Below are 57,671 nucleotides of genomic sequence, written 5' to 3'. Positions count from 1 at the left end.
GCAGAGGCTTCGGTTGCGACTTCAAATAATTTATCTTCGCTATCGTGTGCTGTTATTAGTACCGGTGTAAAGTAGAGGCCTTTAGTAAGGTTAGTAATTTCTACTTCTAGCTCTGCTGCCAATGTTGATTGGCTAGCTACTGCTAAAAGGGTTGCAACTGTAAATGCTGAAGCTTTCATTATTATTTCCTGTAAGTGATGATTCAGGCTAAGTATTGAATAACCACCTCAAGAAACTCTCACAAAGTTATCACTTTTTTATCACAGCGGGTTAGGGCGTGTTATTTAACAATATAGCTGCCTCTATATAGACACCTGCTCAATAAAAAGGCAGTATGTATTAACTAATAAGGAGAGCGTAATGGAAGAAAATCAACAGCTTGAGCCGTTATCAAAAGACGAAAAAACATGGGCTATGCTTTGCCATTTAAGCGCTGTAGCCGGTTTTGTTATTCCGTTTGGCTCTATACTTGGGCCATTAGTGGTATGGCTTATTAAAAAAGATGAAATGCCAATTGTCGATTTACACGGTAAAAAATCGCTTAATTTTCAAATTACTATGGCTATAGCTTACTTTGTATGTTTTTTACTAGTATTTGCCGTAATCGGCCTCGTTTTGCTGCCTTTAGTGGCTATTTTTTCTTTTATCATGGTGGTTTTAGCCAGTATTAAAGCCAACGAAGGGAAAGAGTTTAATTACCCACTGAGTCTAAATTTGATAAAATAAATGACGACCCTTTAATAAACCCAGCTGTATGCTGGGTTTTTACTTTAAGTACTTAATGCTTTATATCACCTTATTTTTTAGTGCGTTTGTGTCCGCTACTTTATTACCAAGTTCTTCAGAAGTGGTACTTGTTACCATGATAAGCCAAGCAAAAGCTAATCTGTGGCTGCTGTGGTTAGCCGCTACTTCAGGTAATGTGCTAGGAAGTTGTGTTAATTATTGGTTGGGAACTCATGTGCTACGTTTTAAGCACAAAAAGTGGTTTCCGGTATCGGCCAAGGGGCTTGAAAAAGCGCAATCTCAATTTAAAAAATATGGGGTATATAGCTTACTGTTTGCTTGGCTGCCGATTGTTGGCGACCCACTAACGGTAATTGGCGGCATATTTAAAGTGCGTTTTAGTCTGTTTTTATTATTAGTGAGCATTGGCAAAGGCGCGCGGTATTTAGCCGTTATTGCCCTTGCCAGTGGTGCACAAGCGGTTTTGTAAAGTTACTTTGACCAATCAAGCGTGAGCGAAACTGAGTCGGCAAAGCGCAGTGCATGCGGTTTATCTACTCTGGCTTTTGCGTAATGCACGCTTGGATGTGTATGGCATACTGCAAGTATTTCGGCAACCAGCTTTTCAAGCAACAAAAAGTGCCCTTGCTCTACTAGGTTTATCACCTCTTTGGTGATCACTTTATAGTTAAGCGCTTGGTCCACTTCGTCTGTTTTACAGGCGTCATCAGCAGGGTAGTGAATTTCTAAATTAATCACTACATCTTGCTTTTTTTCCCGTTCTTCTGGGTTAAAACCAATAAATGTACGTAAGCGTAAGTTGGTTACGTTAATAATTGCGTTGGCCATAATTAACCCTTAATAAGCTGTAAAAACTCGTTACGCGTTTTAGAGTCACTTCTAAAGTTACCTAGCATTACAGAGGTACGCATGCTTGAGTTTTGCTTTTCTACACCGCGCATCATCATACACATGTGTTTAGCTTCAACAATAACACCTACGCCTTTAGCACCGGTTACTTCTTCAACTGCTTTAGCAATTTGATGAGTAAGTTGCTCTTGAATTTGAAAGCGACGAGCAAACATATCAACAATACGCGCAAACTTAGATAAACCTAGTACTTTGCCATCGGGAATGTAAGCAATATGGCAACGACCAATAAATGGCAATAAATGATGCTCACACATAGAGTAAAGCTCTATATCCTGCACAAGCACCATGTCATCAGCGTCAGAGGTAAATACCGCATTGTTAGTAATTTCATCAAGCGTTTGACGATAGCCTTTAGTTAAGTATTCCATCGCTTTTGCTGCGCGTTTTGGTGTGTCTAGTAAACCTTCGCGATTAGCATCTTCGCCTACAGCGGTAATAATATTTTGATAACTTTGTTTTAATTCGTCATGCATAAATTTCTCAGTCTAGTGTGTTCTACTTTAAATGGCGTCCGCCATCTACGGGCAAAGCGCGGCCTGTGATGTAGTGGCTTTGCAGTAATAAATCAATACTGTTAATAATCTCTTGGCAACCGGGCTCAATACCCATTAATGATTTTTTAAGTGTCTTGGCGCGATAAGCTTCATCGTCATGTTCATTAAAAATGATTAATGATGGCGCTACTGAATTTACTTTTATATTAGGCGCATATTTAGCACTAAATGACTTTGTGAGATTATCTAGAGCAGCTTTACTTGCTGCGTAAGCTAAATGTTTAGGGCTGCCAGTTTCTACAACATAATCAGTGAGATGAATAATATCTGCTGGTACATTATGGCTTGCTTGATAATTAAGTAATAAATCAGCGCACAATAAATTAATTAAATAAGGTGTTTTTGCATGAATACGCATCATGCTATCAAACAGCACGGCAAAGTCTGGGTTATTAGCTTCGCAGTCCCAACTAGATGCATTATGAATAATAGCGCGCAAGCTACTGGTGTGCGTGTTAAGTGTATTTATAAATGTGCTAATGCCAGTATCGTTACTAAAGTCAGCAAAAATACACACAGCACCTTGTTGCTCTAGTAAATCAACAGCCTGATGACGTGTGCGATAAGTTATAATAACGCTTTGCCCTTGGGCTAAATAATGCTTGGCAAGTGCTAGGCCAATGCGTTGGCCTGCGCCGGTAATTAAAATAGGCGATGTCATATAATGCAGTATTCTCTATGGCGGGCAGTTAATAATATTGAATGCGTTTATTAGGCAATTTATACGCAATACAGTTGTGGCTAGATCAAATAGCAACTAACGCCTATTGGCATTAGTTGCTATTAGCTATAGCTTATAAATCGTCGTAAATAGTCGGAATTGCTTGGCGCTTATGCTGTGTGCGCAAGTATATATCTACAAGCTTTTGCTCAACCTCTTTTGAAACCTCTTTAGCTTCTAAAAAGTCATCTATTTGCTCATAGCTCAGTCCTAATGCTTCTTCGTCGGTAAGGCCTGGTCTGTCGCTTTCTAAATCTGCAGTAGGTGCTTTAGTAACGAGTAAATCAGGAGCGCCTAATGCCGTAGCAAGAGCGCGTACTTGGCGTTTTGATAAACCAAATAACGGTGCTAAATCGCATGCGCCATCACCAAATTTGGTGTAAAAACCAGTAATGTTTTCAGCGCTGTGATCGGTACCCACAACGAGGCCTTGGCAAAAACCAGCTATTTCGTATTGCGCTACCATGCGTTGGCGTGCTTTTACATTACCTTTTACAAAGTCAACTTTAGCTTGCTCAGGTAGCTCTTCACCACTGCCTACTACTGCCGCCATAGCTTGCTCGTGTAATGCATCGGCAGCAGGTTTTACGTTGACGGTCATGCGTTTACTTGGCTTGATAAAATCAACGGCCATTTGCGCTTCGTCTTCATCTGCTTGTACACCGTATGGCAAGCGAACCGCAATAAATTGGTACTTATTAGTGTTTTGCTCTGCGTTTAGTTCATCTACGGCTAATTGGCACAAGCGCCCGCAGGTCGATGAGTCAACACCGCCGCTAATTCCAAGCACTAGCGATACACTATGGGCTGCCACTAAACGTGCTTTTATAAAGTTAACTCGACGGGTAATTTCGGCGTTTACATCAATAGTTGGCTGAACTTTCATTTCAGCCATAATTTCGGCGCGCATGGCCAGCTCCTCGTTATTTAATAAGTTGTTTTTAAATAGGCTTACATTATCTGGTTTAGTGGTTATTAATTAAAGTCCTAAATGTGCTTTTATACGGCTAAGCTCGGCTTTTAGTTCCTCAATTTCTGCAAGTAACTCGTTAATTTCATCGTTTTTAACTTCTGCGACTTCTGTAGCTGGCACTGGGCTTGGCGCTACTGCTGGGTCAGCAAAAAGGTGCATGTAGCGACTTTCTCGTTTGCCGGGCTCGCGCTCAAGCTTTGTTACGTAGTCATCTTTTGCTAACGCGCTCAGGGCAGTTTCTACTTCGCTAACGTTTGTAAAGTCAGCTAGGCGAGCGCTGCGCGTTCTTAGCTCACCGGGTGTTTGTGCACCGCGTAACAGCAGTAAACATATAATAGCCCGTTGCTGCGTGCTCCACTGTAAGCTACTAAATTCTGTATTACAAAAACGGTGATCGTATTTATTAACTCGTCCCGAAAGCCCTTCGTCTAGCGTTACAAGGCGCTGACTTATAAGCTCATCCAGTGTTTGTTGCACCTCACTTTCGCTCAAGTTTACAACCGGGTCTCGATTTGATTTTTGGTTACACGCATTCGTCAGTGCGTTCAACGACAGTGGATAATGCTCGGGTGTAGTGCTTTGTTTTTCTAAAAGGCAGCCAATAACGCGCTGCTGATTTGCTGATAAATGCATGGCTTTTCTTTATTAGTAAACAGTATTTTTAGCTTACACCTTTATTGTGTACCAAGCCATTGTTGTAATTTAGGCTCTAGTGCTGCGGAATCTAAAGGTTTGGTTAAATAATCGTTCATTCCTGCATCGAGGCACTTCTCTTTGTCGCCCTGCATTGCGTTTGCCGTTAACGCAATGATTGTAATATGTTTATTATGCTTGCCCGCTTTGCCTTCGCGTATAGCTTGCGTGGCTTGGTAGCCATCCATCACGGGCATTTGGCAGTCCATTAAAACTAACTGGTATTTTTTGTCTTGGCTGCTGTTTAGCTTATCTAGTGCATCTTGGCCGTTTTGTGCAATATCAAAGGTAAGCCCAACTTGTTTTAACAACGCTGAGGCCACCACCTGATTTACTTTGTTATCTTCTACTAAAAGCACTTGCGCCTGCGCTGATATTTCTTTGGGCTTTTCGGTTAACTCATTTTGAAGTTGTGCTTGGCGCTGTTGTTGCTCAATGTATTTATCGTTAGTGAGTGAATCAAATAAATCTGACGGGGTGAGCGGTTTAAATATCAGGCAGTCTATATTTATGCCAATGTTGTTATGCTCTTGCGAATAACTCATTGGTGCCATAACAACTAGTTTGCTTTGCTTGGTGGTTACTCGGTTTTTTAATGTATTTATTTGTGGGTGCGCAGCTTGCTCAAAAAAATGATAATCGACTAGCAATGCATCTGGCTGGGTATCGCAGTTATCAAAATAATTAATGATGCCGCTATAGTCATTTAAAATATTAACGTGTGCGCCCCATACGCGTAATTGTTTGGCGGCAATATTGGCGTTAAGTGTGCAGGCATCAATAATTAAAATATGTTTGTTATTAATTAAGTGGCTGGGTAGATCTTGCGCTTTAGTTAAACGGGGCTGTATTTTTATAGAAAACGAAAAAGTGCTGCCTTCATTTAGCATGCTGGTTACGCTTACTTCGCCTTCCATTAGTTCACAAAGCTGCTTAACAATAGCTAGGCCAAGGCCTGTGCCGCCAAACTGGCGGGTGGTTGAGGCATCGGCCTGAGTGAATGAGTCGAATAAGGTTTTTTGTTTTTCTGCGTCTATTCCTATGCCGGTATCAATAATAGAGCAATGTAAAAAACTGCCATCGGTGGTTTCATCTATCTGCGCGGTCACCAGAATTTGCCCATCAATAGTAAACTTAACGGCATTGCCAATCAGGTTATTTAAAATTTGACGCAACCTATTCGGATCGCTAATTATTTCGCTGATAGTAATTTGGGTGGCATCTAAAATGAGATTGGTATTATTTTGCTCCACTTTAAGCGCAAACGACTCAACAACTTCACCAAGTAATTTAGGTAAGTTAAATTGCACATTTTCTATATCAAGTTTACCTGCTTCAATTTTAGAAAAGTCTAAAATGTCGTTAATTATATTTAACAGCGACTGAGCTGAAGATTGTGCAAGCTCAATATGGTGCTCCTGCTGTTGGTTGAGCTGAGTGCGCTTGATAATATTTAGCATGCCCAGTACGCCGTTCATGGGGGTTCTTATTTCGTGGCTCATACTGGCTAAAAATTCACTTTTAGCCATTACAGCTTGCTCTGCAGCTTCTTTGGCGGTGACTAGCTGTTGCTCTGTTTCAATACGTTGCTGACTTGAATGCAAGCTGCCCACGAGGGCGGCTACAGCAATTAAAAAGCTTTCTTCGTTACGTGACCACGGGCGCATTGAAGCACATTGCTCAGCGCATACTATGCCAATGGAGCCACTTCCCGCCGGTATGATTGCGCACAGCATGGCATTAATATTGAGCGGCGCAAAGTAATGCGCTTTAAGGGGTTTTAGTAGTGGGTGATTTTGGGCATCACTGGTGCTAAACACTGCGTGTTTTTCTATGGCTTCAAAAAAATCTGGCGCCTCTTTTTTAAGCCATACCGCATTATTATTACCCATTCTGTTTTCAATATTATGGGCTGCTATAGGACTCAATGAGGTTTTTGAGCTATTAAAAAACCAAATACTGGCTTGCTCAATGTTTAATGCATGGCAAATAGATTCAGTAATAACTTGTTTAGATTGGCTTAATTGGCCACTTAAAATAAGGTCGTTGGCTGTAAGCGACGCTAAAATTTCGTTATGTAGGGCAATTTTGCTGTTTTCAAGCTCAATACGCTTACGGGTATCAATATTTTGCAATGAGCCAAATATTCTTACACAGCGCTCGTTTTTTCGCTCAGCTTCACCATGAATAAGCACCCACATTTCGCGCCCTTCAGAGTCAATTACTTCAAGTTCGGCTTCGTAACTTTTGCCTTCTTTAATTGCAGATTCAACCAGCTGAGTGATACGTTCTCTGCTTTCACCGGCTTTAAAGTAATTTAAATTTGTAGGCCAAGTAGGCTCTTTATTTAGCGGGTACTTAAATATTTTTTTGGTCATATCTGACCAATACACTTGTTTGGTTTCTAAATTAAATGACCACGCCCCAATTTGGGCAAGATCACTCATTGCCTCCAGCATTTTTTCGTTTTGTTGCTGGCGGTTTAGCATTTTTAAAAAGAATAAGAACGCCCATATTAGTAATCCGCAAATAATTATAATGGCAATTCTAAGCGGCCATATAGTTGAAGGTGCGGGGCTCCAACCTTCTTTAGGGGCTACGTATAATTGCCAGCTTCCCCCTTGAAAATTAAGTGTAAAATCAAGCGGCTCTTGTGAGGTTATATTGTTATTGCCATAAAAAAACTCGCCTTTTTTGCCTAAACCATGACGCCCTTGAATAGCAATGTTGTAGTTTTTTTCAAGCTCTTTTATGCCTGAGTTTTTATACACTTTTTCAATGTCGAGCACCACCGATAACAACCCCCAAAAGCGGTTTTCGGGCGGAATATAAACAGGCACTCTGGCAATAAGGGCAATGTCGCCTTGAACCAGTTTAAGTGGCCCTGCCATAACAATAGTATTGGTATCACGGGCTCTAATGGCGTCTAGGCGCTGGTTTTTGTTTTCTAAAAAGTTTAAGCCAATGGCTTTTTCGTTACCTTTTAGTGGGTAAGACATACGAATTATCATGTCGGGTGCACCACCAATATGGCGCAGCTCACTGGAGGTTTTAAACAAAGGCGCGGCAATTTGTTCAAACCGTGCTTGTTGTAACTCAGGTTCAGCTGATACAGCAACCGCTAATCCACGAACAAGCTGAATGTTTGATACCAAGGTGGCCTCTAGTTGTGCACGGTATGTACTTACTTGAGATAAAATTTGTAGGCGGTGGGCGTCTTTTGCGCGATTGTAGTTAATTCTATCTAACACAATGCTCACTAATATTATTAGCGTAAGCGATAACCAAAAGGTCAGCTTATAGTTGCTAATAGTGTTTTTTTTGTTGTTATTTTTTGGCGGCATTGGCTAAGTCATGCTGTTATTTTAGGCAATTTAACTATAGCTAATTTATTGTATAAATAAAAACGGCGCTGATAAATTAGCGCCGTTTTATTTTTATAATTAGTAGTTTAACTATTAAGCGTCGGTTACTTCACGTGCCCAATGGTTTTGCTTAGCGACATGTAACTTACGGTAACCATCAAGTAGTGCTGCATGCTTTTTAAAGCCTTCAAGCGATAAACCAGGGAAGGTTAAACCATTAAATAATTTACGGCCTTCTGCTATTTCAATAGCCAGCGTTACGTTATCGCTGCCAAACATTAAACCCAGTGCATCTTGGTAGTCGGCGTAGTCGCGCTCGTCATCGTATTTAATTTCAAGAATGGCTTTTAAACAGCGGAAGTGGCGCATTGCATCTTCGTTTACTTGGCCTGTGTGTAGTATCCAGTCTACCCAATCAATGGCTTCTTCGTTGCCTGCGGCTAAACATAAGTGCGCTTTAAGCTCACCAATACGCAGTGTATGCCATGGTGTGTCGGCATCGGTGGCAAGGCCAATAAATTCAGCAGCACGGATAATATCGCTGTGGCCTGCTTCTTCTAGGCTGTCGTAAATGTCCATCCACTGCTGCGCATTGTACTGATCAAGCGATAGGAATGCTTCACGGAATTTAGCGCCTTCGTTGTTGTTACGCCAAATTAGTTCATCTACTGGGTAAATGTCTGACATACCTGGTACTAAAATACGACATGCATACACGTTTAAGTGTGTGTAATCCATAATGTAAATGTCGTGGCCCATGCTGTGAATTAAGTCAGTACAGAAGTTGTATTCTTGCTCTGTTGTACCGCTAAAGTCCCAATGAACAAAGTCAAAGTCGGCGTCGGCACGGAAAAAGTCATGCGAGATTAAACCGCTTGAGTCGATAAAGTGCAGCTCAATGTTTTCAGGCGTTGCAACTTCATCGTTATCAAAAGTAGCTGGTTGGAACACATCAAGTTGATCAAGGCGACGACCTTGTAGTAGCTCGGTAACCGTACGCTCAAGGGCTACTTCAAATGATGGGTGAGCACCAAATGAGGCAAACACAGAGCCATCAACAGGGTTAATAAGCGTTACGCTCATTACAGGGTATTTACCGCCAAGTGATGCATCGGCAATACGTAAATGAAAACCATGGCTGCGTAGCTCTTCACACGCTTCGTGAATTTTAGGGTATTGCTTTACAATCTCTTCAGGGACGATAGGTAAACAAATACCTTCTGCGATAATACGGTTTTTAATGGCGCGCTCAAATACTTCTGATAGCCCTTGTACGCGTGCTTCAAATTTAGTGTTACCTGCGCTCATGCCGTTAGAAACAAAAATATTACCAATTACGTTTACCGGAATGTATACGTCTTGGTTATCGCGTTGGCGTGTGTATGGCAATGTACAAATGCCGCGCTTGTTATTACCTGAGTTAAAGTCAAAAAGGTGTGAAGCATTAAGCTCACGCTCTGGGTCAAAGTAATCCCAAAGGCTTTCGTCCATTATGCCTTCTGGCACTTCATTGCCTTCAACTTTAAACCATTTCTCGTTTGGATAATGAGTAAAGTCGCTGTTTGCAAATTCTTCACCTAGGTAAAAGTCGGCAAAAAAGTAATTACAGCTTAATCGTTCAAAGTATTCACCTAACGCAGAGGCGATAGATGCTTTATCGGTTGCGCCTTTACCATTGGTAAACATAACACCGCAGTCGCTGTCTTTTATATGAACTGAATAACAGTTAGCTACAGGGTTAAGCCAAAGTGCTTCTTCAACATTGATGTTTAGCGCTTTTAGCTTGTTTTGCATGGTAGAGATAGACGATTCTAGGTCGCGGTCTTTACCTTTGATAAATGTTTTTTCAGTCATATGAGTCTCAACTAGATCTGCACAAAATGTGGAATGGCTATTATCGTGGATTTTGATGTTTATTTCACCCTTTGCGAGTAAGAACATTATTATTTAATAAAACTATGGTTATTATATGTGCAACAAATGGTGCAAAGGACAAATTAATGTTTAAAGTAATCAAATGGCTAGTGTTACTCGTTGTGGTTTTAGGCTTAGCTGGTACAGCGCTTGTGTATGGCGTATTAAGTTTAAGTATGCCCACACTTGATGGTAAAGGCCAAAGTACAGCAATTAATAAGCCGGTTACTATTTCGCGTGATGCACTAGGGCAGGCGGTTATAAAGGCAGAAAACCGCAATAGCGCCGCATACGGGTTAGGCTATGCGCATGGGCAAGACCGTTTTTTTCAAATGGACTTATTAAGACGTAACGCCGCAGGTGAGCTTAGTGAGTTATTTGGTAAAGCGGCCCTTGGGCTTGATAAAAAAATGCGCTTTCATCAATTGCGAAAACGCAGCCGCGCTATATTAAACACCTTACCCGAAAGCGATAAACAACTATTAAACAGCTACGCCCAAGGTGTAAACGAAGGGCTGGCACAAGTTGGCTTTGCAAGCTTTGAGTATTTACTTACAGGCGGCGCGCAAAAACCATGGCAAAGTGAAGATAGCCTATTAGTTATATTTAGCATGTACCTTGATTTGCAAAGTGCCACCTTTGAGCGAGATGAAGCTCTCATACATATTGAGCAAGCATACGGACAACACATGGTTGATTTTTTAACACAACCGAGCCAATACCAAGCGGCGCTTGATGGCAGTAAACTTGCCCCGTTTACAGGCACCATTCCTCAACTTCCAGAGCAAGCACAGCACACGGTTAAAAACATTCAGGCAAACCAAGAGCGCGGTAGCAATAACTGGGCAGTAACCGGTGCGCATACCCAAACGGGAGCAGCCATGCTCTCTGACGATATGCATTTATCTATGACGGTGCCGGTTATTTGGTATAGGGCGCAGCTTAATTACACACAAAATGGCGAGCAAGCTCAGGTAACTGGCGTATCGCTACCCGGCGCCCCTGCTATTGTGGTGGGCACAAATAATAAAATTGCTTGGGGCTTTACTAATGGCTACATAGATACCGCTGATTGGATAGCGCTAAATGATGACAGTAAAACATGGCAAGTAAATGAGCCAATAGCGCTGCCAAATGATGAGGTAGAAAACTACCCATTAACGTTAAGCGAATATGGCCCAGTAAAATACATTAATAAAAAACCCTACGCACTTAGCTGGGCTGCACATAAGCCTTATGCCGTTGATATGGAATTAGTAAAACTTGAACAAGCAAATACGGTTGATGATGCATTAGCAATAGCAAGCGATGTGGGTATTCCGGTACAAAATTTAATGGTGGTAGATAGCCAAGGCAGTGCTGTATGGCAACATATTGGCGCTATACCGGCGCGTAAAACACCGAGTGAGCTAAGTGTTAATGCAACCGAATACTCACCCGACTGGCAGCAAAATGAGCATCAGCGCCCTTATATTAAAAACCCGCAAAATGGGCGATTATGGACAGGTAATTCGCGCGTTGTGTCGGCCACTGATAATGCACGCTTTGGCAATGGCGGGTACGCGCTAGGCGCTCGCTCGAGCCAAATTCGTGATAGGTTATTTGAAAAACAAAGCTTTGCAGAGAGCGACTTTTACGCGCTACAGCTTGATAACCAAGCCCGCTTTTTAACGCCATGGCACACATTGCTACTTAATCAGCTTAAAAAAGACAAAGCCAAAAACGCACAGTACATAAGTGCACTTGAAAACTGGCAGCAATGCGCATGTGCAAGCTCGGTAGGTTATACCTTAGTTAAACACTACCGCAGCACATTAATTAATACTGTATTTGCAAGCATGGAGAACAAACTTAATGAGCAAGACGCCACGCTTAAATATGTAAAACGCGATCTAGAACCAGCTATATGGCAGCTTATTAAGGATAGACCGGGCTCATGGGTAAACCCTGAGTATAAAAATTGGGACGAGCAGTTATTAGGTGCATTTAGCCAAACAGTGACAGCACTTGGGGCTGAGTATGGGGATAACTTGCAAAATTGGCAGTGGGGTAAAGTAAATGCGCTTAATATTGAGCACCCGTTTGCTAAACAAATGCCCATACTGGCTAAGCTTTTAAATATGCCTATAGCGCCAGCTTTTGGCGATAGCTACATGCCCGCCGTACAAGGCAAAAGCTTTGGTGCATCGCAGCGCTTTATTGCCCAACCAGGGCATTTAGAAAACGCCATTATGGCAGTGCCCGGTGGGCAGTCGGGGCATCCGCTATCCGCGTTTTATCGTGCAGGCTTTAGTGACTACATTGAAGGTAAGCACACGCCTTTATTGCCACAAACGCTAATACATCAAATAGTGATAGAGCCAGCACGATGAACTAAATTACAGTTAGTCACGTTCTATATAATCATTAATAAATCAACAGAGAACTAAAATGAAAAAAATACTACCCGCATTAATAACAGGCTTATTACTTAGCAGTGCAACACATGCAGATGAAAATCCGGTAACAGCAGAAAAACTAAGCGACAGTGTGTATGTACTGTTTGGCCAAGGCGGTAACATTGCCGCAAGTGTAGGGGAAGATGGCATTTACATTATTGATGACCAATTTGCTAAGCTTTCAGACGACATTAAAAAAACAATTAGCGATTTAAAACCCGGTAGTGCAGAGTTTGTAATTAATACGCATCATCATGGCGACCACACTGGCGGCAACGAAAACTTTGCCAAAGCCGGTGCGCATGTCATTGCGCACGACAACGTACATAAGCGATTAGAAGAAAAACACGGTGCAAACTCAGATTATTTGCCACGCATTAGCTTTGGCCACGATTTAAAGCTGCATTTTAACAACGAACATGCCCATGTAGTGCACTACGCCCATGCACATACCGACGGTGATTCGGTGATATTTTTTAATAACGATAACATAGTGCACATGGGCGATATTTACTTTAACTTTGGCAGCTTGCCGTTTGTTGATGTAGATAGCGGCGGCAGTGTTGATGGAATATTAGCAGCCGTAAATGACGTTATTAAGCAAATAGATGAGCGCACCATAGTGATACCCGGGCATGGGCCGGTAAGTGACCGTTCAGGGCTGGAAACGTATGCTAAACTTGTTAAAAAAGCCAAAGATTTAATGCTAAAAGCAATGCAAAATAACGCAAGCTTAGAGCAAGTACTAAAAGCTGATCCATTGGCAGAGCTTGGCCTTGAATACGCAGGCTGGTTGCCAAAAGAGAAAGTGACTACACTTTTTTATCGCAGCTTAAAGTAGTACGCGTAACGTAAAAAACATGATACAAAGCTGAGTGTACTTTAGCGTACATTCGGCTTTTATTTTATTATGCCCAAAGGAGTTGTGTATGTCGGCAGAAAAAACCCACCTAGAAATTTGTAACTTAACAAAAGAGCAGTATCCGCAAATTAAAACCTTGATGGATCAGGCTTATCCTGATTTAGGTGGCGCGTGGCCAAGCCATACTATTTTTAGATTGATAGATCAGTTCCCTGAAGGGCAAATAGGCATTGTAGATGATGGCGTGCTAGTGGGTTTAGCACTAAGCGTGCAAGTAGACTACGCGCGTTTTTCAAATCCTCACACATACGAAGACATAGCCGATGGGCACGACCGGGTATTTAGTGACTCCGACGGCGATGCACTATACGGTTTAGATGTAGCAATTAGCGAAACCCACCGAGGCATGCGCTTAGGGCGCAGATTATACGATGCCCGTAAAGAGTTGTGCCGCCAATATAACTTACGCGCTATTTTAGCCGGTGGCCGTATTCCGCGTTATTACAATCACAGTAGTGAAATGACGCCAATGGAATACATTGAAAAGGTTGACCAAAAAGAGCTTTACGACCCAATTTTAAGTTTTCAGCTCTCTAACGACTTTCAGGTAAAACGGTTACTTAAAAAGTACCTGCCGGAGGATCAAGAGTCTGTAGGTTACGCCACCTTGCTTGAGTGGAATAACATAATGTATGAGCCAACCGACACCGTACTCGAATCAACTAAATCGATAGTGCGTATAGGTGCGGTGCAATGGCAAATGCGCTGTGTAGAGTCGGTTGACGAAATGCTCAAGCAGGTAGAATACTTTGTAGATACGGTATCTGACTACAAAAGCGATTTTATATTATTTCCGGAATTTTTTAACGCGCCACTTATGGGCTTAGGCGATCAGAATAATCAAACCGAAGCAATCCGCTATTTAGCCGAATATACCGAAACATTTAAAAACGCGATGTCGCGTATGGCAATAGAGTATAACGCCAATATTATTACTGGCTCTATGCCACTTGCCGAAGACGATAAAATTTATAACGTAAGTTACTTATGCCACCGTAGCGGTAAAATAGACGAGCAGCGAAAAATACACATAACCCCGCATGAACAAAATGATTGGGTGATTCAAGGCGGCGACAAAATTGCCGTGTTTGATACCGATGCTGGGCGTGTAGGTATTCAAATTTGTTACGATGTAGAGTTCCCAGAGCTTTCACGCATATTAGCCAAGCAGGGGCTTGATATACTCTTTGTGCCGTTTTGGACCGATACTAAAAATAGTTATTTACGGGTTCGTCACTGTGCGCAAGCGCGCGCAATCGAAAACGAATGTTATGTGGTTATTGCAGGCTCAGTGGGTAACTTACCTGAGGTAGAAAGCCTAGACGTACAGTACTCGCAATCGGCAGTATTGACCCCGTCTGACTTTTCTTTTCCGCACGATGCAACATTAAATGAAGCCACACCTAATACCGAAATGTTACTATTCAGCGACCTTGATATGGATAAGCTAAAAATTCTTCATAGCGAAGGTACGGTGCGCAATTTAAAAGATCGCCGCGAAGATTTATACGACGTAATTTTGAAAAAGAGAGATGTTTAATGGCATGGGTTTATTTAGTCATTGCCGGCTTGCTTGAAATAGGCTGGCCAATTGGTTTAAAAATTTCACAAAATCCCGACACACGCTGGCAGGGTATAGTAATGGCCATTGCATTTTTAACAGCCAGTGGTTTTATGTTGTGGCTTGCACAAAAGCAAATATCAATGGGGACGTCCTACGCCGTATGGACCGGGATAGGTGCTGCGGGTACGTTTTTAGTGGGTATATTACTTTACGGTGATGCAGCCACGTTTGGCCGTATTGCTGGTGTACTCATGATCATTTGCGGTGTGATAACGCTAAAAATTAGCTCTTAAAAAGAGCGCTTAATACTCGCTTTAAACGTTATTAGCAGCCTATAGTAGCGCAGGTTTAAAAGCCTGTGCTTTCTTATGTTCTCAATTTGGAATCATCACCAAAACAGCGGCAATGGCTATAAGTATTAAGCCCGCGGTATCTTGCTTTTTAAGTGGCTGTTTGAGCCAAAGTACAGCAATTAGCATGGTAAAAAATACCTCTACCTGACCAAGCGTTTTAACATACGCTACGTGCTGTAAACTCATTGCGCTAAACCAGCCAATAGAGCCTACACAGCTAAAAGTACTAATTGCGGCAGTGGTGCCTTTATATTGCCAAAGTTTGCCAACAGTGTGTGGCTCTTTTAGTAATAAATAGCCAAGTAATATAAGCGTTTGTAGGCTTATTACAAACAGTAAAACCCATGCAGCTGAGTGTGGAAACAATAACCCTGAATTTAAGCTCGCTTCACGCACCCACAGCGATGTAAGGGCAAAGCTGGTACCACAGGCAAGGCCAAGTAACGCTGTTTTAGCATCAAAGTGTTTTACGCTGGTTATGCCGCTAAGTAAAAGCACCGCAATAGCGCCTAAAAATACACCCAGCCAACCAAGAAGGCTGAGCGCAGAACCAAAAAACAATACCCCTAAAATAGCCGCTACTAATGCCTCACTTTTAGCAAGCCCTGCACCTATGGCGTAATTATTCATTTTAAACAGTTTTACCATTAAGCCGGTGGCGAGTATTTGCATAACACTTGCGCCAATAATAAACCCCCAAAAGGCATTATTAAAGGTAGGCATGGCTGTGTCTTTATATTGATAAAGACCATACAAATACACTGCAGCAATAGGGCCGGCTAAAATAAAGCGCGAGAGGGTTACGCCAGCCACACTTGCATGTGCGCTTAATTTACTTTGTAGGGCATTTCGCCATGCTTGCATAAAGGCGGCTAAAAAAGTGAAAAAGATCCAGGTCATAGGGGTCGTCGGTAAAAAATAAGGTCTATAAGTTAACAATCTTTAGTTATTAATGCGATGCATTAAGGGTGATAGTGAATATTCATCACCTGCGACATTATGCCGCACTGCTTTATAGGTAAACTTAGCTATAGTAAGTATGATGTTATTGTTTAGCCGCCTGCGTATGTCATAAAACGTGTTGGCGGCTTTTTTGTGTATGTGTGTTATATGTATTGGTTAAATAACTAGGTTTTAAAATAAGAGAATAAATTATGACAACATTAGTAGTATGCGCATTACTTGCTGTATTAATGCCTTATTTTGCAAAAATACCAGTGGCCATTGCAATGGCAAAGCTTGGCCAATACGACAATAAACACCCGCGTTCTCAACAAGCAAAATTAACGGGCTTTGGTGCGCGAACGCTCGCTGCTCATCAAAATTGTTTTGAATCACTTGCAGTGTTTGCCGTTGCTATTGCGGTGGTACTAGGAACTAACTCGGTAAATGCAGTAACCGAAACCTTAGCGGTTACTCATATAGTTTCGCGTACTTTGTATTGCATTTTTTATTGGTTGAACTTAGATATTATCCGTTCGCTTGTATGGTTTATTGGCTTAGGCACTGCCATTGCCATGATTGTAGTGAGTATTTAATTTTATTGTTAAAACCACAAAGCAAGCGGCCTAAAAGGGCGCTTGCTTTGTGCTCTTGCATCACTCATTAGCCTTAATGCGATACTTTAATTCGCTCTATTAAATCGGTATTAGCAACCTCACTGTTTATGGCAAAATCGAGCTGTACAAGTACATCATTAAAGCCTGACTCAGAGATTTTATACTCCCACTTTGCCAGCGCTTCTTTAGCTGATTTATCAAAAGCGTCTGACGGCTTAGATTGAATGACACTAATGTTTTTTGTTCTGCCATTGGCGGCTATATCGTACTTTAATACAACCGAGCCGCTAATGCCTTGCTTAGCGGCTTGGGCTGGGTAGACAGGTTCAATGCGTATTGTTGGTGAAATATGATCCTTTTTCGTTATTTCAGTTTGGGGCTGTTTTGCAATGGCTAAACCGCTAAGCATGCTTGTTGCTATTAGCAGTAAGCCACCTTTGGCTAGGCGAGAGTGATTGCCACTGTGCTTTATATTGGTAAGTCGTTGTAACATGGTTTTTTTATCTCCGTAGTGTGAATAAGCCATTAGGCCTGCGGGCGTTGCTGCCGCACAGTTAACTAAGGCTTTGCTGTATAAAATGTGTTGGTGTGTGGTTTTATTGGCAAGTACCCGCTGATCACAAGTTAGCTCCTGCAAGCGTCTAAAGCTTGCGTAAGCCATCCAGGCGAGCGGGTTAAACCACATTAAAATAGTAGTCAGTAACAGCAGGGCATTTATTAGGTTATCTTTGCGTTTTATGTGCACAGCCTCATGCTCTAAAATAAGTGCCAAAGTGGCTTTATCAAACTGGGTTTTGTAATTACTAGGCAGTATGAGCTTACTTTGTAAAATACCCACCACCATTGGCGATGCAATATGATTACTGGTATAGGTTTTAATGTGTGAGGTTAGAGTGTGTTCGCTATTAATTAAATAATTGAGCTGCAGATTTTTTATAAAGCGAATATGCACAACAAACGCTATGCTAAACAGCACTAGGCTAACCACTACATAAAGCACGGCCCAATTTAGGCCTAAGTTATTAATAAGGGGTTGGTTAGGCGTTATTAAATAATGGCTAATGGCGCTATTTTGCAGTGGCTTAATGTTACTTGGTAAGTTTGCAACCAGTAACGATACGGGGATTAGGCATACTAATTTATACACAAAGCCTGGGCCAAGCAGCCTTAAACTAAAACGCTCACATATAATAAACCCGCCAAGCATTATGCTGAGTAATAATTGCTGCTCTAGTAACCAGTTAAACAGGGTTTGAATATCCATAGCCACTCCTTACTTTTGGTTTTTTTCCCAGTCATCAATGACCTTTTTTAACTCGTTTATATCTTGTTGCGAAAGCTGCTCTGATTTAGCAAACCCGCTTACCAGCGGCGCTATGCGGCCACTAAAAAAGCGCTCAATAAAGTTTTTGCTTTCTTTTAATGTGTAGTCGGCGCGCTCCATACAAGGAGTATAAATATATTGGCGGCCGTCTTTTTCAAAGGTCAGTGCGCCTTTTTTAACTAATCGACCCAGTAGGGTTTTAATGGTTTTTTCGTGCCATTGTTTGCCATCGCTTAAGCGCTCAATAATTTGGCTGGCGGTTGCTGGGTAATTAATCCAAAGCACATCAAGCACGTCGAATTCTGCTTTTGATAACTCAATCATTTTATTGCCTACAAATGTAATCCTTAATTTAAGACTACACCTGTAATCTATTTTTGCAAGGTTATTTTTTAACTTTTTTGTGCGCTATTTAAACGAAGGTTAGATTTTTGAAATATCAGTTTTATTAATTTGTATGTAGTGGTTTTCAGGTAGGTTTAGGTTTGAAAGAGCAAGTTCGCTAAATTGTGCCCGATATAAATCAATTACTTTAAAGCCGCAGTAATGCGCCATTTTACGTATTTGTCTGTTAAGCCCTTGCTTTAAAATAATACTAAACTGGTTGTCAGCTATTTTTGTTACTTCACACGGTAAGGTTACTTGTTTATCTACGGGGATCCCTGCGGCCATTTTTTCGCAAAACGCGTTATTAATAGGTTTATCTACCGTGACTAAATAACGTTTAGGCTGGTGGAAGTCAGGGTGAATAAGTTGATTACAAAAATCTCCGTCGTTGGTCAAAATAAGCAAGCCACGAGAGTCTTTATCTAATCGGCCAATGGGGTAAACCCGAGTGAGGGTAGGTAAATGGTGAATAAGGCTGGCAGGGTCATTTTCATTTAATTTGCAGTCAATACCTACAGGCTTGTGGTACGCAAAATAAACCAAATCGGCAGCCCCTTTTACTGCTTGGCCATTAACTATTACGTCGTCTTGCTCATTAACGTGATCAATATGATTCGCTGGGCGATTATTTACAGTCACCACACCTTCATCAATTAAACGCGATGCCTGTTTTCGTGAGCACACACCAGCGTGAGCAATGTATTTAGCGAGTCGAATTTTATTGCTCATAAGCTTAAAAGGCAGTGATGTAATAATTTGATCGCGATTATAGCAAAGGTGCGTATCTATAAAGTTACTTTTTATTAAAAGGCGATTATTATGGGTATGAAATTTTCTGAGTTAAAAAAGCACGAGCCATTACAAAAAGTGGTCGCGCACTCCCTTGAAATGGCGCTATATCAAGTGTCTGTCATTATAAATAACGTAGAGTATTACGTTACTGAAGAAAATGGCGAGTTTGTTAAAGCGCTCAGCCCGCTGCATATTCAAAAACGTTTTGAAAAAATAGCCTACGCCGAAATGGTACTGCGACATACTAGCGCTTACGATGAAATGTGCGGCCAACCCGAAAAAACAAGCAGCAATTTGCTAGAAGTACCTTATGGAAAAAATAACCTTTTTTAATTAAGTTTGTTTGCTAGTATCTGCTTCTTTAAGGGCGGTACATGTATCAATTAAAAGCAGATAATACCGATGCGTTAAACTCAGCGCTTCGCACTAAAATAGTTGAATTTAACGCACAGCACTTTGATGCGCAAAGAGTGCTATTAGGCTATAAATTTGTTGATGAGCAAGGTGAGCTTGTTGCAGGTATTAGTGGGTGTGTGTTTGGAAATTGGCTGATGATTAGTTGGCTCTGGTGTAGCGATGTAGCGCGAGGTCAAGGGCTTGCAGATAAGTTACTAACGGCACTTGAACAATCAGCTGCTGAACTAGGTGCAACGACCGCACAGCTCGATACGCTTGATTTTCAGGCCAAGCCTTTTTATGAAAAGCGCGGATACGTGGTTAAGTATCAGCTTAACAACTATCCACGCTCTGGTACGCGTTACTTTATGGAAAAAACGCTTTAATTTAGCAGCTTAGTGTTATTTCTCTTTTAGTGGCTCACCATCAAAGCTCAGGCCTAAAAATGGAGTCGCTTCTGGCGCTAACATAAATGTGCGAATGTTCATGTGATCATCGCCTTTAGGGTTTTGTAGTACGTCTTCGCGGTAAAACTTACCAAAGCAATCCAATGTATTTTGCTTGCTTAAATCGTTTAATTTAGCAAACGCAAAAATTTTACATGAGCCGTTGTTCTCGCTTGCGGAGCTAAGTAAGCCGTGGTTATTAAATCCACACGCGGTAAAATCGTAATTAGCTTCTATTACCGCCATGGTATCGCTAAATTGTATGCTTTTAGGGTTGTCTGCAAGTTGCTGTAAAAAATCGTTTAGGGTCATGTTTTTTCCTTAAATTTAAATTATTTAGCACTCAACTCTAACTCATCTGTTTGTTGATTTATATTAAATTTATATCTAGATAAAAAGTTCATTCCTAACAAACCTTGGCCGCGGGTGTTTTCAATACTGAGCACTTCAAAACCGTAAATAGTTTGCACCCCTACTTTAAACGACTCAATTTGGTAGCGTTTTACTCTAATTTGCCCATTCGCCGTGTTTACGGTTACATCGCCTAAATACAGTGGTCTGGGTGAAAGTTGGTTAAGCACGTCACTCGAAAGAGAAGTAATACTTGCGCCGGTATCTATCATTAGCTCTGTTTTAATTGAGCTATTTAGCTCGGTGCTAATTAAGTAATGTGCGCCGTAGGGGGTAAGCGCAATAAAGTCATCTTGCGATTGAGCTTTCTCTATCATTGCGTGTAAGGCAGTTACTTCGGCTTGTAGTGGGTGATTTGATGGCATGCGCTCAATAGTTGTTAAGGCGCTAATAAAGTTCTCTAGTTGATAATAAGCATGCGCGAGTGCGTATAAAAAATGGCTATTGTCGTTTTGATAGTCGAGCCAAATTTGAGTTTGTTCAATAATTGTTTGCCAATTTTGCTGCTCACTCAAACTATGCAGTTCGTTAGTCGTTAAATGCACAAGGCGCCTATCTACAGGGCCTTGCAGGTGCTTATTTAATAATGGGTAGAGCTCAAATAGCGCAATAATTGCGTTTTGCCGTTGCCCGCTTTTTACTAGGTAATCAACGTGTAAAGTGAGTAACTCGGTATTGTAAGGGTCTTTATTTAAAAGTGCATTTAACAATGACTCGCTAAGCGGTAGGTTTGTGTTTAGCCATTGCTTTAGTTGTGCTACCCACGAAGCGTATAAAGTATGTGCTTTTTTTGGAGCGCTTAGATTTAGTTGCTGATACGTATTTAGAGCATCATCAAATTTGTGTTGTGTAAATTGCTGTTGAGCTTGGCTGAGCAGGTTACTTTTTGGCGCTTTGATGCTCTTGCCGCTGTGGATTTTTTGTGTGCCAACTACAGGCTGTTTTTGTGGCCACAATAAGTAAGCGTTTAGGCTAAGCGAGCCTATTAATAGCAAGGTAATTAGCTTGGTATAATGGCTCATTGCAACCTCTTCGTTCTATTTAGGCTATTTGATAAAGTGCGCTAAGGCATGAATATTCGCAATTTCAACATCGGCAAGGCCTTTGTAGTGATAAGCCGCGCTTTGGTCGTTTAACCAAACCGATTGGCAGCCTGCATTATTAGCGCCTTGTACGTCGGTATCTAGGCTATCGCCAATATGTAAAATTTCACTTTTAGCCACGTTTAAGTGCGCGGCGGCTTTATCAAACAGTGTACCGTGGGGTTTGGCTTTACCGTGCATACCAGCTTGCAATACTAGCGCAAATTTATCGCGTAAGTTAAAGCGCTCAATTTCAACATTGCCATTGGTTATTGCAACCAGCGTAAAGTGCTGGGCTAAGTTATCTAGCAGCTTTAGTACGTCGTCGGTTACCACTATTTTACTGCGCGCATCGGCAAAGGCGTTATAGGCAGCATCAGCATGATGCTCTACTTCTTGATCGCTTAAATCTAGCTTTGAAAGGGCTAGGCGTAGCGTATGTTGGCGCCATTTAGTTACATTATCAGCAAGCTCTGGTAACTGTATTACGGCCTCGTTGCGACATTGTTGCCAGTATTTTGGGCCTTTTTGTAAGTAGCTGGGTAGCGCGTTTAAATAATCTTGCTGCGCTTTAACCGCGGCTTTTATTATGGGGTGGTTGTTATACAGGGTGTCGTCTAAATCAAAGCTCATAACTGAAAAAGGGCGAGGAGCACGATTAAATCGGATCATAATTACATTCCTAATCGGTTTGTTTTTTAGCGCGCGGATGAGTGTTGTCGTACACCTTTGCTAAATGCTGAAAATCTAAATGCGTATATACTTGCGTAGCCGATAAACTACTGTGCCCTAATAATTCTTGCACAGCGCGTAAATCGCCAGATGATTCTAAAATATGAGAGGCAAACGAGTGGCGAAGTTTATGCGGGTGCACTTGTGAGCTAATGCCTTGTTTTATTCCCCACTCTTGCATGCGTAAGCGAACTTGGCGAACCGAAATACGATTTTTTTTACTGCTTAAAAACACCGCCATTTCGTCAGGCTTTGCAAATTGCCCCCGTATGTTGAGCCAATTTTTTAACGCTGTGAGCGCTTTGCGACCCACGGGAATGAGGCGCTCTTTGTTACCTTTTCCTTTGACTAATATTTCGCCGCTTGCAGTGTTTATATCCCGTAAGTTGGTGCCAACTAACTCGCTAATGCGCAGCCCAGATGAATACATAAGCTCCATCATAGCTTTGTCTCGTATGGCTAATGGGTCGTCATCGTCAATCTCTAGTAGGCTTGCCATCTGATCTACATCGAGATTTTTAGGTAAAGGCTTAGAAAATTTAGGCCCTTTAATGCCTTGTGCTGGGTTATGATAATGCGCGTGCTGAGCAATGTTTTTGGCTTTTAAAAATTTATACAAACTACGAATGCAGCTTAATTTTAAACTAATGGTGCGCCCACTTAATTGCTTTGAACGAAGCGCCATGCTGTAGCGGCGAATATGCTCGCCTTGTACGCCAAACCAGTCATCACATAATTTACTAAAATACAGGGCAGCAAAGTTTAGTTGGCTAACATACTGATTTACAGTGTGCTCTGAGTACTGTCTTTCGTACTTTAAATAGTCACTAAATAAATGAATGGGTGTACGCCAATGCTCACTTAATTGCTCAGTGTTAGGCGTCTCGTCGCTCATGCCAATTCCAACAGCCTAAGTTGCAATGCATGAACAAAATCAAGCACGAATAGGTTATCTTGTGCGGGTTCAAAATGGTTTTCATCATGGCTGCCAAAGGCCAATATAGCGACCGGTTTTTCAGCGCAACCAATAAGATAAATAGCAGAAGATTGCGTGTTTTCGCAAAATAATAGCTCACGCTCTTGCTGATTAACGCGTCCTAAGTAGTGCCCAAATTGGCTAAGGCGGTGCTCAATAAGCCCATCTAAAGTGTTGTTGTATTTAACCAACCTGCACTCGCTAATGTGTGGGCTGGTACAAATAATATTGCGCAAATTTGCGGCAAGCGTATTAAAGTCGTAGTTTGTCCACAGTTGGCGGTGGCATTGGCTAAACAAGCGATACACTAGCTCATTTTGCGTAGCGTGTTCGCTCATACTGTGTATTTGATTTTTTAACTGAGTATTGTGCTCGCGCAATTGGCGCTGTTGTATGTGCACAAGCGAGGTGGCGCCTTGCGTTTTGTGATGTAACTCAAGTTGTGCAAGCAGCTCTGGCTGCTCTATTAAAAAATCAGGGTGGCGCGCTAAATACTCAGCCACTTGCTCTTTTGTTAGCTCGCTCATAAGGCAACTTGCCCATCAAATACATGCTCGGCTGGGCCGGTCATGCGGACAGGGTGACCTTCGCCGCTCCAACGTACTTGTAAAGTGCCGCCGGGTAAATCAACTTGTACCGTGGTGTTAAGTTTGCTTTGAATGTGGCCAATTACCATTGCTGCGCAGGCACCCGTGCCACATGCTAGGGTTTCACTAACGCCGCGCTCCCACACCCTAAGTTTAATATGATCTTGCGATACCACTTGCATAAAGCCAATATTGGCACGATTTGGAAAACGTTCGTGGTTTTCAAGCAGCGGACCAAGCACCTCAACTTGTGCGGTAGCTATATCGTCAACTTCTAACACGCAATGCGGGTTACCCATAGACACAGCGCCACTAAATACAGTGTGATCTTGAGCTCTTATTATATAAGTTAGTTCTCGCTTGCTGGCTTTAAGCGGGATTTTAGCAGGCTCAAAATTAGGATGGCCCATGTTTACCGTCACTTGCCCGTCTTTTTCTATGTATAGCGTGAGGTTGCCCGACTTAGTCGAGACACTAATTTTGTGCTTGTTAGTTAAGCCTTTCATGCGCACAAAGCGGGCAAAACAGCGTGCGCCATTTCCGCATTGCTCTACTTCATTGCCATCGGCATTAAATATACGGTAATGGAAGTCGAGATCAGGGGAGTAAGGGGCTTCAACCATAAGTAATTGGTCAAAGCCAATACCAAAGTGGCGATCAGCCAGTTTTTTGATTTGATCGCGAGACAAAAATACATTTTGTGTAATGTTATCAATTACAACAAAGTCGTTGCCTAAGCCGTGCATTTTGGAAAAATTAACTAACATAGCGCTCTAATTCGGGTTTGCTCTGCGCTAATCATGCCACAGAGCAGCGCCTTAACAAAAACGTTTATGGTAAAATTTTCTCACCTTGATAAAGGCTCTCGATGGTTTCGCGTTGGCGAATAAGGTGGTGTTGCTCACCATCTACCATTATTTCGGCCACGCGTGGGCGAGAGTTGTAGTTTGAACTCATTGTAAAACCATAGGCACCAGCACTTCGCTGCGCCAATAAGTCGCCTTGTTTAAGGGCTAGCTCGCGGTCTTTTCCTAAAAAGTCGCCGGTTTCGCACACTGGGCCCACAATATCAAAGTTATGTGTTGGTGTGTCGTCATCGCGCACCGATACAGGAATGATTTTTTGCCATGCCTGATAAAGCGAAGGGCGAAGCATGTCGTTCATACCTGCATCGACAATGGCAAAAAATTTATCCTGGTTTTGCTTAATAAACTCAACCTGCGTTACTAAAATTCCAGCATTAGCGGCTATAGCGCGCCCTGGCTCAAAAATAAGTTCAAGGTGTTTGTAATTGGCTAAGCGCTCGGTAACCTGCGCAGCGTATTCACTTGGGTGAGGTGGCTGTTCATCATTGTAAGGAACGCCTAACCCGCCGCCAATATCTAAATGAGTAAGCTCAATACCATTTGCTTTAAGTTCATCTATTAATGCCATTAGCTTATCAAGCGCTTCTAAAAAAGGTTTAACCTCAGTTAATTGCGAGCCTATGTGGCAATCTACGCCGGTTACTTTTAGACCAGGTAAAGACGCCGCATGCTGATAAACGCTCACAGCCGTTTGAATATCGATACCAAACTTGTTTTCTTTTAAACCGGTAGAAATATACGGGTGAGTTTTGGCATCTATATCAGGGTTTACACGAATAGAAATAGGGGCTTCTAAATTTAACTCGCACGCTACCTCAGAAATACGCTCAAGCTCTGAGGCCGACTCAACGTTAAAACATTTAATGCCTAACTTTAGTGCATAAGCAATTTCGTCGGCGGTTTTAGCTACACCTGAAAACACCACTTTACTGGCATCGCCGCCGGCTTTTATTACACGCGCCAGCTCACCTTTAGACACTATGTCAAACCCTGAGCCTAAACGCGCTAATATATTTAATACTGCAATATTAGAATTGGCTTTAACTGCGTAGCACACCAAACTTTTATGATTTTTAGTGGCATTTGCAAAGGCTAAATAATGGCGCTCAAAAGTAGCACGCGAGTACACATAACACGGCGTACCATAGTGCTGAGCAATTGTGGCAATGCTGACATCTTCGGCAAATAATTGATTGTTTTGATAGTTAAAATAATCCATTTATTGCTCCTGCACTTGCTCTGTGTTGGTTTTTTTTACGGGCGTTGGCTGTGCCGTATTAGGGGGTGTGTTTTGCTCAGCCTGTTGCTCTGGTAAATACAAAGGCCCACTTTGGCCGCAGCCAGCTAATGCACTTAGCAGTAAAGTACTTATATATAGTCGTTTTAATTGTAAGGTATGTGTCGCTTTCATTAGATTAATACGGTTGCTGGCTTTATAATCGCAGAGTAACAGAATATCTAAAAAATGCAGCTATTCGCGGATGATTTTATTCCTGTTACACTAGCTGTATATAAACCGTACCCAATATTAGGCAGCTCGCCTGCAAAGGAAAATTACAATGACTGAACACGAATATCACCAATTAGCCGAAGCTCTTATGTTCACAATTGAAGAGCAAGTTGATGATTGCGAAGCAGATTTAGACTACGAATCGGCAGAGGGTATTTTAGAAATAATTTTCCCTGATAAAAGTAAAATTGTAATTAACAAACAAGCGCCTTTGCATCAAGTGTGGGTTGCGACTAAATTTAATGGCCACCATTTTGAAATGCGTGACGGCCAGTGGATTGATAACCGCTCGGGTGCAGAGTTTTGGGAGTTTATGAACCAAGCGTCTACTCGCCAAGCTGGCCAAGAAATTAAGTGGCAATCAAGCTTATGAGTTTAGAGTTTGCACAATATCCAGCGCAAGGTGAGCACAAAGCCACTGTTATTTGGTTACATGGTTTAGGCGACTCGGGCGATGGCTTTGCACCGGTTGCACCGCAACTTAACTTACCCAGTGAGCTTGGTATACGATTTATTTTTCCGCATGCGCCTATTCAACCGGTCACCATAAATGGTGGCATGGAAATGCGCTCGTGGTACGACATTAAATCTATAGAATTAGACAAACGTGCCGATGAACAAGGCGTGAGAGATTCAGCCGAAAAAGTGCAAACCCTGATCAATCAAGAAATTGAAAATGGTATACCTGCCGATAAAATTATTTTGGCGGGCTTTTCGCAAGGGGGCGTGGTGTCTTTACATTTAGCGCCGCGATTTGAGCACAAACTTGCAGGTGTTATGGCGCTGTCTACTTATATGTGCGTGCCTGAAAAGCTAGCGCAAGAAGCAAAGCATACTGATTTAAATGTATTTATGGCTCATGGCAGCCAAGATAATGTAGTGCCGCATAGCGCGGGTAGAAGTGCGTTTGAAGTATTAACAGCACATAACATGGATGTAAGCTGGCAAGAATACCCTATGGCTCATCAGGTTTGCGCAGAAGAACTGCAAGCTATTCGCCAATGGTTAATTGCCCGTTTAAGCTAATTTGGAGCCGCTGAGGTCAATATGAGTCAAAAAATAGTTATTAAAGCAAATGTAAAACGCGAACCACAAAATAGTGTACCTAATGTAAGCTACGAGTGGCATTGGCGTCGTATTGCGAGTGTTTCTATGTTAGTAGCAATGACCTCGGCAGCGGTTGTGTATGGCTTAACTAGCTCGGTAAATGCCGAGCAGGGCGAGCAACCTAATGAGCAATCGCCGTATTTACATTTAAGCGACAACACAGCAGATAATGTTGAGCCCACGGTGAGTGTAAATGACGAGCAAGCGCGCCCAAATGAGCTTACAAATGATATAGCAGATGTTGCGCCAGCGGTGCTTGAGGATGAAAGCGTTAATAATACTTCGTTAGCGCAAAGCAATAATGAGCAAACGAATAGAGAGCCAATTGCTAACGTTCAAAGCAATCAAGTTTCTGTTATTGAGCAATCAGATACTGAACTCGCTGAGCCTATCGCTAATCAGCCGCTTAATAGTACGCAGTTAAGCGCATCACCCAGTGAACTGCTTCCAGATATTGAAAACGACGACGGCTCGCTAACTAGCAGTGAAGGTTTTTCATCTAATGCGCACATTGCCAGTGTTGCGTTAGGCGCACAAATTGATACAGGTAAAATTAGCCGTGCAGTGCTTACTCGCAAAGTAAGTAAGCGCGAGCCCACTAATGTATTTGCTGCAGATATTCGCTTAAATCAGTTTGAAGAGGCGCTTTCGTTTTTTAGTGAGCTTAAAAACCTACAAGGCCAACAAGTAAAGCATGTATGGTCTTATGAGGGTGAAACCATGGCTGAGATTTCACTTAATGTTACCTCGCCGCGCTACAGAACGTACTCAACCAAAAATATTATGAATACACAAACAGGCCATTGGCGTGTAGATGTTGTTGATGAGCAAGGTAATTTAATTGCTCAAAAAGAATTTAGAATTTTAGCTAATTAAGCTTGGCTATTAGCTGTAACTATTTGGATACCCCTATGACAGAAAAAACAAAGTTAGTACGCATTGCAACCCGTAAAAGTGCTTTAGCGCTTTGGCAGGCTGAATTTGTAAAAGCACAGCTTGAGCATTTTCATACTGATGTGCGCGTAGAATTAGTCCCTATGTCTACTCAAGGGGATATTATTTTAGATACACCGCTTGCTAAAATTGGTGGTAAAGGCTTGTTTGTTAAAGAGCTTGAGCAAGCAATGTTAGATGGCCGCGCGGATATAGCAGTGCATTCAATGAAAGATGTACCCGTAGAATTTCCAGAAGGCTTAGTACTGCACACCATTTGTGAGCGTGAAGACCCGCGAGACGCGTTTGTATCAAATAACTTTGCCAATTTAAGCGAATTACCACAAGGCGCTGTAGTCGGTACTTCTAGCCTTCGTCGTCAGTGCCAAATTAGAGCTTTGCGCCCTGATTTAGTCATTAAAGACTTACGTGGTAATGTTAATACCCGTTTAGCTAAGCTAGATGATGGTCAGTACGATGCGATTATTTTAGCCGCAGCCGGACTGCTACGTTTAAAAATGGACGAGCGTATTGCTGATTATATTGAGCCTGAGGTATCTCTACCTGCTAACGGACAAGGTGCTGTCGGTATTGAATGTCGTATTGACGATGAAGTAACAAAAGCCTTATTGGCCCCGCTTGAGCATACCCAAACACGCATTCGTGTAAATGCAGAGCGTGCTATGAATCGTCATTTAGAAGGTGGCTGCCAAGTACCAATTGGTGCCTACGCATTAGTTGATGGCGAGCAAGTGCATTTACGTGGCCTCGTGGGCGCGGTAGATGGTAGTGAAATTTTACATGACGAAGTAACCGGTCATATAAATGATGCAGAAGCTATCGGTGTGCAGCTAGCTAAAAAGTTATTAGCGCAAGGCGCCGACAAAATATTAGCAGAAGTATATAGAGACGCATAAATGACACATATCCTGATAACTCGGCCCGAAGGAAAAGGCGCAGCCCTTGCTCAGCAACTTGAGCAAGCGGGTTATCAGGCGTCATTATTTCCTGTTTTAAAAATATCCTACCTTACGCCTTCTTCTACCGAGCTAAGCCCGCTAATTAATGCCGATAAAATTATTTTTATCTCTCAAGATGCCGTTACTGCCCTTGCGCAATTAAAGCCAACAATAAATACCAAAGCGCAATTTTACGCAGTAGGTCAGCAAACTGCAGATACTATTTATGCGTTATTTGGCGTGCGCGCAGCAGTGCCTAAACTGCATGATTCTGAAGGGTTATTGGCGCTAAACTCGTTAGCTGAGGTTGATGGTAGTAATATTGTATTAGTAAAAGGTCAAGCGGGGCGCCCTGATATTGCCAAAACCTTAAAGGCGCGTGGGGCATTTTTAAATAACTGTGTGGTATACAAGCGCGAGCCAATAAGCGCTGAAAAAGCCAACTGGACAGACCACTGGCAAAGCCTGAAAGTACAAGGTATAGTCATAACCAGTAATGCAGCAGTTGATGCAATATTTAATAACCTGACTGAACAACAGTTACAGTGGTTACAACAGTGCCGATTTTATGTTGCTAGCGAGCGTATAGCCGCTTATTTACAACAGCAACAGGTAAGCTCGGCTAATATACACATTGCCGCAGGGGCAAGCGATACCGCTATGTTTTCCTGCATAAAACAGCAAGGTAGCAAGATGAGCGAACAGTCAAAGCCAGTAACGGCAGATAACACACCAACCACTAAGGCAGCGGCCTCAGCACAAAAAAAAGAGGCAGCTAAAGCACACAGTAAACCCCACAACGATAAGCAAAAAATAAGTAAATTAGCGGTATTAGCGCTGATCATTTCGCTTATTGTTGCCTGTGGTGTGGGGTATGAGTTTTACCAAAAACTCAATGCAGGTAAAGCCCAAAATGTAGCTGTTAATGAACTAAAAGAAGAAAACGCGTTATTGTCACAAGAGTTACAGGCGCTCAAGTCGGCGCAATCTAATCTTCAGCAAGCATTGTTCAATAGTGAGCAAAAAGTGGCAGCTGCGCTTAATGAAAGTGCAGAGAGTAACCAGCAACAATTAAAAGCAGCATTGCAACAAGCTCAGCAGCAAGGCGCTTCACTAAACCCGCAAGAAGTAACCAGCTTACAACGTATGGCTGAGTTTAAACTGTGGGCTGAAAAAGATTACCAAGGTGCCAGCGCTGTACTTAAACGCTTAGATGCCTTATTGAGTGAACACCCAGGTACTGTTGCAGTTCGCCAAGCAATAACACAAGACATTCAAACACTAGATAGCTTAAAACCTATCCCAACAGAAGCCATTTACTTAAAACTTAATAGTGTGTTATCAAACATAGATAAGCTTGCATTTAATGCCGTTAACATACCGCAAGAAGCAGCAGAAATTGAAAAAAATGCCTTGAGTGAAGATGTAAGCGATTGGCAGCAAAACCTAAGTAATAGCTGGAACAAGCTAGTTGATAGCTTTATTACTATTCGCCAGCACGAAGGGGTTGCTATAGAGCCACTGCTAACCGATCAGGAGCGCCACTTAATTAATCAACGTATTAAATTAAATGTGACGCAAGCTCAAGATGCATTAATGAGCAAACAAGCGAGCATTTATTTTAGTGCCATAAGTGAGGCAAAGCGTCTTGTTAATGAGTACTTTAAACAAGATGACGAGGCGACAAAAGTGGTTATAAACGCACTAACTAGCCTAGAAAAAGAGCCATTAAACTTTAACCCTGAAGTAAACCTACAAAGTACACAGCAGGTTAAGGAGTGGGCGCAATGATAGGGCTTATAGTATTAATTGTTGCGATTGTTTTAGTATTAGCGATTACGCCATTTGTACTGGATGAAAAAGGCTATGTGCTGATCTCGTTTAACAACACCACGATTGAAGGCACGATTGTATCGTTTTGTATTATGGCGGTAATTAGTGCAACTATTTTGTTTTTAACTTACAAATTAGTGCGCTATTTATTGTCGATTTATCATAATACTAAACATGGATTTTTTGCGCGTAGCGAAGAGCGAAAGCAAGCAGCTATAGAGCAAGCCTTATGGAGTGCGATAAACGATGATTACGAGCTTGTTGAGCAAACGTTATCAGGTAATAGTGTACCCAGTAAGTTTGAAGATATACGCTTAGCGCTATTAGCAAAAGCAGCGCTTGCTAATAACCAAACTGACAAAGCACTAGAGCGTTTATTTGAAATTAGCCCAGAGCAGCAACTTAACGTTGCTAAGCTTTGGATAGCCAGTGGCGATAGTAGCGCAATAGAATCACAAATGCGTGCTAACAGCGATTCAAAAAAAGCGACACCACTTGAGCTTAAGCTATACGCCGAAATACTTGTACAGCAACAGCACTTTAGTGCACTTGAAGACTTTTTACCGCGTTTACTTCGCAAAAAAGTCCTCAACGATGCGCAGTGGACGCAGCTGTTTAATGCCTATTTTAATGCACAAGCTAGCGATAAAATCACTGAAAAATATAAACAACTTCCTAAAAAGCTACAAGCTCATGCTAATACAGCTTACTTAATGCAAATGGCTAAAGTGGGCCAATTAAGTGCGATTGAAAGTGACTTAATTAAAATGGTGAAGCACGACGAGCAACATGCTCAGCTGGCCAATATATTAAGTAACGCTACCTCGGCAGAGGCTGTAAAGCTTCAAAGTAGTATTCAAGAGCGCCTGAAAAAAGATGATGCAAACAACGCATTATTACTCTCGCTTGCGTGTTTAGCTAATGCCCAAGGCGATTATGAGTTAGCCGCAAAGGTTTTTGATAAAGCATTGAATATCGAAAGCAAAAAGCAATTTGCTCAGCAAGCAGCGCTTAGCTATAAAAATACCGCACAAGCCGATAAAGCACTCGTTTTGTATCAATAAAGGCTACACTTATACTTTTGCAGCTTTGATATTCGGGAGCATTGGGTTGAAACACTTTTTCATTGTCACTGTAAGTTTAGCGTGCGCTTACTTTTTTACCGGATATTTTAGTAATTTACTATTAGCGATAGATGGCTACGCAGTGGCTGTGTGGCCGCCTTCAGGGATTGCGCTTGCTGGCTTTTTAATTTGGGGCAGAAAGAGCTTACTAGGTATTGTTTTAGGGGCTTTTTTTACTAACCTCATTCATTTAGAAAGCGCCTCAGCGATATTTCAATTAAGTGTATTTATGCATGCTGCAGCTGTTACCTTTGCTGCTACTTTACAAGCATGGGTAGGTAGCCAGTTGGTCACTAAAGTGATTAAAGCACCACTCGACTTATCTTCTTTAAAGCACTGTATTCAAAGTCTCGTTGTTGCCGGCCCATTGTGCTGTGTTATAGCTGCAGGTGTAGGCACCAGCTTATTAATTTTTAATGGCGTTATTGTGTCTCAAGCCGGTTGGGATACGTTTATAGCGTGGTGGATAGGCGACAGTATTGGGGTGCTTGTTTTTACTCCGCTTATGCTAGCGGCATTTAACTATTCACAGGTAAATTATCGCCTACAAGTTATACTGCCCTCACTGTTAATTTATATGGTTATAAGTATTAGCTTTTATGGCGCGGCCAGTGTAAAAAAAGAAAAAAACATTCAAAAAGAAGAGCTGAAAATATTAGCCACTCAAGATGCTATCAACAATAAAATTAACGAAATAACAGCACACCTCGCCTTACTGGCGACCTTTTTTTCTAGTAGTGACGATGTGAGCTTTACTGAATTTAAGCAGTTTACTTCTAAGCAGCTTAGTTACAGCGAAGAAATTTTAGCATTTGAGTGGGTGCCCTACTTACCAAGTGAAAACTTAGCTCAGTATATAGAGGCTAATAACAACACCGAGCTGGCTAAATATAGCTTAAAAGAAAGAGCAAAAGATGGCAGTTGGCAGGCCGCACCCCCACGAGATTTTTACTACCCCGTACAATACGCACATCCTTTGTCGGGAAATGAAGACGTAATTGGCTTTGATCTTGCCTCAAATGAGGTAAGGCGATCTGCATTAATAAAAGCAAAAGTGTTAAATGAGTTGGTGATCAGTGAGCCAATAAATTTAGTACAAAACGCAGCTGAGCGCGGCGTGTTGTTTTTTCATCCGGTGTTTGGCAACAATATTACCGAAGACGATTTTAAAGGTTTTGTGGTAGCCGTTGTTAGTTTAGAAAGACTATCAAACGCGGTGTTATTTGATCAAAACAACGGCGTTGCAGTGAGCTTTACAGACACCACAACAGAGAATAATGCACAGCCTATTTTTATTGCCGATCACCAACAACTATTGCCGTTAAAAGACTATAAGTTATTGGTAGGTAAGCGGGTATGGCAGGTGGAGCTACATCAGCCACTGCAACGAGAGTCATGGTTAGTTTACTGGCTTGCACAAATCGCCGGCATGTTATTTGTTTGGCTGCTTATTACCTTTTTAATATCGGTAACGGGTACCAATATTCGTATACGTGAGCAGGTAGCAAAACAAACAAAAATTTTACGCTTAGAAAAGCAAAAGGCCGATGAAGCCAATGAAATAAAAAGCCAGTTTTTAGCAAATATGAGCCACGAAGTTCGCACGCCTATTAATGGTATTAAAGGGCTGCATTATTTAGCCCTACAGCAAAACGATTGGCAGCAAGCTCGCAGCTATATTGAGCAAGCAGATGGTGCACTGGGCGTATTGCTAAGAGTATTAAATGATGTGCTCGATTTTTCTAAAATGGAAGCAGGCAAACTTGATTTAATTCAAGAGCCAATTGATGTAGGCACACTCAGTGAAGAAGTGGCCAATTTACTGCAGTTTGATATAGAAGCAAAGTCGCTAGAATTTATGCTTGATTACGATAAATCAAGTAACTTGGTTATCAACACCGACCCAATACGCTTAAAACAAGTTTTGCTAAACCTAATCAATAATGCCATTAAGTTTACGGCTAAAGGCAGCATCACACTTAAAGTGTGGCAATCAAAAAAAATGACTTACTTTAGCGTTAACGATACCGGTATTGGTATTAGTAAAGAGGCCCAAAAACAGCTCTTTAAACCGTTTGCACAAGCAGATAGTTCTACCTCGCGTCAATATGGCGGCACGGGCTTAGGTTTAAGTATATGCAAAAAGCTTGTAGAGTTGATGGGTGGAGAAATTGATTTAATAAGCCACGAAGGGCACGGTTCTACGTTTACCTTTAGCTTACCAATTTATTCGCCGCTACCAAAGGCTGAGCAAATAAAGCAACAATATGATGAGATAGATGTTAGTACGCTTTCTTTTGCAGATTATAAATTATTACTTGTTGAAGATAACCCATTAAATCAGCACGTCGCGAGCGCTATTTTAAAAACCAAAGGGTGCGTTGCTGATATTGCTAATGATGGTTTTGAGGCGATTGAAAAGCTGACAGAGCATACCTACGACATTGTGCTTATGGATATACAAATGCCAAAAATGGATGGCCTTGAAGCCACGCGAGTTATTCGTAATGAACTTGGTTTGTTTGACCTACCTATTATTGGCTTATCTGCTAATGCCCACGATGACGATGTTAAAAAAGCAGTTGCCAGCGGTATGGATAATTATATTACTAAACCCATTGAAGCAAATACCTTATTTAAAACACTCTGGCATCACTTAGCTCATCAAAATAAGTGAACAAAAACCTAATTTTGTTCACTTTTTGAGTAAAAAGCAGACATATGACCGCTAATATTTACTTTAACTGCTCTACACTTGAAAAATAACTGTACCTGCGTATCATGCGCGCAATTTTAACCTAACCGAGTCGCTATTATGATAAATAAAAAATTACCTCTGCTAGATATTCATCGTCATTTAGATGGCAATGTACGTGCGCAAACCATACTAGAGCTTGGTCGACAGTTTAATATTACGCTACCTGCTGATAACGTAGAGGCGCTTATCCCTCATGTGCAAGTTATTGATCCTGAGCCTGATTTAATGGCTTTTTTACAAAAGCTCGACTGGGGTGTAACGGTACTGGGCGACTACGACGCCTGTAGACGCATTGCCGTTGAAAACATAGAAGATGCTCAAGCGCAGGGACTTGATTATGTAGAGCTTCGCTTTAGCCCGTATTATATGGCACAAAGCCAAGGCTTACACCCGCAAGGGGTGGTTGAGGCCGTGGTTGATGGTATTAAATCGGCTACTCAAGGCGTAAATATTAAAGCAAACTTAATTGGTATTATGTCGCGTACTTACGGTGTTAAAACTTGTCAGCAGGAGCTTGACGCATTACTTGCCTTTAAAAATGATTTAGTGGCGATTGATTTAGCCGGAGATGAAATTGGTTTTCCGGGAGAGCTTTTTGTCGAACAATTTAAGCAAGTAAGAGACGCTTACCTGGCCGCTACCATTCATGCCGGTGAAGCGCTGGGCGCAGCGAGTATTTGGCAAGCCATTAATGAATTAGGTGCAAGCCGTATAGGCCATGGGGTAAAAGCAATTGAAGACCCTAAACTAATGGACTACCTGCGCGATAACCGCATTGGTATTGAGTCGTGCTTAACCAGTAACATTCAAACCAGTACCGTAAACGATTTAGCTAAACACCCCCTTAAGCAGTTTTTAGATCACGGTATTTTAGCGTGTATAAATACCGACGATCCGGCTGTAGAGGGCATTGAAATTGAGCATGAATACCTAGTGGCTGCGCCAAAGGCGGGTTTAACACAAGCCGATATGCATAAGGCACAAGCTAATGCCTTAGAGATTGCATTTTTAAGCGACAGCGATAAAAACGCATTAACTGCGCTTGCTGCAGCACGTTAAACACGCTTAATACAAAAAATGCCGCTTATTAGCGGCATTTTTTATGTTAGCTTACTTTTGTTTGGCAGCTCACGTAATTATCAAACAGTGCTTTTAATACATCGCTTCGGCCAATTAGCCCTATCACGGTATCACCCTCAACAACGGGGTAGTTTTTTGGCTTTCCTGTTTTCATTTGCTCTGCAAGCTCGATAATGTTGGTATCGGCATTAACGGTTACAACCTCGGTTTGCATAAGCTGCGAAACTTTTACAACGCCATCGCAAAAATAGCTGCTTCGCATTAATGGTTTTAACAGCTCTTGCTCAGATATAAAACCAACCAGCGATTTATTGTCATCAAATACTGGTGCACCTAATAAGTTAAACTTTTGCAGCTCGCTAATGGCGGTGGTCATTTCGGTATTTGGGGTAATGTGTGGCAACTTACGTTGCATAAAATCTTTTACTTTTGTATTTAACATTTGGGTCTCTCCCGCTGATGTTCTATACAAAGTATGGTTTATAGATAGGAATTTAGGAAATTGTTTATACTGATTAAAGTAATAGGTTATACCAATTAATAGCTTAAATTTGATAGAAATAACAAAGGCGCCATGGGGCGCCTTTGTATTATAAATAAAAATTTATTTTATAAACGCGAATGCGTCAGCGTACATGTTTTCGCGAACAGCGCCGTGAGCAATAAAGTCATCACGGACAATGCCTATCATGTCAAAGCGACCAGCCATATAAATGTCGTAAGGTTCTAACGACACAATATCTTGCATGACTGCTTTGTGTACAAACCCGGTGTGGCCTTGCCAATTAGCAGATGGGTTTTCTACAACAGGAATAAATTTAAAGTGCTCGTTACTCTCTGCCCATGCTTGCATTTCGCTGTGAGCATACAATGCAGACTCTTCTTTAACACCCCAGTAAAATAATACCGGGCGGTCGCAGTTAATTTCAGCTAAGTGATCAGCCATTGATTTTGCATAAGAAAAACCAGTGCCGCCAGCCAATAAAATAATAGGGCGCTCGCATTGTAGACGTAGTTGCGATACACCAAGGCCAGCTTCTATATCTACCGGTGTATTATTTTGATGCGCATTACGCAAATGCTCAAGCGATTGCATTGCGTATGAATCGGCTTTAGATGCGCCAATATGAAGCTCTATTTCATCACATTGCGATGGACGACTTGCAATCGAAAATGCGCGCTTGTCTTTTTCGCCAAGTACAAGTTGCATGTATTGGCCAGCTTCAAACGTAACAGGTTGTTGAGGCTTTAAAATTACTTTATGAACAAATTCTGTAAGTGGGCTGATGGCAACAACTTCAGCTTTTAATGTTTGCATTTTTTACCTTTTAGCAGCGTTTACGCAGATATGCAGTTAAGTGGAGCAATATTAACATATCTGCGGGGTTATTTTATAGCCTGTTTATATTCACTAAGCGTGCTTAAAGTATATCGAGGCTTTGCCAAATTTCGTCAACACGATCTTTTGTCGCTTTATCCATGACAATTGGCTCGCCCCATTCGCGGTCGGTTTCTCCTGGCCACTTATTTGTTGCATCCATGCCCATTTTTGAGCCAAGCCCAGATACCGGCGATGCAAAATCGAGGTAATCTATTGGCGTGTTTTCAATTAATGTAGTGTCGCGCGCAGGGTCCATACGGGTAGTGATGGCCCAAATAACATCGTTCCAGTCACGGGCATTTACATCATCATCGCAAACAATAACAAACTTAGTGTACATAAACTGACGTAAAAACGACCATACGCCCATCATTACGCGCTTAGCATGGCCTGGGTATTGTTTTTTCATGGTTACCACGGCCATACGGTAAGAGCAGCCTTCGGGTGGCAAATAAAAGTCGACGATTTCTGGAAACTGCTTTTGCAATATAGGCACAAACACTTCGTTTAATGCCACACCTAAAATAGCTGGCTCATCAGGTGGACGGCCGGTAAATGTACTGTGGTAAATTGGGTTTTTACGGTGTGTTAAATGGGTCACTGTCATCACAGGAAAATCATCAACTTCATTGTAATAACCAGTGTGATCGCCATATGGCCCCTCGGGAGCCATTTCGCCAGGCATAATGTAGCCTTCAAGTACTATTTCGGCACTGGCAGGGACCTGTAAGTCATTTGAAATAGACTTAACCACTTCGGTTTTACTACCGCGCAGTAAGCCAGCAAAGGCATATTCGCTTAACGTGTCTGGCACAGGTGTCACCGCACCTAAAATAGTGGCAGGATCTGCTCCTAATGCAACCGAAACCGGGTACGGTTCGCCAGGGTTTTCTTTACACCATTCTTGAAAATCGAGTGCGCCACCGCGATGCGATAACCAACGCATAATTATTTTATTTTTACCTAATAGCTGCTGGCGGTAAATACCCAAATTTTGGCGCTTTTTATAAGGCCCTTTGGTAACAGTTAAACCCCAAGTAATAAGGGGAGCGGCATCTCCAGGCCAGCAGTGCTGTATTGGTAACTTAGCTAAATCTACCTCGTCACCTTCTAGAACAACCTGTTGGCACGGTGCTTTTTTAACTTCTTTAGCCGGCATATTGAGTACTTGTTTAAATACCGGGATTTGCCCTAGTGCTTCTTTAATCCCTTTTGGTGGCTCGGGCTCTTTTAAAAAAGCGAGTAGCTTGCCAACTTCACGCAGCTCGCTTACATCTTCTTGGCCCATGCCCATAGCAACGCGCTTAGGTGTACCAAATAAGTTTGCAAGCACAGGCATGCTGTGACCTTTTGGGTTTTCGAACAATAATGCGGGGCCTTTAGCACGTAATGTACGGTCGGCTATTTCGGTCATTTCAAGATACGGGTCGATTTCTTGAGTAATACGTTTAAGTTCGCCTTTTTTTTCAAGCAAATCGATAAAATCACGTAAATCTTTATATTTCATGGTAGGCCGCTACTAAGCAAAAAGTGAAAGTATTATACCCAACTAAACAACAAATGCATGTGCAGTTGTTAAGGGTGTGTTGAACTTTGATGGTTGAATTTGCAGCAGTGTGTTTGGCTTTTAGGCAAGGCAGAGCCTATGAAGTGTGGTTATTCCCCATAAATAGGCGATAACGCAGCATAAATGCCAAACATGCGCTGCCCTTAGGGTTCTGCCTAGGGGCGATAAACTCATTGTTGCTTGGTTTTTACTTAGCCCACTAGGTTACAAACCTCGCGCCGCGACTTAATCGCCCCTAGATTGAACAAATTTCAATCCGCAAATTTCAACACACCCAAGTCAGTGATAGCGTAAAAACAGGGTATTTATTACGATGAGAAAAAAGAAAAAGTTTAAATCGCGAACGACAAAATTATAAGGCGTCGGCTTGTTGAAGTTGGCAGTGGTATTTATTACCTGAAACAATCAACATCGCTTCATCGGCTTTAGACCAAAATAGCACTCGCTCATTAATATACTTTACCCCTGATGCGCTCGGCTCTTTATTAAGCGTATATGTTTGCTCATTTAAAGTAAGTGTTGCCCCCGCTCCTTGGTGGGCTAATTCTACTACGCGCTCGTTGCATAAGTAGTGGGTACTTTTAGACTCATTACTACAGGCTGATAAAACCAGCATGCTTGTAAAAATAACCACCAATGCTTTCATTTATATCCCCTAAGTAAGTTTGCCATTGATAAAAATCAGTGCGTTTAATCAGCATAACAAAGCAAAATTAACCGTTGGTGAAAATTACGGATTACGCTATGTTGATAGCATTATTTTTTAGCTAGGAAGCAACATGGCAGGCATTAACCTTTTAACATTACTTGATGATATAACCACCTTACTTGATGACATTGCTACAATGAGTAAAGTCGCCACTAAAAAAACAGCCGGTGTACTTGGTGACGACTTAGCACTTAATGCTCAGCAAGTTACAGGGGTTACAGCCGATCGTGAGTTACCTGTGGTTTGGGCTGTGGCAAAGGGCTCATTTTTAAATAAAGCCATTTTGGTGCCTGGTGCATTGCTCATAAGTGTATGGCTGCCTTGGTTAATAACCCCGCTGCTAATAATCGGTGGCTTATTTTTATGTTTTGAAGGCGCTGAGAAAGTATTTGCTCGGTTTTTACCTCACCCCGAAAAAGAGGCTGATGAGTCGCAGCAATTAGACCCAGCTGAGTATGAAAAGCAAAAAGTAAAAGGAGCCATACGCACCGACTTTATTCTCTCAGCCGAAATTATAGTGATCACCTTGGGAACGGTTGCAGGTGCCACACTTGTAAATCAGGCACTTGTACTATGTGTTATAGCCGTATTAATGACCATAGGTGTATACGGCCTTGTAGCCGGTATTGTAAAGCTTGATGACGCGGGGTTGTATTTGCTTAATCAATCAAAGGTGTCGGCTAATAAATTTAAAGAGATGCTTGGTAAGGGGCTATTAGCTGCAGCACCAAGGCTTATGCAATTTTTAGCCTTTGCCGGCACAGTAGCCATGTTTTTAGTCGGTGGCGGCATTTTATCCCATGGTATTGAGCTACTACATCATTGGCAATTAGAAGTAATAGCCATAGGTAAGTCGTTATTAAATGGCACCGGCGAAACATTAGCTCCCCTTATATTTGACGGATTACTAGGAGTAGTAGCAGGGCTATGCATTGTTATTCTGCATTTAGTTTGGAGTAAGCTTACTAACCCTAAGCATTAGATTTATAACCCTATTAATTTACGCCTGTTTACATAAAGGGAAGAAGTATGGTGTATATTTTTGTTAAAAGTATGTAACATAAAAGCTCAATCAAAAATAAATAAAAGGAACTTTAATGAATAAGTTTTTGGCTTGTCTGTCTTTATTGCTGGCCAGTATTTTTAGCTCACATACTACAGCAAGTAACACCTTGGTACCGATAGAAAGCTTTAGTAAAGATATAGAGTTTGCAGGTGTGAAAATTTCACCTGATGGAAAATACTTAGCTGTAATTACTCGCCCAGAAGGAAAAAATGTATTAATGGTGCTAAGCACTGATACATTTAAAGTAAGTCATGCAATTAGGTTTCCTAATAATGCCCAAGTTGGCAATTATTACTGGGTAAACAATGAAAGAATTGTATTGGCCAAAGAGTACATTAAAGGTTGGAAAGACCATCCCGAATATCATGGTGAGCTTTTTGGTATAAATGCTGATGGTAGCCGAGGCAAGTATTTAGTGGGTTACCAAGGTGAAATGCAAACAGGAACCCGTATAAAAAAAGCGACACCCATACTTGGTACTTCTTATGTACTAGACCCGCTTATTCATGATAGGCGTAAAATGCTGATTCTGACCTACCCATGGAGCGCTTCAAATGAGCCGCATACAATAGTTTATGAAGTTGATATTTACAGCGGAAAACGAAAAAGAGTCGCTCGCTCACCATCAAAAATGGCAGGCTTTTTAACAGACCATGATGGTAATGTGCGTGTTGCTGTTTCAAACGATGATTATATTAATCAAAAAATTTATACCCGTGAGAAGTCAGGTGGTGAATGGCAACAGCTTGATTTAGGAGAGTTAAAATACACTGATATTAGCCTCCATGCGTTTGATAGTACCGGTGCTTCTGTTTATGTTACAGCGTCAGAAAATGGCGAAGCAAAGGGGCTTTATAAACTAAATTTAGAGAGCAAAAAGTTTGAGCTTTTACATAAAGAACCACAGGTCTCTCCAAAAAAAGTGTGGGTAGATGAAGTTTCTAAAGAATTATTCGCAATTGAAAATGAGCTTGGCTATCCTGCCTATTCTTTTATAAATAATTCACATAAAAGTGAGCGCTTAAAGGCATTAATACAGTCGCTTCAAGGGCAGCAAGTTCAGCTTGTTAGTAGTACTGAAGATGGTGAGAAGAGTATTATCTTTGCGTCAAGCGATACTAACCCTGGCAGTTACTACTTGTATGATGCCAAAAAGAATAGCTTACGCTTTTTGTTTGCGACTAAAAGCTGGATCAAGCCAAGTGAAATGGCTATAACCAAACCTGTAAATTATAAAGCGCGTGATGGCTTAACAATATACGGATATTTAACCATCCCTAATAATACTGATGAGAAAAACTTACCTTTAGTTGTTATGCCCCACGGTGGGCCTCATGGACCAAGAGATTGGTGGGGCTATGAGAGCGAAGCTCAGCTATTAGCCAGTAGAGGCATTGCAGTACTAAAAGTTAACTTTAGAGGCTCTGGTGGCTTTGGCCGCAACTTTGAACATGCCGGACATAAAAAATGGGGTGCCGAAATACAATACGACATTATTGACGGTGTAAAATACTTAATAGAGCAAGGCACTGTAAATAAAGATAATATTTGTATAATGGGCGCAAGTTTTGGTGGCTATTCGGCACTACAAAGTGCAATTTTAGAACCTGATATGTTTCAGTGTGCTATTGGTGTAGTTGGGGTGTACGATTTACCGCTAATGTTTGAAGAAGGCGATATCTCTGAACGTGACCGTGGACAGCGCTATCTTAAAAGCGCGCTTGGTACTGATGAGGCACTGTTAAAGCGTTTTTCACCTAGCTACAACATAGACAAGCTTAAAGCGCCAGTTTTAATTGTACATGGTGGGCAAGATGAGAGAGCACCAATTGAGCAAGCTGAGTCTTTAGTTGCAGCGCTAAAAAAAGAAAACCATCCTTACATATACGAGTTACTTGAAGATGAAGGGCATGGCTTTTATAAAGCAGAGCACAGAACGCGCTACTACAAGCAGGTACTTAACTTTTTAGGTGAGCATATGACTTTCTAATTATAAGTATGAACGAAGATTGAAAATGGCCAGTTTAACTGGCCATTTTTTATTTGCAGTTTGCTTTATCGCACATTTCCTCTAATTCTATTTTCGCTTTGCTATTACCTTGCGCTATTGCCTGCTCATACCAATGTTTTGCTGTTTGTACATTTTGAGTCACGCCTTGTCCATCTCGGTACATTTGCGCAAGATTGAGCTGCCCCCATTGCGAGCCGGCATTTGCGGCTAGAGTAAAACTCTCAAGCGCATCGCTATACTGTCCGTTTTTAAAATACGTAATGCCCTGTTGGTTATTTTTGTCGAGCTTTAAGCCTTTATATAGCGGTTTTGGTTTTGGCGGAAACATTACAAAACCACCATATAAACTATTTGCTGAGGGGCGCAGTACGTCGTAAATCACCCCGTCGTTATAAAGTCTTTTTACTTTGCTACGAGGCAAAGTAATTTTGTCATCTGAGAAGTAACCTCTTTGTACTAATAAGCTGGTACGCATTGCAGTAGTAATGCCTTTGTTGCGCTTATAGCTGTAGTTACTTACTTGAAACGTAATAAACTGCTCGTCAAAACTTAAAACTTGCGCAACTTTTAAGTTGGTGAGTGTCCATGGCTCATGAGTAAATTTATCAGCGTGTACTAAATACGTATCGTAGGCTTTAGGGTTAGTTAAGTAGCTTTGCTTTTGCGCTTGCGCAGCAGCGTGTTGTTGGTAAAAAAATAACCCCACCCATAACGCTAAAAATACCCCTATAAAGTATTTAGGTAGAGTGAAAATTTCAAACACCGGTAACTGCTTTAATTTTACAGGCGCATTATGGCCGCATTGATAGCATTCGCATTTATAGTTTAGCGCTAGAGGTAGAACAGGAATAACCGTAAAGCGTAAAAAACGACTTTGGTTTATTAAATGATAGGCGCGGCTATGGCAGTTAGGGCAGCACTGTGTTTGTGCAAAATGAGGAAACGACTGACTCGTATTGAAAAGCAACATGCCCGCACACTCCTTGTTTTATTTAATTTATATAAAGGTAAAACAAGGAGTGCGTTTATTAAAGCGACAAACTGTAAGTAAGTATGTCAGTTATTAGTTAGCCTACGTTTTCGGCTGAATTGTTGTTTTGGCATCTGCTGCCATTAACGCAAATACAGCATAGGCAGCGGTATTTTGGCGCAGTTTAGCAGGCGTTACTTTATCGAGTGTGTCATCAGCTGTGTGATGGTAATCAAAGTAATCAGTGCCATCTTGGGCCAACTCAAATATAGGTGCCGACACCGCTTTTTTTAAGGGGATTAAATCCGGCCCGCCGTTAGCCTGGTTTTTACCAATGTACTCAATGTTTAACGCAGCCAGCTCTTTTGCTATGGCACGTACTACTGGCAGAGAAGCCGCATTAACATTTGACTCAAAACCATATACTACATCGGCGCCAAAGTCCGACTCAGCAGCTGCAACTATATTATGTAAATCGCTTTTATGTTGTGCAAAGTAAGCTTTTGCACCCCAAAGCCCAAGTTCTTCTGCTGCAAACAGTACAACACGAATACTGCGCTTAGGGCGTTTAACATCGCTAATGTGTTTAGCCGCAGCCATTGTTAGCGCAACACCTGCACCATCATCTAATGCGCCAGTGCCTAAATCCCACGAGTCTAGGTGGCCGCCAATTAACACATATTGTTCTGGGTTTTCGGTGCCATTAAATTGGCCTATAACGTTATAGCTTGTGCCTTCTCCTAGGCTTTGTGTTTGTACATTTATATTAACCATTACCTTTTTGTTTAAGGCCACTAAGCGCGCTATTTGATCCGCATCCGGGTTGGCAATGGTTACGTTAGGTATTTTTTTAACCCCTTCTTTATAGTAACTACCACCAGTGTGAGCAAAGCGATGGTGAGCTGTACTCACTGAGCGCATCATGTAAGCAACCGCGCCTTTTTTTGCAGCTTCAATTGCGCCTGTGGCACGTGCTTTTACTGCAGGGCCGTAACCGTTGCCGTCTATGTCGCGGTTCATGCGGTAATTAATATAGGCAATTTTACCTTCTAAGCTATTTGCTGGTGCTGCAATTAGCTCATCCAATGTTTCAAACAACACAACCGGTGCACTAATGCCATCATCGGGTGTGCTTACACTATTACCCAGCGCAGTTAAATGCAGAGGTTGCTCACTTGGGGTGAGTATTTTTCCGCTTTCGCTATAACGGCGCCATTTTGGAAATGTTGCTTCTTCAAGCCATACTTTATCAAAACCAAGCTCGTTAAATTTTGCTTTAGCCCATGCTACTGCTTTTTTATCGTTTTCAGTGCCGGGTAAGCGAGGGCCAACTTCTGTTGTGAGTGACTCGAGTAGCTCGTAGCTCAAATGGCTTTTAAGCGCAGCACTGCGCACCTCATCAACCTGTTGTAATTGCGTTGTGGTGAATTCTGCATTGTTTGCGCTAACGCTGAGGCTGCTAGTCATTAGTAGCGCTGTAATAATTTTTTTCATATAGAGTAAGCCTTTTTATAATTAAGTGTATTAGAGCACTTTTTAAAGGCTTTAAAAAATAGATGAGATGAATGCAGTGGTGTTTTTAATAGGCAGTAAAAAGCCCGCACAATTATTATTGTGCGGGCTTTATAAGTATAAGTTTTATAACTTAAAAGCTAAATTGAGCTGCTAGGCGTACATTGGTGCCTTCGCCAATAGTTACATTACCATTACCGCCGCCACCTAAGTAATCAGTATCAAATAGATTTTCAACGTTAAGGCGAAGATTTATATCGGTGTTACTCATGTTAAACTTATAAGTTGCACCAACATCTATACGTGTATAGGCATCTTTGGTAATAGAATTATCGCTATCTGCAAAGCGTTCACCTTCATAAAAAGCACCGGCATTAAACGCAATGGTGTCGTTTAACTCATAGCGTGTCCAAAGTGATGCAGACCATTTAGGGGCATCGGTAGGTCGTTTACCTTGTAGATTTTCGTTCGCTCTTTCATAGTTAGCATCTAAATACATTGCAGATGCCATAACAAATAAACGGTCAGTTGCTGCACCTTGTGCTGCCATCTCAAAACCTTTATGACGCTGTTCACCAACTTGGTTTGTTTCAGTGGTAATTGAGCCGATAGGTGTTTCAAGTTGTTCTGTAACTAAGGTTCCATTTTTACTTATATCGAAAATAGCACCGCTAAGCATTAAACGCTCATCAAATAGCTGCCATTTAATACCAAGCTCTCTTTGTTCAGAGGTGACAGCATCTATTTTCATACCAAAGTTGATATCTTCTTCGTTAGTAATGGTTTCGTTTTGTGGCTCAAAACCTTCTGTATAACTGGCATAAATAGTTGCAGATGCATTCGGGTGATAAAGTACGCCGAATTTAGGCAAAAACGACTCGTTATTTTGTCCTTCACGTGTTTGCTTATCAAAGCGACCGCCAACAGACACTTGCCATTGTGGTGAAAAAGTAATTAAATCTTGGGCGTATACACCGTAGTAGTCATATTCAGTTTCGCTTTTAGTGAGATCAGTTTTATAGCTGACATCTGGGCGGGCAGGTTCATTTTGGCCTGCTGTAAAACTAAATGAATCAGCAGATGTGCGTAGTTGACCATAATAGTAGTCAAGCGAGTTCGCACCGATTAGAAATTGGTGTTGTATGCCAGCCGTTTCAAATTCACCAATAAAATCAATAAATGCAGTGGTGAATTGCCAATCATCAAAACGATCGTATGGGTTCGAAGTGTATGTATTCGTTTGTGAGATGTAAGAATTTCGACTAGGAGATGACTCAAAACGCTGGCGCTCAAATGTTTGCTCGTTGTAACCAAGCTTAACTTGCCAGTGATCGTTTAAGTACACTTCAAAATCTACGCCTAAGTTTTCTACCGTTATGTCGGTAAACGCCCAAGACATATCGCGAATGGTTTTGTCATCGCCAATCACATTAGCGTTGTCATCTATCCATGCACCTGTATCAAGGCCTGCTTTGTCGTCTGTGCGGTCGTAATGCACGCGTACTAATGCGTTGTCACTTAAATCGTAATCAACAATTACAGCGCCTAAAAAACGGTCGCGTTCACGGTTTTCGCCGTTTTGATATTCGCGCCAGTAATCAACATCTTGTTTTACTAAAATACCGCGTGCACGTAAATCTTCAGCGTCGGTAAGTGCACCAGCTGCGTCTAGCATAAAGCGGGTAGAGCCGTGTTGGTCTACATCTGCGCTGGCGTTAAATAATGTAGTTGCCGTAGGCTTTTTTGTCACCATGTTAATCAAGCCACCTGGGCCTGATTGTCCGTATAAAATACTTGATGGACCTTTAATAACTTCTACTTGTTGTAGAATTTCAATCGGTTGCTGGTAGTGAGACCAATGTTGGTGTCCGTCGCGTAAGTAGCCTGTTGAAGAGCTAAGTTCAAAGCCGCGTAAGTTAAATACTTCACGGTTACGTTGTTGAGAGCCGGCAGTTAAACTTGCATCGTTAGTAAGTACTTCGCCAAGGGTCGTTGCTAATTGCTCGCTAATTATTGTATCGCTAATAACCGTTACCGATTGCGCTGTTTCTAACAATGACGCTGATGTTCTCATTGCTCCGTTGGCGTTGTCGACTTTGTAGTCGTTAAAATAACTACCTTTAACTTCAATTCGCTCTAAGTCAGTAGGTGCGGCAAAGGCGCTTGTGCTAATGGCACCAACAAGTGCTACGTACAGTGAGTTTAGTTTCATCAATTACATCCAGTGTTAGGGTGTTAAAATTTTCCGAGGATCTTAATGAAAACTAGTATCATTTGCAACTTTTTTATTAACAAGGATTAACGCATCGTAAAATAATGCACATCGGGTATTAATGGTTGCCTAAACTGAATTCTGCTATTATAGAGCCATATTTTGGGGCTAAGCCCTGTGTTGTTTTTATTATTTTGGAATTTATTGTGACTTCTACTGCATTTTCATCTTTGGCTTTACCTGCTGGTTTAGTTGATAATTTATCAACACTTGGCTACTCGCAAATGACGCCTGTACAAGCGCAAAGCCTGCCACCTGTACTTGAAGGTAAAGATATTATTGCGCAAGCAAAAACCGGTTCAGGTAAAACAGCTGCTTTTAGTTTAGGTGTGTTAGCTAAATTAAATGTAAAACGTTTTCGTATTCAATCACTTGTACTTTGTCCTACGCGCGAACTGGCTGAGCAAGTGGCGGTAGAAATGCGCAAACTTGCCCGCGGTATTCACAATATTAAAATTTTAACCTTGTGTGGCGGGGTTTCTATTGGCCCACAAATAGGCTCGCTTGAGCATGGCGCGCACATTATTGTGGGTACACCTGGGCGAGTGGACGATCATATTCGCAAAGGTACACTGCGTTTAGACGATGTTGAAACGTTAGTACTTGATGAGGCAGATCAAATGCTTGATATGGGCTTTCAAGATACCCTTGATGCAATTATTGAGTGTATACCGCAAAATCGTCAAACGTTGTTATTTAGTGCTACCTTTCCGCGTGCAATTGAAGCTATTGCAAAGCGCGTATTAAAAAATCCAGAGATGATAAAAGTAGAAGAAGAGCAAGAAAAAAGCACAATAAAGCAATACTTTTACAAAATGGATAACAACAAACAGCGCTACTCAACACTTAAATTATTACTACTTAAATTTACACCACAAAGTTGTGTTGTTTTTTGTAATACCAAGGTAGAAACACAACAAGTTTGTGATGATTTAGCAAGTGAAGGCTTTAGCGCAGTGGCGTTGCACGGTGATTTAGAGCAGCGTGATCGCGAGCGTACGTTAATTCATTTTGCTAATAAAAGTGCCTCAATATTAGTTGCTACCGATGTTGCCGCGCGTGGCTTAGATATTGACGACATGGACATGGTAATAAATTACCACTTAGCACACGACCCACAAACCCATGTACACCGTGTAGGGCGCACAGGCCGAGCGGGTAAAAAAGGCATTGCATGCTCTATTTACGGTGAGGCTGAGCAGTTTAAAGTGGCGCAAATAGGCGACCATTACGAACGAGACTTTTTGCCAGAGCCAATGCCTGCTTTTAGTTTATTAGAAAAGCCGCCTTACAAGCCTGAAATGGTTACCCTAATGATCGACTCGGGCAAAAAGCAAAAAGTGCGCGCTGGTGATATTTTAGGTGCACTTACTGGCAAAGATGGTGTTGCAGGACGCCAAGTAGGTAAAATAAATGTACTCGATAACGTTGCCTTTGTAGCCGTTGAGCGCAATGCATCAAAACCTGCGCTACGTAAATTAACCGAGGGCAATATTAAAGGACGTAAAATTCGTGCCCGTCGCCTTACCCGTTAATTACCTGTTTTGAGCAGCTAGCTTTAGCTGCTCATACTCGGCTCTTATTTGTCTAAATTTACATGCACTCCCAGTTTGCTTATCGGGATGATGTTTTAATGCCAATTGCCGCCAGCGCTTTTGTAGCATAGCCAGGCTAAAGTTTGGCGGTAGTTGCCAAGCCTTAAGTAATGGCTCAATTTGCCCAACTGGTTGCTTTATTAGTGGGTTAAATTGCTGCCAAAAACTATCTAATAATGCCTCTATGTCTTTGGCACTGGTGTCGTAGTTTTCCCAGTTTAAATAGTAACCTTTTAAATGGGATTGTGTTGCTACATTGCTACTTGGCTCTACAAGTTCAATATGTAATGACGATATAATTAAGTGCTTGGGTAATAGCTGTGTTTGCAGCTCAAATAAAGCATTCATAATTAAAAAATTCTTTTTAAATAAATTTTGCTCAGGGTTTGCATCTAAAGGTGGTAACACCCCTTGTTGAGCGAGTGTTGCAGCTAAGGTATGAACTTTCCAAACACGCTGAGTTAAAAGTAGCTCAAAAATCTCATCAATCAGGGGGTTAAGCATTGTTTGCACTCGTTTTGTTGTGTATCTTCAATAAAGATTACACTGACTAAAGCTAAAGTTTGAAGGAATAATATTATGCAAGGCAAATTGAAGTGCCTTTTATTTGTTTTATGTTGTGTGTTCATACTGCCAAGCTTTGCTCAAAATAGTGTATCTTTATTTGATGAATTTAAAAAAGAGCAGCAGTGGGACGTAAAACTCACGCTCGGTAATGCGCTGCTTGAAGCAAAAAATATCACAGAATCCCAAAAGGTCAGTGTGTATTCTGAACTTGCCGATTTAGCCTTCTCCTCAGATGATTTTGAAAATGCCCTGCTGTATTTTAAAAAATTAGAACAGCACACTTCCTTAAACTACCTACCAGATATGCACTTTAGAGCCATTAAAATGCAAGGCGTTGTGTTTTATTTTCAGGGATATTTTCAGCAAGCTATTGTTGAATATAGCCGCGCCATGGTGATTGTTGAAAAAAACAATAAGCAAGTAGAGCTTGCAAACCTGCTAAGTAATATTGGTTTAGCGTACTTCGAAATGAATAATATGGAGCTAACGCTCGAATATTATTTAAAAGCAAAAGAGATTTATGAGAAAAAGGGCAGTGCTCAAGACCAAGCTGATATTTTGCTAAATATAGCAGGGGTGTACATAAGGTTATCGCGTTACGAAAGCGCCATTTTATTTTATAAAGAAGTACTTAAAGTTTATCAAAAATTAGCTGATACCAGCGGCATAGCGCAAGTTAACAATAATTTAGGGGTTGCTTACTACGAAAGTTCGCAATTTGATTTAGCGCTGCATTATTACCAAATGGCACTGCGCTATTATATTTCTACCAATGATTATAATAAGTTATCTACCCAATATACTAATTTAGCAAACATCAATTTAATTCTTAATAATGTGGATGTTGCCTACGAGCAAGCTAAATTGGGGGTACAAAATGCCCTTAAAATTGCTAATCACAGTTTAGAGCTTAACGCCTTACATGCATTGGCTAAAATACAATTTGTGAGAGGCGAGCTTGCTGATTCGCAAAAAAGCTTAGATAAAGCAACCGATTTGGCCACACAATATAATAGTGTGCGTATAAAGCGCGATGCTTTTGGTACACGCTCGCTCCTAGAGGCAAGCAAAGGCAACTACGCTGAGGCATTAACTCTGCACGAAAAGTTTGTAGCAGAGCAGCGCGGTATAAATAGCGAAACAATTACCAGCGCCTTAGCTGTATTACAAAATCAATTTAAAGCTACTCAGTTAAATCAAGAAATTCAAAAGCTGAAGCAAGAACGAAAAGTACAAAAGTTAAAAATGAGCCAACGCTCGCAGCTTACGGTTTTTATTTTTGTTTTATTATTTTTAGTAATTGTAACGGGCACCGCGCTTTATCGTCGGGGCGCCGAAAAGCGTGCCAAGCAGTTATTAAAAGAACAAGTCGCGCAGCGTACAGCAGAGCTACAAGCTATTGCCCAAGAGCTGCGAGAAGCAAATGATGTTAAAAGCCAGTTTTTGGCAAATATTAGCCATGAAATTAGAACCCCGCTCACCGCTATTTTAGGCCAAACAGATGATTTAATTAATGGTTTGTACGAGCCTGAAAACCTACAAGATGAATTAAAAATAATTCAACGACATAGCGATCACTTAAAAAGTTTAATTAATGACGTACTCGATTTAAGTAAAATAGAAGCAAACAGATTAGAGCTTAATATTTCGTGCTTTGACATAGTGCAGCTAGTTAGCGATGTACATGCCATGTTTATTACGCAGGCTAAGGCGAAGCATTTACAAATTCGTTTTGATAACCATGTAGGCAATGCGTTTTATACCAAGCTTGATTTAATGCGGGTGAAGCAAATACTCATTAATTTATGTGCTAATGCCGTTAAGTTTACTCAGGCGGGGCAGGTAGTTGTGTCTTTAAACAAAACCGAGCAAGGGCTTGTTTTTATAGTGAAAGACACCGGTATTGGCATGAATTCATCACAGCTAAAACAAATATTTGAATGCTTTAGCCAAGCCGATAACAGTATTAGTCGCCGCTTTGGTGGCACCGGGTTAGGGCTTAGTTTGTCTCAACAGTTAGCCTCTATGATGGGCGGCTACATTAGCGTACAAAGTGAGTTTAAGCGCGGAAGTCAGTTTTCGCTGTTTTTACCCTGTATAGAAGTTAAAAAAGAGCCAGATGAGTACGAACATGTAAGCGCCGCTGAACAGGTTAAGCAGTTAACCGGGCGCGTAGTTTTGGCTGAGGATCATCCCGACAATCGCAGACTCATAAGTCGTTATTTACGTTCTATGGGGCTTGAAGTTATTGCGGTAGAAAATGGCGAGCAAGCGGTTGAGAAGTGCCTACAAATATACCCAGACCTCGTGCTGCTTGATATACAAATGCCTATTATGGACGGGCGTGCTGCGTTTTCGTTGTTGCAACAGTGCGGCTTTCAAGCGCCTATTTTTGCTTTAACGGCCAATGCAATGAGCCATGAAGTTGATGATTATCTTGCCCTAGGGTTTACAGGGTATTTAGGTAAGCCATTAGATAAAAACGCGTTTTATAACACCCTTGCCCAGCATTTAAGTGAAGCAAAACAAGAGGCAGCCTATACAGCTAAGATAGACATGAGCGACTTAGTAACAAGTTTTAAGCAAAGCTTCACGTTTGAAAGCGAAACCATAAGTCAGCACCATAATAGTAATGACCTAGAGGCACTACAAAAAGACAGCCATCGTATTTTAGGTGCTGCGCAAATGTTTGCGTTAGACGATATTGCCAAAGCTGCTAAAAATCTCGATATGGCTTTACTCAATAAACAAAGCCAAAGTAAAGAACACATTCAAAAGCTTGTAGATGAATTACAGCGTGTACTTAAAAAATATAACGAGAGTTAATTATACCAATCGTGTTAGGTTATTAGACATTTATAGCGACAGATAAATAGAGTGGTAATAAGGCGTGAATTTTGACACGAAGTTGCTCTACATAAGAAATTTATAACGCCATTAACGCTTTATTTAGTATGCTAGAAAGGCTAAATATCTAAGCCGATTGGTATTAGTCGTTTAAACATAAAAAAAGCGCCCTAGGCGCTTTTTTTATATAACGAAAACGCGCTTATTGGCGTTTCATCGAATCGAAGAATTCATCGTTCGTTTTGCTCATAGAAAGCTTATCAATTAAGAATTCCATTGCATCAATCTCTGACATTTCATGAACAATCTTACGTAAAATCCACAGCTTTTGTAGCTCATCTGGCTTAGTAAGCAGTTCTTCACGACGCGTACCAGAGCGGTTAAAGTCGATGGCAGGGAATACACGCTTTTCAGCAATCTTACGATTTAAGTGTAGTTCCATGTTACCGGTACCTTTAAACTCTTCGTAGATAACTTCATCCATTTTAGAGCCCGTGTCGATAAGAGCTGTAGCTATAATCGTTAAGCTACCGCCTTCTTCAACATTACGTGCAGCACCAAAGAAGCGCTTAGGCTTGTGCAATGCGTTAGCATCAACACCACCGGTAAGTACTTTACCTGATGAAGGAATAACAGTGTTGTAAGCACGCGCTAAACGGGTGATTGAATCAAGCAAGATAACCACATCTTTTTTGTGCTCAACTAAACGTTTTGCTTTTTCAATAACCATTTCTGCAACTTGTACGTGGCGAGAAGCTGGCTCATCAAACGTTGATGCAATAACTTCACCTTTAACGAGGCGTTGCATCTCGGTTACTTCCTCCGGACGCTCATCAATAAGTAAAACCATTAATGTAACATCTGGGTGATTGTGAGTAATTGATTGTGCAATGTTTTGCAGTAGCATTGTTTTACCCGCTTTAGGCGGTGCTACTAACAAACCACGTTGGCCACGGCCAATTGGAGATGCTAAATCAAGTACACGAGCGGTAATGTCTTCTTTACTGCCGTTACCGCGTTCCATACGAAAACGTTCGTTTGCATGTAGTGGGGTAAGGTTTTCAAAAAGAATTTTAGTGCGAGAGTTTTCAGGTTTATCGAAGTTAACTTCATTTACTTTTAATAAAGCAAAGTAGCGTTCGCCATCTTTAGGTGGACGAATAAGCCCTGAAATAGAATCGCCAGTACGCATGCTGAAACGGCGAATTTGGCTTGGAGATACATAAATATCATCTGGGCCAGCTAAGTAAGATGCTTCTGATGATCTTAAAAAACCAAAACCATCTTGTAAAATCTCTAGTACACCGCCACCGAAGATGTTCTCTCCGCCTTTGGCGTGTGCTTTAAGAATGGCAAAAATGATATCTTGCTTTCTTAAGCGGGCTACGTTTTCGAGCCCCATGGACTCAGCTAAGTTTACAAGTTCTTTTATAGACTTGTCTTTTAATTCGCGTAAATGCATATTGGTGGGTTCTTTATTACAATTGTCATACTCAAAATCGCTTTGATAGTTGAGTGAGGTTTGTTGAATATAACTAAGGATTAGTTGGCTTTATAAACTAGCAGTTCACTGGCATAGCGTCCAGTCTTTATACAAAATAAACACAAAAAAAGGGCAAAAACGCCCTTTTTTTTAATTTTTACTTAGATATTGTTTTCTAAGAACTCAATAAGTTGAGTTTTAGAAAGCGCACCAACTTTCGTTGCAGCTACTTGGCCGTCTTTAAAAAGAAGCAGAGTAGGAATACCACGAATACCAAATTTAGGCGGTGTACCCGCGTTTTGGTCGATGTTTAATTTAGCAACTGTTACACGGCTTTCGTATTCATCAGCTACTTCATTAAGGATAGGGGCGATCATTTTACAAGGTCCGCACCACTCAGCCCAAAAATCTACTAGTACAGGCTTGTCTGATTGTAATACGTCAGCTTCAAAGCTATCGTCAGTAATTTGGATTATTTTCTCGCTCATTGCGCTCTCCGATTTAGTTAGGCGAAATATTTAGTGCGTATTTAAACACTCTTGTTTCTTATTGCAAGTTTAAACGTTATGCTTAAACGCTATGACTAAGACACATTTGACCGATAAAAAGTTTTCAGACTTTGCTATCGCACCGGAAGTGGTTGCCGGTTTAACCGAAAGTGGGTTTGAATATTGCACACCCATTCAAGCAAAATGCCTACCTTTTATTTGTGACGGACGCGATATCGCGGGCCAAGCACAAACAGGTACGGGCAAAACGTTGGCGTTTTTAACTGCCACGTGCCATCGGTTATTACAATCTAGCAAAGCACCTAGTAAACATCCAAGAGCCCTGATCATGGCCCCGACTCGGGAGCTTGCGATTCAGATACACAAAGATGCTAAAATTTTAGCGCCGCACTGTAATCTTAACTTAGGTTTAGTATATGGTGGCGAAGATTACGAAAAACAACGTGCACAATTAGAAAAAGGCGTTGATATTTTAATTGGTACTACAGGTCGACTAATCGATTTGTACAAGCAAGGCTGTTACACCCTTAATGAAATTGAGGTAGTTGTGCTTGATGAAGCCGATCGTATGTTCGATTTAGGCTTTATAAAAGACATTCGTTACATGTTCCGCCGTATGCCAGATACAGCAGATAGATTAAATCTATTATTTTCTGCCACGCTTTCTTATCGCGTGCAAGAACTTGCCTTTGAACATATGACCAACCCTGAGCACGTTCAAATCGAGCCAGACGTTAAAACAGGTAAGCGAATTAAAGAAGAGCTATTTCATCCTTCTCAAGAAGATAAAATTAAGCTGCTATTAACTTTAATTGAGGAAGAATGGCCTGAGAAAGCCATTGTGTTTGCCAATACAAAGCACAGCTGTGAAACAGTGTATGCTTGGTTAAAAGCCGATGGCCACCGGGTAGGTATGCTTACTGGCGATGTAAACCAGAAAAAACGCCAATCTATATTAGCGCAATTCACCAAAGGCGAATTAGACTTTTTAGTGGCAACCGATGTGGCAGCACGTGGGCTACATATCCCTGAGGTAAGTCATGTATTTAACTTTGACCTGCCAGATGATTGTGAAGATTACGTTCACCGTATAGGCCGTACAGGTCGTGCGGGCGCATCAGGCCATGCAATTAGCTTTGCATGTGAGCAGTACGCTTATAACCTGCATGAAATAGAAGAGTATATAGAGCACAGCATTCCTTTATCACATTATGATAAAACCGCATTGCTAGATGATTTAACAAAGCCTACTATTCAAAGAAAGCGCAACTATTCTACAGGCCCACGTAATCGTAGTAATAATAACGGACGTCGCCCAAATAATAGTTACCAAAAAGGACGGTCGTAACTCGGCCGTTACTGTACGTAGTAGTAACTAGAGGTTTTTGAACGGTGGGGCAATTTAAACCGCAAAAAAATGTGTATGCAGTCATTGATTTAGGCTCAAATAGCTTTCATATGCTTATTGCTAAATCAATTGCTGGCGGCCTACAAACTATAGGCCGCGTTAAACGCAAAGTAAGATTAGCCGCAGGGCTTGATAAAGATAACGTATTAAGCACTGAGGCAATGCAGCGAGGCTGGGAGTGCCTTGCACTTTTTGCTGAGCGCCTACAAGACATTCCAAAACAAAATATAACCATAGTAGCAACGGCCACATTACGTCTTGCGACGAATGCCGATGTTTTCAAAGCACAAGCCGAAAAAATCTTAGGCCATACTATTAATGTAATAAGTGGTGAGCTAGAAGCACGCACTATTTATAAAGGCGTAGCACACACTTCATCATGCACTGGCAAGCAGCTAGTTATTGATATTGGTGGTGCAAGTACCGAAGTCGTTATAGGTAAGGGTTTTGAGGCACTGCACTATAAAAGCTTAAATATGGGGTGTGTTACTTATTTAGAACGCTATTTTAAAGATTGCCAATTAAGTGAAGCAAACTTTAACGCTGCCATCAAAGCTGCCCACGAAGTTATTGATGAAATTGCCCCTGAGTATAAACAAGCAGGTTGGCAAATTGCATCGGGTGCTTCTGGCACAGTGCAAGCCATTCAAGAAATAATGGTTGCGCAACACTTAGATGAACTACTCACCCTAGAAAAGCTAAATAAAATAAAAGAGCAATCAATAACGTTTAGCACTATCGCTGCACTAGACTTACCTGGTCTAAGCGAAGAGCGTAGATTAGTTTTTGTATCTGGCCTAGCTATCTTAATTGCGCTATTTGAATCGCTTGAAATTGAAAAAATGGGATTAGCTGGCGGTGCACTTCGCGAAGGTGTGCTTTACAGTATGGTGCCCGAGCTTCATAACAACGACATTCGTAAACGCACCGTTGATGGGTTTATGGACCGTTACCATGTTGATCAAAAGCAAGCTAATCGTGTATCGAGCTTAGTTATTCAACTGGCAGAACAAGTAGGTGAAAGCTGGCCGCTTGTTAGTGAAAATGCGTTGCCGCTTTTAAAAGCCGCAGCACAACTACACGAAATTGGTTTATTAATAGAGTACAAGCAATATCACAAGCACACAGCCTACATTATAGAAAACACCGATATGCCAGGTTTTTCACAATCTGAACATAAAGTGATTGCAGCTGTTGCTAATGCACATCGCTCCGATATTCAAAAAGGCAGCTTCGACGCTCTAGGTGCACATAGTACACTTACCCAATACTTAGTTAGGTTATTAAGAATTGCCGTAATATTATCGATGCGCCGACAAGACGACGTACTTCCTAAAATAGAGTTATCTGTAGAAAAAGACACCTTAGACTTAAAGTTTGCCAATAACTGGTTAAAAGAACACCCTCTTATGGCTAGTGAGCTACAACAAGAGTCTAAATTGCAAAGTAAACTCGGTTGGAAACTCATCGTAAACTAACTAAAAAGGCCCGTAAGGGCCTTTTTAGTGTTTAAAGTAACCACTTTGCTTCAATTTCACGCGAACAGTCATTTATTTCAAGTTTTCTTCAGAAAAGGGTTGATCTGTTTTCGGATCTCCCTATAATGCGACCCCACTGAGACGGCAGAGCGCAACGCATAGCGAGGCACAAGCTACTCAGTGAGTTGAGTAAAACTTAGTTTTAAAAACTTTCAAGTTTAACAAAATTAAGTGTTGACAAAAAAATAGGAAAGCGTAAGATGCGCAGCCCTAGCGAG

The 57,671-nt window shown here is 41.4% G+C and carries 53 protein-coding genes (1 of these 53 running past the window's edge); 23 read left to right on the top strand and 30 right to left on the bottom strand.

Going from position 1 to position 57,671, the window contains the following annotated elements; all coding sequences use genetic code 11:
* Positions 1-179, bottom strand: the beginning of a protein-coding gene (locus tag MSC25_RS17720) for a spondin domain-containing protein (protein WP_024032094.1). It extends 523 nt beyond the left edge of the window; 179 of the gene's 702 nt are visible here — the first part of the coding sequence; it begins with the start codon at positions 177-179; the stop codon falls past the left edge of the window.
* Between the two features lie 181 nt (positions 180-360).
* On the opposite strand from MSC25_RS17720, the gene MSC25_RS17715 reads away from it, so the two are divergent.
* Complete coding sequence (locus MSC25_RS17715) at positions 361-726, top strand: DUF4870 domain-containing protein (RefSeq protein ID WP_024032093.1); 366 nt, start codon at positions 361-363, stop codon at positions 724-726.
* 55 nt (positions 727-781) lie between these two features.
* Positions 782-1,216, top strand: coding sequence for a YqaA family protein (locus MSC25_RS17710; protein WP_024032092.1), 435 nt, complete (start codon positions 782-784; stop codon positions 1,214-1,216).
* A gap of 2 nt (positions 1,217-1,218) precedes the next feature.
* Here MSC25_RS17710 and folX read toward each other — a convergent pair whose 3' ends face one another.
* From folX to ycaO, 7 genes are all read right to left on the bottom strand, one after another.
* Positions 1,219-1,575 carry a dihydroneopterin triphosphate 2'-epimerase gene (folX, locus tag MSC25_RS17705; RefSeq protein WP_024032091.1) on the bottom strand — a complete coding sequence of 119 codons (357 nt, stop codon included), beginning with the start codon at positions 1,573-1,575 and terminating at the stop codon, positions 1,219-1,221.
* Between the two features lie 2 nt (positions 1,576-1,577).
* Positions 1,578-2,132, bottom strand: coding sequence for a GTP cyclohydrolase I FolE (folE, locus tag MSC25_RS17700; RefSeq protein WP_055015863.1), 555 nt, complete (start codon positions 2,130-2,132; stop codon positions 1,578-1,580).
* A 22-nt stretch (positions 2,133-2,154) separates the two neighbouring features.
* Positions 2,155-2,874 carry a dihydromonapterin reductase gene (folM, locus tag MSC25_RS17695; RefSeq protein ID WP_058547725.1) on the bottom strand — a complete coding sequence of 240 codons (720 nt, stop codon included), beginning with the start codon at positions 2,872-2,874 and terminating at the stop codon, positions 2,155-2,157.
* A 133-nt stretch (positions 2,875-3,007) separates the two neighbouring features.
* A complete protein-coding gene (nadE, locus tag MSC25_RS17690; RefSeq protein ID WP_248444107.1) occupies positions 3,008-3,844 on the bottom strand; it encodes an ammonia-dependent NAD(+) synthetase in 837 nt (278 codons plus the stop codon).
* A 69-nt stretch (positions 3,845-3,913) separates the two neighbouring features.
* A complete protein-coding gene (locus MSC25_RS17685) occupies positions 3,914-4,540 on the bottom strand; it encodes a DUF480 domain-containing protein (RefSeq protein ID WP_055255385.1) in 627 nt (208 codons plus the stop codon).
* 41 nt (positions 4,541-4,581) lie between these two features.
* The gene (locus MSC25_RS17680) at positions 4,582-7,944 is read right to left on the bottom strand and encodes an ATP-binding protein (protein ID WP_248444098.1); all 3,363 of its coding nucleotides are present in this window, start codon (positions 7,942-7,944) and stop codon (positions 4,582-4,584) included.
* A 114-nt stretch (positions 7,945-8,058) separates the two neighbouring features.
* On the bottom strand, positions 8,059-9,819 hold the full coding sequence (gene ycaO / locus MSC25_RS17675; RefSeq protein ID WP_248444096.1) for a 30S ribosomal protein S12 methylthiotransferase accessory factor YcaO: 1,761 nt from the start codon (positions 9,817-9,819) through the stop codon (positions 8,059-8,061).
* Positions 9,820-9,965: 146 nt separating this feature from the next.
* Here ycaO and MSC25_RS17670 point away from each other — a divergent pair, with 146 nt between their 5' ends.
* From MSC25_RS17670 to MSC25_RS17655, 4 genes are all read left to right on the top strand, one after another.
* Positions 9,966-12,251, top strand: coding sequence for a penicillin acylase family protein (locus tag MSC25_RS17670; protein WP_248444094.1), 2,286 nt, complete (start codon positions 9,966-9,968; stop codon positions 12,249-12,251).
* Between the two features lie 58 nt (positions 12,252-12,309).
* Complete coding sequence (locus MSC25_RS17665; RefSeq protein ID WP_138685483.1) at positions 12,310-13,158, top strand: MBL fold metallo-hydrolase; 849 nt, start codon at positions 12,310-12,312, stop codon at positions 13,156-13,158.
* Between the two features lie 88 nt (positions 13,159-13,246).
* Positions 13,247-14,779 carry a bifunctional GNAT family N-acetyltransferase/carbon-nitrogen hydrolase family protein gene (locus MSC25_RS17660; protein WP_029773759.1) on the top strand — a complete coding sequence of 511 codons (1,533 nt, stop codon included), beginning with the start codon at positions 13,247-13,249 and terminating at the stop codon, positions 14,777-14,779.
* Positions 14,779-15,096 (top strand): multidrug efflux SMR transporter, encoded by a 318-nt coding sequence (locus tag MSC25_RS17655; RefSeq protein WP_004588993.1) that lies wholly within the window; start codon positions 14,779-14,781, stop codon positions 15,094-15,096. The genes MSC25_RS17660 and MSC25_RS17655 overlap by 1 nt, the downstream gene beginning before the upstream one ends.
* A gap of 81 nt (positions 15,097-15,177) precedes the next feature.
* Here MSC25_RS17655 and MSC25_RS17650 read toward each other — a convergent pair whose 3' ends face one another.
* Complete coding sequence (locus tag MSC25_RS17650) at positions 15,178-16,056, bottom strand: DMT family transporter (protein ID WP_248444092.1); 879 nt, start codon at positions 16,054-16,056, stop codon at positions 15,178-15,180.
* Between the two features lie 254 nt (positions 16,057-16,310).
* Between MSC25_RS17650 and MSC25_RS17645 the strand changes: the two genes are divergently transcribed.
* Complete coding sequence (locus tag MSC25_RS17645; RefSeq protein ID WP_121636797.1) at positions 16,311-16,694, top strand: MAPEG family protein; 384 nt, start codon at positions 16,311-16,313, stop codon at positions 16,692-16,694.
* A gap of 73 nt (positions 16,695-16,767) precedes the next feature.
* On the opposite strand, the gene MSC25_RS17640 is transcribed toward MSC25_RS17645, so the two are convergent.
* From MSC25_RS17640 to MSC25_RS17630, 3 genes are all read right to left on the bottom strand, one after another.
* Positions 16,768-17,979, bottom strand: coding sequence for a M56 family metallopeptidase (locus MSC25_RS17640; protein WP_248444090.1), 1,212 nt, complete (start codon positions 17,977-17,979; stop codon positions 16,768-16,770).
* A 9-nt stretch (positions 17,980-17,988) separates the two neighbouring features.
* Entirely contained in the window at positions 17,989-18,363 is a 375-nt protein-coding gene (locus MSC25_RS17635; protein WP_248444088.1) for a BlaI/MecI/CopY family transcriptional regulator, read from the bottom strand.
* A 99-nt stretch (positions 18,364-18,462) separates the two neighbouring features.
* The gene (locus tag MSC25_RS17630) at positions 18,463-19,155 is read right to left on the bottom strand and encodes a pseudouridine synthase (protein WP_054983710.1); all 693 of its coding nucleotides are present in this window, start codon (positions 19,153-19,155) and stop codon (positions 18,463-18,465) included.
* Positions 19,156-19,245: 90 nt separating this feature from the next.
* Here MSC25_RS17630 and MSC25_RS17625 point away from each other — a divergent pair, with 90 nt between their 5' ends.
* Together MSC25_RS17625 and MSC25_RS17620 are read left to right on the top strand one after the other, a co-directional pair.
* On the top strand, positions 19,246-19,551 hold the full coding sequence (locus MSC25_RS17625; protein WP_004588987.1) for a DUF6482 family protein: 306 nt from the start codon (positions 19,246-19,248) through the stop codon (positions 19,549-19,551).
* A 41-nt stretch (positions 19,552-19,592) separates the two neighbouring features.
* Positions 19,593-20,000, top strand: a complete 408-nt coding sequence (locus MSC25_RS17620; RefSeq protein WP_004588986.1) for a GNAT family N-acetyltransferase — start codon at positions 19,593-19,595, stop codon at positions 19,998-20,000.
* Positions 20,001-20,015: 15 nt separating this feature from the next.
* On the opposite strand, the gene MSC25_RS17615 is transcribed toward MSC25_RS17620, so the two are convergent.
* The 8 genes from MSC25_RS17615 to MSC25_RS17580 form a co-directional block, all read right to left on the bottom strand.
* Positions 20,016-20,372 (bottom strand): HopJ type III effector protein, encoded by a 357-nt coding sequence (locus MSC25_RS17615; protein WP_096040956.1) that lies wholly within the window; start codon positions 20,370-20,372, stop codon positions 20,016-20,018.
* A 20-nt stretch (positions 20,373-20,392) separates the two neighbouring features.
* Positions 20,393-21,493, bottom strand: coding sequence for a retroviral-like aspartic protease family protein (locus MSC25_RS17610; protein WP_248444086.1), 1,101 nt, complete (start codon positions 21,491-21,493; stop codon positions 20,393-20,395).
* A 24-nt stretch (positions 21,494-21,517) separates the two neighbouring features.
* Positions 21,518-22,225 carry an HAD-IA family hydrolase gene (locus MSC25_RS17605; RefSeq protein WP_064384557.1) on the bottom strand — a complete coding sequence of 236 codons (708 nt, stop codon included), beginning with the start codon at positions 22,223-22,225 and terminating at the stop codon, positions 21,518-21,520.
* 10 nt (positions 22,226-22,235) lie between these two features.
* Positions 22,236-23,180 (bottom strand): tyrosine recombinase XerC, encoded by a 945-nt coding sequence (locus tag MSC25_RS17600; protein WP_248444084.1) that lies wholly within the window; start codon positions 23,178-23,180, stop codon positions 22,236-22,238.
* Positions 23,177-23,788, bottom strand: a complete 612-nt coding sequence (locus MSC25_RS17595) for a DUF484 family protein (RefSeq protein WP_024032071.1) — start codon at positions 23,786-23,788, stop codon at positions 23,177-23,179. Before MSC25_RS17595 ends, MSC25_RS17600 begins: the two co-directional genes overlap by 4 nt.
* Complete coding sequence (dapF, locus tag MSC25_RS17590) at positions 23,785-24,615, bottom strand: diaminopimelate epimerase (RefSeq protein WP_248444083.1); 831 nt, start codon at positions 24,613-24,615, stop codon at positions 23,785-23,787. Before dapF ends, MSC25_RS17595 begins: the two co-directional genes overlap by 4 nt.
* Before the next feature lie 64 nt (positions 24,616-24,679).
* Positions 24,680-25,933 (bottom strand): diaminopimelate decarboxylase, encoded by a 1,254-nt coding sequence (gene lysA / locus MSC25_RS17585; protein WP_029773748.1) that lies wholly within the window; start codon positions 25,931-25,933, stop codon positions 24,680-24,682.
* Positions 25,934-26,125 carry a lipoprotein gene (locus tag MSC25_RS17580; RefSeq protein WP_004588978.1) on the bottom strand — a complete coding sequence of 64 codons (192 nt, stop codon included), beginning with the start codon at positions 26,123-26,125 and terminating at the stop codon, positions 25,934-25,936.
* 148 nt (positions 26,126-26,273) lie between these two features.
* On the opposite strand from MSC25_RS17580, the gene cyaY reads away from it, so the two are divergent.
* From cyaY to add, 8 genes are all read left to right on the top strand, one after another.
* Complete coding sequence (gene cyaY / locus MSC25_RS17575; protein ID WP_004588977.1) at positions 26,274-26,597, top strand: iron donor protein CyaY; 324 nt, start codon at positions 26,274-26,276, stop codon at positions 26,595-26,597.
* On the top strand, positions 26,594-27,250 hold the full coding sequence (locus tag MSC25_RS17570; protein WP_248444082.1) for an alpha/beta fold hydrolase: 657 nt from the start codon (positions 26,594-26,596) through the stop codon (positions 27,248-27,250). The genes cyaY and MSC25_RS17570 overlap by 4 nt, the downstream gene beginning before the upstream one ends.
* Positions 27,251-27,271: 21 nt before the next feature.
* Positions 27,272-28,207, top strand: a complete 936-nt coding sequence (locus tag MSC25_RS17565) for a DUF2914 domain-containing protein (protein WP_248444081.1) — start codon at positions 27,272-27,274, stop codon at positions 28,205-28,207.
* A 35-nt stretch (positions 28,208-28,242) separates the two neighbouring features.
* A complete protein-coding gene (gene hemC, locus MSC25_RS17560; protein WP_248444080.1) occupies positions 28,243-29,181 on the top strand; it encodes a hydroxymethylbilane synthase in 939 nt (312 codons plus the stop codon).
* Complete coding sequence (locus MSC25_RS17555; RefSeq protein ID WP_248444079.1) at positions 29,182-31,014, top strand: uroporphyrinogen-III synthase; 1,833 nt, start codon at positions 29,182-29,184, stop codon at positions 31,012-31,014.
* Complete coding sequence (locus MSC25_RS17550; protein ID WP_248444078.1) at positions 31,011-32,120, top strand: heme biosynthesis HemY N-terminal domain-containing protein; 1,110 nt, start codon at positions 31,011-31,013, stop codon at positions 32,118-32,120. Before MSC25_RS17555 ends, MSC25_RS17550 begins: the two co-directional genes overlap by 4 nt.
* Before the next feature lie 46 nt (positions 32,121-32,166).
* Positions 32,167-34,857: a CHASE domain-containing protein gene (locus MSC25_RS17545; RefSeq protein ID WP_248444077.1), complete on the top strand. Its 2,691-nt coding sequence runs from the start codon at positions 32,167-32,169 to the stop codon at positions 34,855-34,857.
* 138 nt (positions 34,858-34,995) lie between these two features.
* The gene (gene add / locus MSC25_RS17540; RefSeq protein ID WP_004588970.1) at positions 34,996-35,997 is read left to right on the top strand and encodes an adenosine deaminase; all 1,002 of its coding nucleotides are present in this window, start codon (positions 34,996-34,998) and stop codon (positions 35,995-35,997) included.
* A gap of 46 nt (positions 35,998-36,043) precedes the next feature.
* Here add and MSC25_RS17535 read toward each other — a convergent pair whose 3' ends face one another.
* The 4 genes from MSC25_RS17535 to MSC25_RS17520 form a co-directional block, all read right to left on the bottom strand.
* Positions 36,044-36,460: a CBS domain-containing protein gene (locus MSC25_RS17535; protein WP_004588969.1), complete on the bottom strand. Its 417-nt coding sequence runs from the start codon at positions 36,458-36,460 to the stop codon at positions 36,044-36,046.
* A gap of 162 nt (positions 36,461-36,622) precedes the next feature.
* A complete protein-coding gene (fre, locus tag MSC25_RS17530) occupies positions 36,623-37,336 on the bottom strand; it encodes an NAD(P)H-flavin reductase (RefSeq protein WP_004588968.1) in 714 nt (237 codons plus the stop codon).
* Between the two features lie 103 nt (positions 37,337-37,439).
* Entirely contained in the window at positions 37,440-38,906 is a 1,467-nt protein-coding gene (ubiD, locus tag MSC25_RS17525) for a 4-hydroxy-3-polyprenylbenzoate decarboxylase (RefSeq protein WP_055255406.1), read from the bottom strand.
* Positions 38,907-39,318: 412 nt separating this feature from the next.
* Positions 39,319-39,612, bottom strand: a complete 294-nt coding sequence (locus MSC25_RS17520; RefSeq protein WP_024032060.1) for an MliC family protein — start codon at positions 39,610-39,612, stop codon at positions 39,319-39,321.
* Positions 39,613-39,745: 133 nt separating this feature from the next.
* On the opposite strand from MSC25_RS17520, the gene MSC25_RS17515 reads away from it, so the two are divergent.
* Positions 39,746-40,657 carry a DUF808 domain-containing protein gene (locus tag MSC25_RS17515; protein WP_055255408.1) on the top strand — a complete coding sequence of 304 codons (912 nt, stop codon included), beginning with the start codon at positions 39,746-39,748 and terminating at the stop codon, positions 40,655-40,657.
* Between the two features lie 115 nt (positions 40,658-40,772).
* The gene (locus MSC25_RS17510) at positions 40,773-42,731 is read left to right on the top strand and encodes a S9 family peptidase (RefSeq protein WP_055255409.1); all 1,959 of its coding nucleotides are present in this window, start codon (positions 40,773-40,775) and stop codon (positions 42,729-42,731) included.
* A gap of 49 nt (positions 42,732-42,780) precedes the next feature.
* On the opposite strand, the gene MSC25_RS17505 is transcribed toward MSC25_RS17510, so the two are convergent.
* The 3 genes from MSC25_RS17505 to MSC25_RS17495 all read right to left on the bottom strand — a co-directional run bounded on the left by MSC25_RS17505 (position 42,781) and on the right by MSC25_RS17495 (position 47,446).
* A complete protein-coding gene (locus MSC25_RS17505) occupies positions 42,781-43,722 on the bottom strand; it encodes a tetratricopeptide repeat protein (protein ID WP_248444075.1) in 942 nt (313 codons plus the stop codon).
* Between the two features lie 102 nt (positions 43,723-43,824).
* Positions 43,825-45,216: a M20/M25/M40 family metallo-hydrolase gene (locus MSC25_RS17500; protein ID WP_248444073.1), complete on the bottom strand. Its 1,392-nt coding sequence runs from the start codon at positions 45,214-45,216 to the stop codon at positions 43,825-43,827.
* Positions 45,217-45,367: 151 nt separating this feature from the next.
* Positions 45,368-47,446 (bottom strand): TonB-dependent receptor, encoded by a 2,079-nt coding sequence (locus MSC25_RS17495; RefSeq protein ID WP_029773737.1) that lies wholly within the window; start codon positions 47,444-47,446, stop codon positions 45,368-45,370.
* A gap of 206 nt (positions 47,447-47,652) precedes the next feature.
* On the opposite strand from MSC25_RS17495, the gene dbpA reads away from it, so the two are divergent.
* On the top strand, positions 47,653-49,041 hold the full coding sequence (gene dbpA, locus MSC25_RS17490; protein ID WP_054983733.1) for an ATP-dependent RNA helicase DbpA: 1,389 nt from the start codon (positions 47,653-47,655) through the stop codon (positions 49,039-49,041).
* On the opposite strand, the gene MSC25_RS17485 is transcribed toward dbpA, so the two are convergent.
* Entirely contained in the window at positions 49,042-49,605 is a 564-nt protein-coding gene (locus MSC25_RS17485; protein WP_248444071.1) for a DNA-J related domain-containing protein, read from the bottom strand. It abuts the gene before it with no gap.
* Positions 49,606-49,680: 75 nt separating this feature from the next.
* Between MSC25_RS17485 and MSC25_RS17480 the strand changes: the two genes are divergently transcribed.
* A complete protein-coding gene (locus MSC25_RS17480; RefSeq protein WP_248444069.1) occupies positions 49,681-52,494 on the top strand; it encodes a tetratricopeptide repeat protein in 2,814 nt (937 codons plus the stop codon).
* Positions 52,495-52,717: 223 nt separating this feature from the next.
* Here the strand turns inward: MSC25_RS17480 and rho are convergent, their stop codons facing one another.
* Together rho and trxA are read right to left on the bottom strand one after the other, a co-directional pair.
* A complete protein-coding gene (rho, locus tag MSC25_RS17475) occupies positions 52,718-53,977 on the bottom strand; it encodes a transcription termination factor Rho (protein WP_004588958.1) in 1,260 nt (419 codons plus the stop codon).
* A 182-nt stretch (positions 53,978-54,159) separates the two neighbouring features.
* Complete coding sequence (gene trxA, locus MSC25_RS17470; protein WP_004588957.1) at positions 54,160-54,486, bottom strand: thioredoxin TrxA; 327 nt, start codon at positions 54,484-54,486, stop codon at positions 54,160-54,162.
* A gap of 91 nt (positions 54,487-54,577) precedes the next feature.
* On the opposite strand from trxA, the gene rhlB reads away from it, so the two are divergent.
* Positions 54,578-55,855, top strand: a complete 1,278-nt coding sequence (rhlB, locus tag MSC25_RS17465) for an ATP-dependent RNA helicase RhlB (protein ID WP_024032051.1) — start codon at positions 54,578-54,580, stop codon at positions 55,853-55,855.
* A gap of 44 nt (positions 55,856-55,899) precedes the next feature.
* Positions 55,900-57,393: a guanosine-5'-triphosphate,3'-diphosphate diphosphatase gene (gppA, locus tag MSC25_RS17460; RefSeq protein ID WP_004588955.1), complete on the top strand. Its 1,494-nt coding sequence runs from the start codon at positions 55,900-55,902 to the stop codon at positions 57,391-57,393.
* The last annotated feature ends 278 nt before the right edge of the window (positions 57,394-57,671 follow it).

The sequence above is a fragment of the Pseudoalteromonas sp. 1CM17D genome, assembly GCF_023161805.1.
GTDB lineage: Bacteria > Pseudomonadota > Gammaproteobacteria > Enterobacterales > Alteromonadaceae > Pseudoalteromonas > Pseudoalteromonas atlantica.
This window is presented reverse-complemented; position numbering and strand designations above follow the sequence as displayed.

What these genes read in the sequence shown, in the direction of transcription:
- MSC25_RS17595 (WP_024032071.1), bottom strand. Translation starts at nt 23,788, where the DNA reads ATGAGCGAGCTAACAAAAGAGCAAGTGGCTGAGTATTTAGCGCGCCAC.
- MSC25_RS17480 (WP_248444069.1), top strand. Translation starts at nt 49,681, where the DNA reads ATGCAAGGCAAATTGAAGTGCCTTTTATTTGTTTTATGTTGTGTGTTC.
- MSC25_RS17515 (WP_055255408.1), top strand. Translation starts at nt 39,746, where the DNA reads ATGGCAGGCATTAACCTTTTAACATTACTTGATGATATAACCACCTTA.
- MSC25_RS17650 (WP_248444092.1), bottom strand. Translation starts at nt 16,056, where the DNA reads ATGACCTGGATCTTTTTCACTTTTTTAGCCGCCTTTATGCAAGCATGG.
- MSC25_RS17655 (WP_004588993.1), top strand. Translation starts at nt 14,779, where the DNA reads ATGGCATGGGTTTATTTAGTCATTGCCGGCTTGCTTGAAATAGGCTGG.
- folM (WP_058547725.1), bottom strand. Translation starts at nt 2,874, where the DNA reads ATGACATCGCCTATTTTAATTACCGGCGCAGGCCAACGCATTGGCCTA.
- MSC25_RS17665 (WP_138685483.1), top strand. Translation starts at nt 12,310, where the DNA reads ATGAAAAAAATACTACCCGCATTAATAACAGGCTTATTACTTAGCAGT.
- MSC25_RS17605 (WP_064384557.1), bottom strand. Translation starts at nt 22,225, where the DNA reads ATGATCCGATTTAATCGTGCTCCTCGCCCTTTTTCAGTTATGAGCTTT.
- MSC25_RS17495 (WP_029773737.1), bottom strand. Translation starts at nt 47,446, where the DNA reads ATGAAACTAAACTCACTGTACGTAGCACTTGTTGGTGCCATTAGCACA.
- MSC25_RS17550 (WP_248444078.1), top strand. Translation starts at nt 31,011, where the DNA reads ATGATAGGGCTTATAGTATTAATTGTTGCGATTGTTTTAGTATTAGCG.
- MSC25_RS17620 (WP_004588986.1), top strand. Translation starts at nt 19,593, where the DNA reads ATGTATCAATTAAAAGCAGATAATACCGATGCGTTAAACTCAGCGCTT.
- MSC25_RS17570 (WP_248444082.1), top strand. Translation starts at nt 26,594, where the DNA reads ATGAGTTTAGAGTTTGCACAATATCCAGCGCAAGGTGAGCACAAAGCC.
- folE (WP_055015863.1), bottom strand. Translation starts at nt 2,132, where the DNA reads ATGCATGACGAATTAAAACAAAGTTATCAAAATATTATTACCGCTGTA.
- MSC25_RS17645 (WP_121636797.1), top strand. Translation starts at nt 16,311, where the DNA reads ATGACAACATTAGTAGTATGCGCATTACTTGCTGTATTAATGCCTTAT.
- add (WP_004588970.1), top strand. Translation starts at nt 34,996, where the DNA reads ATGATAAATAAAAAATTACCTCTGCTAGATATTCATCGTCATTTAGAT.
- fre (WP_004588968.1), bottom strand. Translation starts at nt 37,336, where the DNA reads ATGCAAACATTAAAAGCTGAAGTTGTTGCCATCAGCCCACTTACAGAA.
- MSC25_RS17715 (WP_024032093.1), top strand. Translation starts at nt 361, where the DNA reads ATGGAAGAAAATCAACAGCTTGAGCCGTTATCAAAAGACGAAAAAACA.
- MSC25_RS17710 (WP_024032092.1), top strand. Translation starts at nt 782, where the DNA reads ATGCTTTATATCACCTTATTTTTTAGTGCGTTTGTGTCCGCTACTTTA.
- folX (WP_024032091.1), bottom strand. Translation starts at nt 1,575, where the DNA reads ATGGCCAACGCAATTATTAACGTAACCAACTTACGCTTACGTACATTT.
- MSC25_RS17660 (WP_029773759.1), top strand. Translation starts at nt 13,247, where the DNA reads ATGTCGGCAGAAAAAACCCACCTAGAAATTTGTAACTTAACAAAAGAG.
- MSC25_RS17510 (WP_055255409.1), top strand. Translation starts at nt 40,773, where the DNA reads ATGAATAAGTTTTTGGCTTGTCTGTCTTTATTGCTGGCCAGTATTTTT.
- ubiD (WP_055255406.1), bottom strand. Translation starts at nt 38,906, where the DNA reads ATGAAATATAAAGATTTACGTGATTTTATCGATTTGCTTGAAAAAAAA.
- ycaO (WP_248444096.1), bottom strand. Translation starts at nt 9,819, where the DNA reads ATGACTGAAAAAACATTTATCAAAGGTAAAGACCGCGACCTAGAATCG.
- MSC25_RS17680 (WP_248444098.1), bottom strand. Translation starts at nt 7,944, where the DNA reads ATGCCGCCAAAAAATAACAACAAAAAAAACACTATTAGCAACTATAAG.
- MSC25_RS17505 (WP_248444075.1), bottom strand. Translation starts at nt 43,722, where the DNA reads ATGTTGCTTTTCAATACGAGTCAGTCGTTTCCTCATTTTGCACAAACA.
- MSC25_RS17500 (WP_248444073.1), bottom strand. Translation starts at nt 45,216, where the DNA reads ATGAAAAAAATTATTACAGCGCTACTAATGACTAGCAGCCTCAGCGTT.
- MSC25_RS17555 (WP_248444079.1), top strand. Translation starts at nt 29,182, where the DNA reads ATGACACATATCCTGATAACTCGGCCCGAAGGAAAAGGCGCAGCCCTT.
- MSC25_RS17580 (WP_004588978.1), bottom strand. Translation starts at nt 26,125, where the DNA reads ATGAAAGCGACACATACCTTACAATTAAAACGACTATATATAAGTACT.
- MSC25_RS17630 (WP_054983710.1), bottom strand. Translation starts at nt 19,155, where the DNA reads ATGAGCAATAAAATTCGACTCGCTAAATACATTGCTCACGCTGGTGTG.
- MSC25_RS17670 (WP_248444094.1), top strand. Translation starts at nt 9,966, where the DNA reads ATGTTTAAAGTAATCAAATGGCTAGTGTTACTCGTTGTGGTTTTAGGC.
- MSC25_RS17685 (WP_055255385.1), bottom strand. Translation starts at nt 4,540, where the DNA reads ATGCATTTATCAGCAAATCAGCAGCGCGTTATTGGCTGCCTTTTAGAA.
- rho (WP_004588958.1), bottom strand. Translation starts at nt 53,977, where the DNA reads ATGCATTTACGCGAATTAAAAGACAAGTCTATAAAAGAACTTGTAAAC.
- MSC25_RS17485 (WP_248444071.1), bottom strand. Translation starts at nt 49,605, where the DNA reads ATGCTTAACCCCCTGATTGATGAGATTTTTGAGCTACTTTTAACTCAG.
- MSC25_RS17565 (WP_248444081.1), top strand. Translation starts at nt 27,272, where the DNA reads ATGAGTCAAAAAATAGTTATTAAAGCAAATGTAAAACGCGAACCACAA.
- trxA (WP_004588957.1), bottom strand. Translation starts at nt 54,486, where the DNA reads ATGAGCGAGAAAATAATCCAAATTACTGACGATAGCTTTGAAGCTGAC.
- MSC25_RS17640 (WP_248444090.1), bottom strand. Translation starts at nt 17,979, where the DNA reads ATGGATATTCAAACCCTGTTTAACTGGTTACTAGAGCAGCAATTATTA.
- MSC25_RS17610 (WP_248444086.1), bottom strand. Translation starts at nt 21,493, where the DNA reads ATGAGCCATTATACCAAGCTAATTACCTTGCTATTAATAGGCTCGCTT.
- MSC25_RS17635 (WP_248444088.1), bottom strand. Translation starts at nt 18,363, where the DNA reads ATGATTGAGTTATCAAAAGCAGAATTCGACGTGCTTGATGTGCTTTGG.
- lysA (WP_029773748.1), bottom strand. Translation starts at nt 25,933, where the DNA reads ATGGATTATTTTAACTATCAAAACAATCAATTATTTGCCGAAGATGTC.
- dapF (WP_248444083.1), bottom strand. Translation starts at nt 24,615, where the DNA reads ATGTTAGTTAATTTTTCCAAAATGCACGGCTTAGGCAACGACTTTGTT.
- MSC25_RS17625 (WP_004588987.1), top strand. Translation starts at nt 19,246, where the DNA reads ATGGGTATGAAATTTTCTGAGTTAAAAAAGCACGAGCCATTACAAAAA.
- MSC25_RS17535 (WP_004588969.1), bottom strand. Translation starts at nt 36,460, where the DNA reads ATGTTAAATACAAAAGTAAAAGATTTTATGCAACGTAAGTTGCCACAC.
- nadE (WP_248444107.1), bottom strand. Translation starts at nt 3,844, where the DNA reads ATGCGCGCCGAAATTATGGCTGAAATGAAAGTTCAGCCAACTATTGAT.
- MSC25_RS17520 (WP_024032060.1), bottom strand. Translation starts at nt 39,612, where the DNA reads ATGAAAGCATTGGTGGTTATTTTTACAAGCATGCTGGTTTTATCAGCC.
- rhlB (WP_024032051.1), top strand. Translation starts at nt 54,578, where the DNA reads ATGACTAAGACACATTTGACCGATAAAAAGTTTTCAGACTTTGCTATC.
- MSC25_RS17600 (WP_248444084.1), bottom strand. Translation starts at nt 23,180, where the DNA reads ATGAGCGACGAGACGCCTAACACTGAGCAATTAAGTGAGCATTGGCGT.
- hemC (WP_248444080.1), top strand. Translation starts at nt 28,243, where the DNA reads ATGACAGAAAAAACAAAGTTAGTACGCATTGCAACCCGTAAAAGTGCT.
- MSC25_RS17615 (WP_096040956.1), bottom strand. Translation starts at nt 20,372, where the DNA reads ATGACCCTAAACGATTTTTTACAGCAACTTGCAGACAACCCTAAAAGC.
- cyaY (WP_004588977.1), top strand. Translation starts at nt 26,274, where the DNA reads ATGACTGAACACGAATATCACCAATTAGCCGAAGCTCTTATGTTCACA.